Genomic DNA, 57671 nt, shown 5'->3' on the forward strand with positions numbered 1-57671 from the left:
GATGCCGCACGGGTTGGCGTGCTTGATGATCGCGACGGCGGGCTTGATCATGTCGTACGCGGCGCGCAGGGCGGCATCCGCGTCGACGTAGTTGTTGTACGACATCTCCTTGCCCTGCAGCTGCCTGGCCTGAGCGATGCCGTGACCGCCGGCGCGCGTGTAGATCGCGCCGCGCTGGTGCGAGTTCTCGCCGTAGCGGAGAGTGGCGAGGCGCTCGGCCTGGATCGTGAGATGGGTCGGGAGGTCGCCGTCGTCCTGCAGCGTGCCCTCGGCGAACCAGGAGGCGACCGCCGTGTCGTAGGCCGCCGTGTGTGCGAAGGCACGGGCGGCGAGCTCGCGGCGCTGGGAGACCGAGGTGCCGCCCTGGGCGAGCGCTGCGATGATCCCGGGGTACGACTGCGGCGAGACGACGATCGCCACATTGGCGTGGTTCTTGGCTGCGGCACGCACCATCGCGGGTCCGCCGATGTCGATCTGCTCGACCACGTCGTCGCCGACGGCGCCCGAGGCGACGGTCTCGACGAAGGGGTAGAGGTTGACGACGACCAGTTCGAAGGGGGTGATGTCGAGCTCGGCGAGCTGGCGCTCATGGTCCTCGAGGCGCAGGTCGGCGAGAAGGCCGCCGTGGATCTTGGGGTGCAGCGTCTTGACGCGTCCGTCGAGCATCTCGGCGACGCCCGTGACGGCGGCCACGTCTGTGACAGGGAAGCCCGCATCGCGGATGGTCGACGCCGTCGAACCGGTCGAGACGATCTCGACACCCGCATCTGCCAGAGCCGCGGCCAGGACGAGCAGGTCGGTCTTGTCGCTCACCGAGACGAGCGCGCGCCGGATCGGCACGGTGTCGCGGTCGCGGTAGAGCGTGGGGTCGTGGCGGGGGCCGGCCATGATGGCTCCTTCGTGCGGGGGCGTCGGGTGGAGGGGTCAGGAAGAAGGGCTGAGGGCGAGATCACCGTCGGCGATCGCGCGGACGACGTCGATGAGCAGACGGCGCTCGACGGGCTTGATCCGCTCGTGCAGGCTGTGCTCGGTGTCGCCGTCGAGGATCGGGACTCGTTCCTGGGCCAGGATCGGGCCGGTGTCGACACCGTCGTCGACGACGATGACGCTGGCGCCGGTCTCGGCCGCACCGGAGGCGAGCGCATCGCGGACACCGTGCGCACCGGGGAACTCGGGCAGGAATGCGGGATGGGTGTTGATGAGGCGCGGCGAGTACTGCGCGACGAGTGACGGCGGCAGCAGACGCATGAGTCCGCTGAGGACCACGAGGTCCGGGTTCCAGACGGCGAGCTGGCGCGCGAGCTCTTCGCCCCACGCCTCGCGGCTGTCGTGCTCGTGCCACGGCACCGTGAAACTGGGGATGCCGAACTCCTCGGCGTGAGCGAGCCCGTCGGCTTCGCGGTCGGCTCCGACGACGATCAACCTGGCGGGGAAATCGGGATGACGAGCGGCCTCGAGGAGGGCGCGAAGATTCGAGCCGGTGCCCGAGATGAGAACGGCGACCGTGAGCACGCGCCCAGTCTACCGGGGTGGGACGACCTGTTCCGCCCGACGTCCGCACATACGCGGCGGGTGTCAGTCGCGGTCGACTCGAGGCGGTGTGAAGCCGCGGAGATCGTCCAGGGGTGCCGTGTCGTCGAAGGTCTGCGTGTCGGAGAAGGGGATCCCCGGCACCGCGCCGGCCGCGGGTGCACCGGCCGACGTGAGGCTCGGGTCGAGCTCCGTCATCTCGGCGATCCAGCGGTCGGTACGTTCCTCGGCCAACTCATCGCGATGGCGCGGGGAGAGCAGCAGGATCGCCGCTCCCACGAGGACCTCCAGACCCAGCGCGAGCATGAACGCCGGTGCCGAGGGGCCGACCTCCGCCAGTCGACCGGGACCCATCGAACCGCTCGCCAGCACGGCCGCGAGACCGAAGACTCCCGCGCTCACGCCGGCGATCCCCACCGCGATCGCGGCGCGCTGCATCATGCCCAGCGGCGTGCCCTCCCAGACGAGACGGGAACGAACGGCCCAGCCTGCGAAAGCTCCGGCGGCGATCGGGACGAGCACGACGATCAGCATCCACATCGAGCTGTTCTCGGGCAGCAGCCCGAACACGGGGATGCCGGGCACGACTCCCAGCTGCGTGCCCGCGGGCGACACCGCGGTTCCCGCTCCGACGGCGAAGCCGGGACCGGCGAGCCAGGATGCGGCCCACACGATGAGGGTCGGCAGGTAGACGAGCTGCGCCAGGGTCATCACGGTCGCACCGAGCGCATCGACGCGGGCGGACTGGAACAGGGCGACGACCTCGCCGCCCCGGAACAGCGTCATCACGGCGAGCGCCAGGGCTGCCGCGCCGACGACGCCGACCAGCGCGAAGGCCGTGCCGCGCACGATCGCGACGGGCACGGGCGCCCAGTCCTCGCCGGCGTCGATGCGGTCGTGGAGACGGTCGAGGATGCCGCCGTCGCCCTCCTCCCATGCGACGCGGACGGCACCGCAGAGCGTACCGACGAGGTAAACGGCGGCAGGGAGGACGATCGCGAGGAGGAGCGGGGTCTGCACGGCCTCCAGCCGCGCCGTCAGCGCGACGCCCGTGGAGATCGCGGCGAACACCACCGTGCCCGACAACGATCCGAGCAGCCAGGCCCCGGCCGACGCGGCCCTGGACCCCGAGCGCGCGGCGAAGAGCAGCGTGAAGAGCAGGAACGCCAGCGGTGTGATCGACACCGCGAACGATGCCGCCTCCGACGGGATCGCGAGAGCGACGAGGAGCTCGTCCGGGATGGTGACCGCCAGAGGCACCCCATGGCCGAGCTCCCAGAGCGTCCCGGTGAGCGGCCAGAGCGCGCCCCAGTCGGCTGTGATGCCGAAGGCGAGCGTCCACAGCAGCGTCAGCGGCGCGAGCAGCACGACGAGACCGACCGCCGCGGCGATGGCGGCGTCGAAGGCGGCGAGGAGCGCGACGAGGAGGCGTTGCATAGCGTTTCGAGACTACGACGAGTTGCCGACGAAGCCCCGGGGGCGCGCGTGAGGTCGGCGACACGATAACGTTTCTCCGGAGGTTTCCCGATGACAACTGCCCCGCCCGCCCCGGCATCCACCGAGCCCAAGAACTCCCTGGACCGCTTCTTCGAGATCAGCAAGCGCGGATCCACGATCGGCACCGAGATCCGAGGGGGTCTGGTGACGTTCGTCACGATGGCCTACATCGTGATCCTCAACCCGATCATCCTCTCCGGCAAGCCCGACGTCGCCGGAGACATGCTCAGCTTCAACGCCGTGGGCGCCGCCACCGCCCTGACCGCCGGCGTGATGACGATCCTGTTCGGGCTCGTCACGCGCCTGCCGTTCGGCTTCGCCGCAGGACTCGGCATCAACGCCTTCGTCGCGTTCTCGGTCGTCGGCCAGGTGACCTGGCCCGAGGCCATGGCACTCGTCATGATCAACGGTGTCGTCATCGTGCTGCTCGCCGCCACCGGGCTGCGCAAGGCGATCTTCGACGCCGTCCCCTTCCAGCTGAAGATCGCCATCACGGTCGGCATCGGCCTGTTCATCGCCTTCATCGGCTTCGTCAACTCGGGCTTCGTCACCGCGACCGGCGCCTCGTCTCCCCCGGTCGGCCTCGGTGTGAACGGCTCGGTCGCGACCGTGCCGACCTTGCTGTTCGTGATCACGCTGCTGCTCACCGGCATCCTCGTCGCTCTCAAGATCAAGGGCGGCATGCTGATCGGCCTCATCGGCGGCACCGTGCTCGCGGTCATCGTCGAGGCGATCTGGCACATCGGCGCCCGCGGCTTCGACGACGAGGGCAACGTGGTGAACCCCGGCGGCTGGGGCCTCACGGTACCTGCGCTCAGCGGCTCTCCCGTCGGCGTTCCCGACCTCAGCCTGATCGGCGCCGTCGACTTCAGCTTCGACCTCAGCAAGGTCAGCCTCGTCGCGATCGTGATGATCGTCTTCACACTGCTGTTCACGAACTTCTTCGACGCGATGGGCACCATGACGGGCCTCGCGAAGGAGGCGAACCTCGCCGACGACAACGGGGACTTCCCGCGCATCAAGTCGGCGCTGGTGGTCGAGGGCGTCGGTGCGATCGCCGGTGGTGCGACCTCCTCGTCCTCGAGCACGGTCTTCATCGAGTCGGGCGCCGGCATCGGCGAGGGCGCCCGCACGGGTCTCGCGAACGTCGTGACCGGCGTGGTGTTCCTGATCGCGATGTTCCTGACCCCGTTGACCTCGATCGTCCCGACCGAGATCGCCGCAGCGGCGCTGATCATCGTCGGCGCAATGATGATGGCGCAGATCCGCTACATCGACTTCAGCGACTTCCGCGTGCTGCTGCCGGTGTTCCTCACCGTCTCGGTCATGCCTCTGACCTACTCGATCGCGAACGGCATCGGTGCGGGCTTCGTCAGCTGGGTGCTCATCCACGCGTTCTCGGGCAAGGCCAAGACCATCAGCCCGCTGCTGTGGGTCGTGGGTGCCGGCTTCCTGATCTTCTTCGCCCGAGGTCCGATCGAGGCCCTCTTCGGCGTCGGAATCTGACACCGATTCGAGATCACGAGAGGGGCGGGTGCTGCGGCACCCGCCCCTCTCTCGTGCCTCCATCCGCCGCGGCCGTCACATGCATGAGCATCCGCCGGATGCAGGAGCACACGCCCCGAGCAGTCATGCATCCGTCGAGAAGTCATGCATCTGACGAAGACGGCTACCTCTCGAGGCTCAGGCGTAGGCGGCCGCGAACTCCGGCGACGGCTCGATCGGCTCGATCACGTCGATCAACACGCCGCCGGGCGCCTCGATGATGAAGTGTCGCTGCCCGAAGGCCTCGTCTCGAAGGGGCAGTCGCTCGGGAAGACCCTGCTCCCCCACCAGTCGCGCATGTTCGGAAGCCGCATCCGGCACCTCGACGTTCAGCAGCAGACCACGCACGGGCTCGCGGAAGCCCTCCGGAATCGTCTCGTGCGCCCGGTCGAGGATCGCGAGCTCACCACCGTCGATGCGCAGGCTCACGTACCAGTCAGCCTTGAACACCACCTCGAAGCCGAGCTCCTCGCGATAGAAGCGCGCGGCGGTGGCGACATCGTCCACCATCAGCACCGGATAGAAGCTCGTGATCTGCATGACTTCCCCTCTTACGTACACTGTGTTTGTATCTGGCGGGACTAGGATACATACAACCTGCATGTAAAGGAAGACCATGGCCCGAGCATCCGCGGCCGACGCCGCCGAGACTGCACGACGCATTCTCGAGACCGCCGCGTCCCACTTCGCCGCGCAGGGATACGGGGCAGCGTCCGTCGACGAGATCGCCCGCGCATCTGCGGTGACCCGTGGAGCCGTCTATCACCACTACACGTCGAAGCCGCTGCTGTTCGCCGCCGTCGCCGCGGAGCAGCAGCGGATCGTCGCCGATGCGATCGTCACAGCCACCGCGGAAAGCACCCCGGACACCGCGCTCCGCGACGGCAGCCACGCGTTCCTCGACGCCATCACCCGGGGAGCGGCGTCGCGCGTGCTGCTCATCGACGGTCCTGCCGTTCTGGGGTGGGAGGAGTGGCGCCGACTCGACGGAGAGGGACCGGAGCAGGAGCTGCGCACCGGCCTGCGCGAGGCCGGCGTCTCCCCCGCCCTCCTGGGCCCGCTCACCGCGGCGCTGTCCGGGGCGATGAACGAACTGGCCCTCTGGCTCGTCGCCAGCCCGGACGACGACGCGCGAACGGATGCGCACGCGGCGCTCGATCGCCTCCTGAATGCCGTGGCGCCGCGGAGCTGAGCCGGGGCGCTGCCCGCCGTCGAGCAGCCGACCGAACGGGCACGGACGGGCATGAAAGAAGGCCCCGGAGTGGAGTCCGGGGCCTTCAGATCAAGCGTAGCTCAGATCAGAGCGCTTCGATGATCGCGCGCATCAGGTCTGCCGTCTCGGACGGCGTCTTGCCGACCTTGACGCCGGCGGCCTCGAGGGCCTCCTTCTTCGCCTGAGCGGTACCGGCGGAACCGGACACGATCGCACCGGCGTGACCCATGGTCTTGCCCTCGGGAGCGGTGAAGCCCGCGACGTAGCCGACGACCGGCTTGGTGACGTTCGCCTTGATGTAGTCGGCCGCACGCTCCTCGGCGTCGCCGCCGATCTCGCCGATCATCACGATCGCCTTGGTCTCCGGGTCGGCCTCGAACGCGGCGAGCGCGTCGATGTGCGTGGTGCCGATGACCGGGTCGCCGCCGATGCCGATGGCGGTGGAGAAGCCCAGGTCGCGCAGCTCGAACATCATCTGGTAGGTCAGGGTGCCCGACTTCGACACGAGGCCGATCGGTCCCTTGCCCGTGATGTTCGCCGGCGTGATGCCCACGAGCGCCTCGCCCGGCGTGATGATGCCGGGGCAGTTCGGGCCGATGATGCGGGTCTTGTTGCCCTTGCTCTGGGCGTAGGCCCAGGCCTCGGCCGAGTCGCCGACGGGAACGCCCTCGGTGATCACGACGAGCAGCGGGATCTCGGCATCGATGGCCTCGATCATCGCGTCCTTCGTGAAGGCGCCGGGCACGAAGGCGATCGACACGTCGGCGCCGGTCTCCTTCATGGCCTCGGCGACCGAGCCGAAGACGGGCAGCTCGACGGCGTTGCCGTCCTTGTCGGTGTGCGAGACCGTGGTGCCGGCCTTGCGGGCGTTCACGCCACCGACGACCTGGGTGCCGGCCTTGAGCATCAGTGCGGTGTGCTTGGTGCCCTCGCCGCCGGTGATGCCCTGGACGATGACCTTGGAGTCCTTGTTGAGGTAAATCGACATTCTTCTCGTCCTTCAGTCTCAGGCGTTGGCGAGCTCGGCGGCCTTGTCGGCGCCCTCGTCCATGGTGGCGGCCAGGGTCACGAGCGGGTGCGCGTACTCGGCGAGGATCGCACGACCCTCGTCGACGCGGTTGCCGTCGAGGCGCACGACGAGCGGCTTGGAGGCCGTGGCGCCCAGCGTCTCGAGGGCACCCTTGATGCCGTTGGCGACGGCGTCGCACGCCGTGATGCCGCCGAAGACGTTGACGAACACGCTCTTGACCTGCGGGTCGCCGAGGATGACGTCGAGGCCGGCGGCCATGACCTCAGCCGAAGCGCCGCCGCCGATGTCGAGGAAGTTGGCCGGCTTCACACCGTTGTGGTTCTCGCCCGCGTAGGCGACCACGTCGAGCGTGGACATGACCAGTCCTGCGCCGTTACCGATGATGCCGACCTCGCCGTCGAGCTTCACGTAGTTGAGACCCGACTCCTTGGCCTTGGCCTCGAGCGGGTCTGCGGCGTCCTTGTCCTCGAGCGCCTCGTGCTCGGGGTGGCGGATCTCGGAGGCGTTGTCGTCGAGCGTGACCTTGCCGTCGAGCGCGATGATGTCGCCCTCTTCGGTGCGGACCAGCGGGTTGACCTCGACGAGCGTCGCGTCCTCGCCCTTGTAGACGTCGAAGAGCTTCACGAAGACGTCGGAGACCTTCTCGACGAGGTCTTCCGGGAAGTTCGCCGCGCGGGCGATCTCGACGGCCTTCGCCTTGTCGATGCCGGTGAGCGGGTTGACCTCGACGCGCGCGAGCGCCTCAGGGCGCTCGACAGCGAGCTCTTCGATCTCCATGCCACCCTCGACCGAGCAGAGGCTCAGGTAGGAGCGGTTGGCGCGGTCGAGCAGCACGGAGAAGTAGAACTCCTCGGCGATGCGCGCGCCCTGCGCGACCATGACGCGCTTGACGACATGACCCTTGATGTCGAGGCCGAGGATGGCCTTCGCTGCCTCATACGCCTCGTCGGGCGTCTTGGCGACCTTGACGCCGCCCGCCTTTCCACGGCCGCCGGTCTTGACCTGAGCCTTGACGACGACCACTCCGCCGATCTTCTCGGCAGCCGCCCTCACCTCTTCAGGGGTGTCCGCGACGATGCCGGCGAGGACCGGCACTCCGTACTTTTCGAAAACGTCTCGTGCCTGGTACTCGTACAGATCCACTGTGGTTCCTTCACTGGGCTGCTGTCTGGTAATTCTCTCGATGTCGAGACATCGACCAGTCCCCCAGCCTACTACCTCGGCCTGGGCGCTCCTGCGGCCCCGGCTCTCAGCGCCGGGCGGGCACCCCTGCTCGTCGCGCCGGAAGCGCGGCCCGACGCAGCTGCCGGGTGATCAGGAACGGCAGCACCACCAGAGCGGCGCCGGTGGCGACGATCACGGGGCGCACCACGAGCACCGGCAGGGAGCCCCACAGGGCGATGAGTATCGCCCCGACCAGCACCGCCGCGAGCACGAGCTCGCTCACGAGCAGCTGTCTGCGCACCGCCGCACTGTCCTCGGCCAGAGTCGTCCGCCGCCCGTGCACGGTGATGTGGGGGGTCCATCGAGTGCCGTCCCACCAGCGCCGCGTGCCGCGCCGCCGCGTGTCGAACCAGCCGGCCGGGATCCCGTCATCTCTCACGCTCCTCAGTATGACGTCGGCGCCTCGGCGTCTCCGCCCGGCGAGGTCTAGGCTTTCGCCATGCACGAATCCGCAGAACTGCGCACCGGCGTCGTCGCCGCGGCGCTCGAACTCTTCAGCGCTCAGGGGTTCGACCAGACGTCGGTGGAGCAGATCGCCAAGGCCGCCGGAGTCTCCCGCTCGACGTTCTTCCGCCAGTTCGGCGGCAAGGAGGACGTGGTCTTCGCCGATCACGAGGTGCTCCTGGAACAGCTCAGGGAGTTCCTCGACGAGGGACACGACGATCCGTGGGGTGCGGTGTGCGCAGCCTCCGAGTCGGTCTTCGCCCACTTCGCGCACGATCCGGAACTCGCCAGGCGCCGCTACCAGATCGTGCGTCAGGTGCCCGTGCTGCGCGAACGCGAGATCATCACGGTCTTCCGCTATGAGCGCCTGTTCGACGACTATCTGCGCGGCGCGCTCCCCGGTGTCGACCCGTTGGATGCGGTCGGCTTCGCCGCCCTCGTGACGGCGGTGCACAACCACGTGCTGCGCCAGCTGCTGCGCGGCCGCAAGAAGGTGCCGCTGGCGACACTGCAGACGGCGCTGGCCGATGTGCGTCGTCGCTACGGCGTCGCCGGCGACGATGCCGTAGCCGCCCCGGACGACATGGTCGTGGCGGTGTTCCCCCGCTCCATGCCGATCGCCGAAGTCGGTCGCCGGCTGCAGTCCCAGCTCGACTAGTCTCGCGAGGGTCGTGGAACCGAGTATCGAGGAGTACGATACTTGGTGCCACGAAGGAGCCCCATGAGCACTGCAGCCTCCCCCTTCCCCGGCGAGCGCGTCTCGTCGTACGACATCACCGGACGTCAGGACAGCGACTACTACGCGGTCTTCTCCGACATCCCCGCTGCCGACCGTGCGGCGTGGGACCGTGCCAAGGCCTACATCGACGAGGTCGCCCCGCAGATGGCGGATGCCTGGGACCGTGCGGAGTATCCGCTCGAGGCTGCCCGGCGAATGGGCGAGATGGATCTCGTCGTCGACGGCGTCCAGCACCCCGCGCTCACGAGCCTGTCCCCGCTGGCCGCGGGCCTGGTGAACATGGAGATCTCCCGCGGCGACGGATCGCTGGGCACGATCCTCGCGGTGCAGGGCGGACTCGCGCTGCGCACGCTGGCGCTGTTCGGTTCCCCCGCACAGCAGGAGAAATGGCTCACTCGTGTCGCCGACGGCTCGGCGCTCGGGTCGTTCGCCCTCACCGAGCCCGACCACGGCTCGGACTCGGTCTCGCTGGAGACCGTGGCCCGCCGCGACGGCGACGAATGGGTCATCCGCGGGACGAAGAAGTGGATCGGCAACGGCGCCTCCGGCGGCATCACGTTCGTCTGGGCGCGCGTCGACGACGAGGGGGCCGAGGAGCACGGCGCCGTGCGGTGCTTCCTCGTGGAACAGGACACCCCCGGCTACACCGGCCGCGTGATCCGCGGCAAGGCCTCGCTGCGCGCGATCCACCAGGCGCACATCGTGCTCGACGACGTGCGGGTCCCGCTCGACGCCGTGCTGCCGGGGACGAAGAGCTTCAAGGATGCCTCCATCGTGCTGTACGCGACCCGCTCGGGCGTCGCGTGGTCGGCGCTCGGACACGCGACCGCCTGCTACGAGGCGGCGCTGGCGTATGCGACCCAGCGGGTGCAGTTCGGAAAGCCGCTCGCCAAGTTCCAGATGGTCCAGGAGCGCCTCACCCACATGCTCGAGGACCTCACCGCCATGCAGCTGTACTGCCGGCGCATGGCCGACCTCGAGACGGCCGGCGAGCTGCGCCCGACCCAGGCGTCGCTGGCGAAGTTCCACAACACGCGAGCCGCCCGCCGGATCGCCTCGACCGCCCGCGACATGCTCGGCGGCAACGGCATCCTCCTCGAGAACGGCGTGATGCAGCACATGGCCGACATCGAGGCCATCCACACCTACGAGGGGACCGAGAGCGTGCAGGCGCTGCTGCTCGGGCGCGACATCACAGGGATGAGCGCGTTCGTCTGAGCCGCTGTTCGCCGGGGTCGACTTACCGTCCGCCGGCGCGCACGTGGCGCTCTCTGCTCGCCGCTGCCCCGGCAACGGTCTGCACACCGAGCAGGAGGACCAGCGCCGCGACCGGCAGCGCCCATCCGCCGACGGCGGCATGCAGGATGCCGAGTCCGATCGGGCCGAAACCGGCGAGCAGGTAGCCGATCCCCTGGGCCATGGTCGACAGGTGCGCCGTGTGCGCCGCGTCGGGAGCCCGCAGCACGATGTAGGTCAGCGACAGCGTGATGGCGGTGCCCTGGCCGAGCCCGAGCAGCGTCATCCACACCCAGGGCGCGACTCCTCCCGGCACGACGAGGAGGCCGATCAGCCCCGCTGCGCACAGCAGCGTCGAGAGCAGGACGGGCAGCCACGTCGGCCGGATACGTCGCAGCATCATCGGCGCGAGGAGCGCTGCCGCGACCCCGGAGAAACTCGAGTACGACAGCAGCAGACCGGCATCGGCCAGCGGCACTCCGGCGTCCTGCAGCATCGTCGGGATCCATGTCAGCGCGGCGTAGTAGCTCAGACTCTGCAACCCCATGAACACCGTGACCGCCCACGCGACCGGGTCGCGCAGCAGCACCGACATCCGCGGCTCGTCCCGCGGCTCCGCGATCGCGTCGCCGGGCGTTCCGGCCACGCTCGCGGACCCGCGCACCGCCCGGGGCAGCCAGACCAGCAGCGCGAGGACCGCGGGTACGGCCCAGAACGCCAGCGCGCCACGTCATGACCCGTCGAGCGCGGTCATGAGCGGCACCGTGAAGGCGGCGGCCGCGGCAGCACCCACGAACAGCGCCGTGGAGTACAGCCCCATCATCAGACCGAGACGGTGCGCGAAGTCCTGCTTGATCACCGCGGGCATGCAGACGTTCGCGACCGCGATACCCGCGCCGACCAGCACCGTGCCGCCGAAGAGCGCCACCGGAGAGTCGAGGAGGCGGGTGCCGATGCCGACCGCCACGACGACGATCGTCAGCGCGAGCAGCCGATGCAGCCCGATCCGGCGGGTCAGCGTGGGGGTGAGGAAGGCGAAGGCACCGAAGGCGAACACGGGGATCGTCGTCAGCAGACCTGCCGCCGCGGAGGGGATGCCGAGGTCGCGCTCGATCGCCGGGAGCACCGGGCCGACCGAGGCGACGCCCATCCGGAGATTCAGCGCGATCAACAGCAGCCCGACGCCCACGTAGACCCCGAACAGGACGCCGCCGTGACGAGCCGACGGCGTGGTCAGCGGGGTCGGGGTGGCGTCGAGCGGCTCGTGCGTCGTGGTCATGCTTCGAGTCCAGCACCCGGGCACCGCATCAGAAAACACGTAAACTGCAACTCGATGTCGAATACACGCCAATCCGCTCGGCTCGTCGATCTGAGCCTGGTCGACTTCGACGCCCTCGCCACTCTGCCGATGGAGGGCGCCTACCGCTTCGCGCACGCCGAGACCTCACCGCGCCATGCCCATCCGCTCGGACACCTGGTGCATGCGGCTTCGGGAGTGCTCTCACTGCTCACTGACGACGGGGCCTGGATCGCGCCATCGACGCGCATGGCGTGGGTGCCCGCCGGCGCGGAGCACCGTCATCGCGCGCACGGACGCACCGACATGCGCATCGTCCACCTGACCGCGGAGCTCGCCGCGCGGCTGCCGACCACCCCCGCCGTCCTCGTCGCGACGCCGCTCGCACGAGAGGCCGTCCTGGCGATGACATCCGACCGCCCCCGCAGCGCGGGCGCGCTGGAGCACCTACGCCGGGTCATCGTCGACGAGGCGGTCACCGCCCCCGAGCAGCCGCTGCATCTGCCGGAACCGCACGACCCGCGTCTGCGTCGGGCGGCCCGGATCGTCGAGGACGACCTCGCCACGCCCGTGAGCCTCGGCGAGCTCGGCATGCGCACCGGAACCACCGAGCGAACCCTGAGCCGCCTGTTCCCTCGGGAGACCGGCATGGGATACCGGCAGTGGCGTCTCCAGCTACGCGTGCATCGTGCGCTCGTCCTGCTCGCCGACGGCACCTCGGTGCCCGAGACGGCCGCGGCCTGCGGGTGGGCGACGACCAGCCAGTTCATCCAGCAGTTCACACCGCTCGTGGGGATGACCCCCGGCCGCTACCGTCTGTCTCAGCACTCGGCGTGATGCGGTCGGCTCAGACCGCGCGCACCATGCACACGAGCCGCTCGCGATCGTCCCACGAGGGCACCCGCTCGAATCCCCGCGATTCATACAGACGCACGGGACCATCACGCCAGTCCCACACCGACAGCCGCACCTGCACGGCACCGAGAACGGCCGCATCGTCGAGGGCGGCGTCCAGCAGCGCCGAACCCACCCCGCGACCGCGCGCCGCAGGCTCCGCCCACAGGCGCTTGACCTCCGCCACCTCGTCGCGCACCGAGAGGACCACGACGCCGACGACGCGTACGCCCAGCAGCGCCACACGCACCCGGTGCGCGGCGTACGCCGCCGCAGGGTCTTCGACCTCGCGCAGGTAGCGTTCGGGCAGCGGCGGCACGGGATCGGGGGCGGCCCCGTGCTCCTGTAGGCTCTTCTCGAGCTCGGTCTGCTGCAGATAGGCGCGCACGGCCGCGCCGACCTCGATCGCATCGGGTCCCGTGAGGTCGGCGAGGCGGATCAGCGGTCGGTCGAGCGCTGATCCCGCAGCGGTGCTCATGTTCAGTCGCAGCCGCAGCCGCCGGACGGCGTCTTCACCATGAAGCACACGTCGCACACGCCGTAGTCGCGCTCCTCCACGGGCTTCGGGGCCTTCTCGGCGCGGGGCGCGGAGACACGAGGAGTCGTCGTGCGCTTCGCCGCACGCGGCGGCGTCAGCGGGATGAACTCGCTCGGGTGGCTGACGTAGAAGTACGGTGCGCGCCCCTCGCTCGGCTGCAGTCGCAACGGGGCGGATCCGACGACGAGACGCTCGTCTTCGGTGAAGCCGTTCGTGTAGGTGCGCCCGATGTGGAGCGGAGCGCCCTCGCCACGGCGGATCGCCTCGATGTAGCGACCGCGGTCGATGAACGAGCTGATCCCGATCTCTTCGACGATGGCGGTGATGAACGCGTGGTTGGACGGATCGATGCGATGCGCGCGCAACGCTTCCGGGAGCGAACGGTATGGACGGGAGGTGCCTGCGGGGGTCGGCCCCTGTGCTTCTTTCATCAGTTCCAGGATCGCACGCCCGGAGGGGTGCGTTCGACCGTTTTCCGCTCGTATACGTGCCAAACTGACGTCATGGCCCAGGCGACGATCATCGGCTCCGGCCCGAACGGGCTCGCCGCAGCCGTCACGCTCGCCCGCGCCGGCTACCGGGTGCGAGTGCTCGAGGGCGCCGACACGATCGGCGGCGGCGTGCGCACCAGCGAATCCACTCTTCCGGGGTTCAGGCACGACGTCTGCTCCGCCGTGCACCCGGCCGCCCTCGCCTCCCCGTTCTTCCAGGCGTTCGGCCTCGACCGGCGCATCGAGTGGATCCGCCCCGAGGCCTCGTACGCCCACCCGCTCGACGACGGACGCGCGGCGATCGCCTGGCGCGACATCGAGCGCACGGCGGCCGCGCTCGGAGTCGACGGCTCCGCCTGGACCTCGCGCCTGCGTCCGCTCAGCACCCACATCGACGGCGTCGTCGACTTCACCGGCAATCAGCTGCTTCGCCTCCCCCACGACCCGGTGACCGCCGCCCGCTTCGCGATCCGCATGCTGGACCAGGGAACCCCCCTGGCCGCTCGCGCCTTCCGCACCGAAGAGGCTGCGGCTCTGCTCTCGGGGGTCATCGCCCACGCGAACTCCGCCCTGCCCTCGTTGGCGGGCGCCGCCGCCGGCCTGCTGCTCGCCGCACTCGGGCACGCGGGCGGCTGGCCGTATCCGCGGGGCGGAGCGCAGCGCATCGCCGACGCGATGGTCGCCGACCTCGAGCAGCACGGCGGCACGGTCGAGGCGGGCACGCCCGTCTCCGACCTGGGGGCTCTGGACTGGGGCGATCCTCGTCGCGGGGACCTGCTGCTGCTGAACACCTCACCGCGGCTCGCGCTCACGCACCCCGACGTTCCTGCGGGTTACGCCCGCGCGCTCCGTTCGTACCGGTACGGGCCGGGAGCCGCGAAGGTCGACTTCGCCCTCGACGGACCGGTCCCGTGGGCGAACCCCGACGTCGCCCACGCGCCGACCCTGCATCTGGGCGGCACGCGCGCCGAGGTCTGGGCGAGCGAGAACGCCGTCGCCGCCGGACGAGTGAGCGCACGGCCCTATGTGCTCGCCGTGCAGCCCTCGTTCCTCGACGATTCCCGCGCTCCCGCGGGCAAGGCGGTGCTCTGGGCCTACATCCACGTGCCGCCGGGATCGGACCTCGACCCGACCGAGTCGATCACCGCGCAGGTCGAGCGCTTCGCACCGGGCTTCCGCGACCTCATCCTCGCGCACCACGCGGTGCCGGCATCGTCGCGCGAAGCGGTCAACCCCACGGAGATCGGTGGCGACATCTCCGGCGGAGTGTTCGACATGCGCCAGGCACTGCGGCGCCCGACCCTCTCCCCCGCCCCCTGGCGCACACCGATGCACGGTGTGTATCTGGCATCAGCCGCGACACCTCCGGGTCCGTCCGTGAACGGCATGGCCGGTTGGCACGCTGCCCGCACAGCTCTGCGGGATGCCGGTGAACCTGCAACCCTCTCCGACCTCTTCGACTGATCCCCTCCCCTTCCGCCGCGGATCGCCTGCGGCCAGGATGGGACCATGCGCTACGAGATCCCGGCTCCGATGCTCGCCAAGGCGGTGCCGGCGGTACCCGACCCGGCGAAGACCCCCGGCGGCCTGCTGTACGAGCCGAAGTGGGACGGATTCCGCGGGCTCATCGCCTGGGACGGCGAGACGGTGGAGATCGGGTCGCGCGGCGCGAAGCCCCTGACCCGCTACTTCCCCGAACTGGTCGAGGCGATCCCCGATCTGCTTCCTGGCCCATGCCTGCTCGACGGCGAGATCGTGGTCGCCACCGGGGCCCATGGCTCGCAGCGCCTGGATTGGGAGGCGCTGAGCCAGCGCATCCACCCCGCGGCTTCACGCATCGCGAAGCTCTCCGTCGAGACACCTGCGATGTTCGTCGCCTTCGACCTGCTCGCCTCAGGGGAAGACGATCTGCTCGCCGAGTCCTTCGAGACCAGGAGGGCACGTCTCGAGACTCTCATGGAGGGCGTCGAGCATCCGCTGCACCTCACGCGCACGACCCGTGATCGGGATGCGGCGGTGCGCTGGCTCGCCGAGTTCGAGGGCGCGGGTCTCGACGGCGTCGTCGCGAAGCCGCTCGACCAGCCCTACGCCCCGGGCAAGCGCACCCTGTTCAAGATCAAGCACGCCCGCACGGCCGACGTCGTCGCGCTCGGCTACCGCATCCACAAGTCCGGTTCAGGAGTCGGCTCGCTCCTGGTCGGGCTGTACGGCGGCGACGGAGTGCTTCGTCAGGTCGGCGGAGTGGCGGCGTGGAGCGACGCCCGCCGACAGGAGCTCGTCGAGGAGCTCGCCCCGCTGGTCGAACGTGACGAAGCAGGAGACGCCGTGACCGCGGAGGGCGAGAGGTCGCGGTTCAGCGGATCGAAGGATGTGAGCTTCGTGCGTCTGCGCCCCGAGCGGGTGCTCGAGGTGCGCTACGACCAGCTCGAAGGTGCCCGCTTCCGCCACACCGTGCAGTTCGAGCGCTGGCGCCCCGATCGCGATGCCCGCTCGTGCACCTACGAGCAGCTGGACACCGTCGCCGGCTACGACCTCGCGGATGTCCTGAGCTGAGCTGTCCTGGGCCGAGGGACGTCAGTCCTTCTCCGCAGGCGCGCCGTCGTCGTCCCAGTTCGCCGCCACCTTCTTGCTCGGCTGCACGCGTGGGGGCTCCCCCGGCATCTTGGGGAACTCCGGCGGGAAGGGAAGCTCTCCGAGCCCGTTCTCCCTGTCGCGCTCCCACCACTCCAGCAGCGTGTCGATGCGGCCCGGTGCGTCCTGCACCGCGGCCCAGGGATCGCCGACCTCCTGCAGGCGCTTCGGGATGCTGCGCACCGTGAACGCGGTCGGGTCGAGGCCGTCGAGCTCGTCCCACGCCACGGGTGTCGAGACGGTCGCGCCGGGAAGCGCGCGAGGGCTGTAGGCGCCGGCCATCGTACGGTCGCGGTTGGCTTGGTTGAAGTCGACGAAGATGCGCTCGCCGCGCTCTTCCTTCCACCAGTTCGTCGTGACCTGATCCGGCATCCGCCGCTCCAGCTCGCGGCCGGCGGCGATCACGGCATGCCGCACGTCCAGGAACTCGTGCGTCGGCTCGATCGGCGCGAACACGTGCAGGCCTCTGTTGCCGCTGGTCTTGGCGAACGCGTCCAACCCGGCCTCGCGCAGCACCTCGCGCAACGCGTGGGCGGCCCTCACGGCATCCGCGAAGTCGGTGCCGGGCTGCGGGTCGAGGTCGATGCGCAGCTCGACCGGGTTGTCGGCATCGGTGGCGAGCGACGCCCAGGGGTGGAACACGATCGTGTTCATCTGCACGGCCCACACGATCGCGCTCGCCCGGTTCAGGACGATCTGCGGATGCTGACGCCCACTGTTATAGGTCACCGTGACGGCGTCGACGAAGTCCGGGGTCCCCTTGGGCGGGTTCTTCGAGAAGAAGCCCTCGGCCCGTGCTCCGCCTGCGGGCCCGATGCCGTCGCGGAACCGCTCGAGCGACACCGGGCGGTTGCCGTTCGCAGCCAGGAACGGCACCGCCACCAGCTGCACGTACTCCGCCAGCTCCGCCTTGGTGATGCCGAGGTCGGGCCACACCACTCGATTCGGGCTGGAGAGCGCGACCTCACGCTCGCCATCGGAGTCGGCGACGATCAGGGTCACGCGTTCGGAGGCCATGCTCCGACCCTAGAGCGCCGCCCGGACAGACGGAACCCCGCGCGCCTCGACGGCGCGCGGGGTTCGCATCGGTCGCGTCGGATCAGTCGCCGAGGTCGACCGCCAGTACGAGAACCGGCGTGAGTGCATCCCGCTCGACGACGATCGAGGGGCCGGCCGAGTCGACGATCACGCCGGCGATGTCGGTGTGGCTGGTGAGCACCTTCGCCAGCTGCTCGGGCGCGAACGGGAGCGGACGGTCGCCGCGTCCCAGCGCGATGACCTCGAGCGGGTGCGAGAACAGCTGCAGGAATCGGCGGCCGTCGGTGGTCTGCGCCTCGGCGATACCGACGGGGCCACCGCCGGAGCCGTCGTTGACCGCCACCCACATCCGCTTCGTGGCGAGGGCTTCGCCGACCTTGACGACGGAATCCTGCTCGCGCGGGGCGGCGAGGATGCTCTTCACGGTCATGTCGACATCGGCCTGCTCGAGGGTCTTCTGCAGAAGCTCGGTCGGGAACACCACACGGTGCGGCGCCGAAGCGTTGTCGACGATGAGTCCGGCGAAGTCGCCGGACACGACCTGCTGCAGCACCGAGGTGACCGGCTGGGCGACGGCCGACGTCCCCGACGGGTCCGCCTCGAGCTGCACGGAATCGCGCACCGCGCCGGCCGAGCTGAACGCCAGCATGTACTGACGGTCTTCGGCGTCGCGCACGACGGCGACGGAGAGCGGCTTGCCCTCGCTGATCTGTGCGCGCGCATCGCCGTTCACACGGATGTACAGGTGCCCCTGGAGCGCCTGACGCATCACGCCGAGAAGCTGGTCGTTGGTCGCGCCCGCTTCGATCTCGGTGAGGGCTTCGCGCAGCAGCACGTTGTCCTTCATCCCGGCGACGGTCTCTGTCTGCTCGGGCGGCATCGCGGAGGCGAGAGGCAGACGCCGCTCCTCTGGCGCGTGCGGCTGAGCGGTCGGAGGCGGCGTGGTCCGTGGTGCGGCGGGCGCCGCAACCGGCTGCGCGTCGGTGGTCGACGCGCCCTCTGCGCTCGGCAGCGCGACCTCGGGCCCGGCTTCCGCGCCGACGCCCCGGAAAGCCTGCACCGAGATGCCGATCGACGGTGCCGCGACGGGCTGCTCCGCCTCGACGGTGGGCGCGTCGGTCGGGCGCGTATCGTTCTGCGCGGCGTCGGTCTCGACGGCCTCGGTGGTGGGGGCGACGGCATCGTCACCGGACTTCTTGCGGCGGGAGAAGAGGGCCATATGAGCCAGCCTAACCGGCAATCCGACCGGTGTTTCGCCGAAGCGGAAACACCCGCGGCGGGCTAGATCTTCTCGATCGGTGCGACCTTGATGAGGAGCTTCTTCTGTCCCGCCGAGTCGAATCGCACGTGGGCGATGCGCTTCGCACCCTCACCCGTCACCGCGTCCACTCGCCCCTCGCCGAAGTCGACGTGACGGATGCGATCGCCGGCGGCGAGTTCGAGGTCTCCGTTGTCGCGCATCTTGGCCGTGACCCGGTTGGGGAACTTGTCCATCGCTGTCGACAGCGGCTTCAGGGAGTCGCGCCCCGGCAGCGACTTCACCGCGAACCGGTCTCCTGAGCCCGAACCGCCGAAGCCGCCCTGGCGACGTGCGTTCAGTGCGCGCGACTGCATGCCGCCGCGCGAGTTCACATCGCCCGGCGACTGTCGCCAGTCGATCAGGCCCGCCGGGATCTCCTGCAGGAAGCGGCTGGGCATCGCGACCGTGACCTCGCCGAACTGCGCCCTCGTCATCGCGAGGGACAGGTGCAGACGCTTGCGGGCACGCGTGATTCCGACGTAGAAGAGTCGACGCTCCTCCTGCGGTCCACCGGGCTCGCCGGCCGAGATGCGGTGCGGGATGAGGTCTTCCTCGACGCCGGTGACGAACACGGCGTCGTACTCCAGACCCTTGGCCGTATGCATGGTCATGAGCGAGACCGAGCCCGACTCGTCGTCGAGGTCATCGGCATCGGAGACCAGGGCGACCTCGGTGAGGAAGTCGACGATCGTGCCTTCGGGGTTGTTGCGCGCGAAGTCGCGGGCGACGGCGACGAACTCGTCGAGGTTCTCGACGCGCGCCTCGTCCTGCGGATCGCGGCTCGCACGCAGTGCGTCGAGATACCCGCTCTTGCCCAGCAGCAGACTCAGGCCGTCGGCTACCGCGGTGGGCGGCGGCAGCTCGCCGCTGGCGGGTGTCAGGATGGCGGCGGCTTCGGCGAGCACCGCGTCGAGCTGACCGATCGCCGCCTGGATCTTCGGCCCGACGCCGAGCTGGCCCGGCATCGACAGTGCATCGCGGAAGCTGATGCCGTTCTCCTCGGCGAACCGGGCGATGGCGGTCTCGGTCACGTCTCCGATGCCGCGCCGTGGCTTGTTCAGGATGCGCCGCACCGACATCTCGTCGGCCGGGTTCGCGACCGCGACGAGATACGCGAGTGCATCCTTGATCTCGGCACGGTCGTAGAACTTCGTGCCGCCCATGATCTTGTACGGCACCGCGGAGCGGATGAAGATCTCCTCCAGCGCACGGGACTGCGAGTTCGTGCGGTAGAACACCGCCATCTCGGAGTAGGGCATACCGGCCCGGTGCAGCGCCTCGACCTCATCGGCCACGAACTGCGCCTCGTCGTGCTGCGAGTAGCCCGTGAAGCCGATGATGGGATCGCCGTCGCCCTTGTCGCTCCAGAGCTTCTTGTCCTTGCGGTCGAAGTTGTTGCCGATCACCGCGTTCGCCGCCGACAGGATGTTCTGCGTCGACCGGTAGTTCTGCTCGAGAAGCACCACTCGAGCACCCGGGAAGTCGCGTTCGAACTCGCTGATGTTGCGGATGTCCGCCCCGCGGAACGCGTAGATCGACTGGTCGGAGTCGCCGACCACGGTGAGCGAGGCGCCGGGCTCACCGGCATCCGCCGTTGGCGCCGGATCGGGCTCGAAGATCATCATGCCGTTGGAGGCATATGGATCGGGGGCGGAACCCGCAGCCCCCGACACGGGGCGCGTGAGCTCGTGGATCAGCGAGTACTGGGCGTGGTTGGTGTCCTGGTACTCGTCGACCAGGATGTGGCGGAAACGGCGGCGGTAGGTGTCGGCGACCTGCGGGAACGCCCGGAACAGGTACACGGTCTGCCCGATCAGATCGTCGAAGTCGAAGGCGTTGGCCTTCTGCAGCTGCCGCTGGTAGTCGGCGAAGACCTCGACGAAGACCCGTTCGGCCGGATCGCTCATGTTGGCCTGGCGCGCGTACGACTCGGCGTCGGACAGCTCGTTCTTGAGCTTGGAGATGCGCGACTGCACCGACGCGGGCGTGAGCCCGTAGGCGTCGGCCTCGTGCTCCTTGACCAGGCGCTTGAGGAGCGCCCGCGAGTCGCCGGAGTCGTAGATCGTGAACGACTTGGTGTAGCCGAACTGCTCGGCCTCACGGCGCAGGATGCGCACGCACGCGGAGTGGAACGTGGAGATCCACATGCCACGGGCGGCGTCGCCGATCAGTCCCTCGACACGCTCGCGCATCTCTCCGGCGGCCTTGTTGGTGAAGGTGATCGCGAGGATCTGACTCGGCCATGCCTCCCGCCCGCGCAGCAGCGAGGCGATGCGGCGGGTGAGCACGCTGGTCTTGCCCGATCCGGCCCCCGCGACGATGAGCAGCGCGGGACCGCGATAGGTGACGGCCTCGAGCTGCTGCGGGTTGAGGCCGGCGAGGAGATCGTCCTGTCCAGGGGCTCCCGACGAGCGAGGACCGGTGGTGGAGGGGACGATGAGAGGAGCTTCGGTCATGGCCTTATGAGTCTAGGCGTCGGCACCGACACCACGGCACGGGATCCCGGGGCGCAGACGGCGGGAGGAGGGGTGCGCGGCCGGCCTGCGCACCCCTCCTCCGGCTCAGGCGTCGCGTTTCCGACGGCGGACGGCCACCGCACCGGCGGTGAGGAGCATCAGTGCCAGGGCGACGGCGGCCACGGGGAGCTCGGAGCCGGTGGTCGCGAGTCCACCTGCACCTGTGCCGGTCCCGGCACCGGTGCCCGTCCCTGCGGCGATGCGGATGTCCGCCCAGCCGAGGATCCCACCGCTCGCGTCGAACACGGCGATCCGGTGCGCGCCGAGTGGTGCGTCGGCGGGGATCGTCACCGCGATCGTGCCCCCGGAGGTGAGCGTCCCCGAGGCGATCCGCGACGGGTCGGAGTACATCCACACCGACACCTGCGCGCCTGCACTCTTCACACCGACGGTGACGGTGACCTTCTGCCCGGGGGTCGCGATCGAGGGGTCCACCGTCAGACCGTTGCGGTTGTCGTCGACGAGGCCGGTGCCCGGAAGCGGCGGGGTCTCACCGCCCGGGTTCTCACCGCTGGCTCCGGGGAGCGTCCCGGTGCGCAGCGCTTCGGACGCGAAGCCGTCGGCGAACCACCACACCGGACGCCGCCCGTCGACCGACAGCGAGGCCGGCGCGGTCGCGAAGCCCTCGTTGTTGATGTCGGGCATGCCGGCGGGGCGGGCGTAGTGGGCGGTGCCCGGCTGCGCGGTGCCGTTCAGCGTGATCTCCACCGAGCGGCCCTGGCAGCCGTCGTCGCACACGGCCCACAGCGTCTTGCGCACGCTGTCGTAGTCGAGCGCCATCACTCCGGTGAGACCTGGGGCGATCTCCGAAACCAGCGTCGCCGAACCGTCGGACCCGAGGGCGAAGGCGTAGACGTGGCCGTTGTCCTCGACCGCGACGAAGAACAGCCCACCGCCGTGACCGGCGTAGCTCTTCGGGTCGTACGCCGCGCTCTTGCTGTCGTCGAAGAGCTTCCCGGCCAGCGCCGAGTCCGGCACCCACTGCACGGCCTCCATGCCGAGGTTCGCACCCACGGCCGGCAGCAGAGAGGTCAGATCCCATTCCTGCTGAGCGACGAGGTCGCCGTTCGAGGCGTCGGGGTCGACCTTGAGCACCACGTTCTGGTTCACACCCTTGGCGCTGTTGTCCCGTTCGGAGGCCACGTACACGAAGCCGTCGCCGTCGACCGTGATGCCCTCGGTGTCGGGGCCCGCGGCTGCCGGGTTCGCGGCATCCTTCTGGAAGCGCACGCGCTTGCCCGCATCCCATCCGTCGGCCTTCTCGACCGAGCCGTCGGCGTGCGCCTCGAGCTTCCAGATCCGACCCTCGCCGTTGTCGACCGCCCAGAGGAAGGCGCCATCGGCGGTCTCCTGCACGTCGAGCCCTGAGCTGTCTTCGAGGAACGTCGGGATGCTGTCGACCACGCGCACGTCGGCAGAGCCGGGCCACGTCGCCACCGCGATCTCTCCCGCGCAGACGTTGGCCGCGCCCTTCGTGGATTCGGCCGTGCTGGCGAAGGCACCCGTGGTGTCAGGGCAGCGGCCCCAGGTGGTCGCCGCGTGGCCGTCGCCCCAGGAGGCCTCGTCGACGAGCAGGTCGCCGTCGAACACCCGCACCGCATCGCCGGCGCCGAGGCCGAAGCCGAGCTGGGCCCGCTCGATCACGAGGTACTCCCCCGCGCCGATGCTGGTGCCGGCCGGGATCGCGTAGGCGTGGGTGTCGTCGTCGTCCTTCACCACGATGCCCGACACATCGAGCGCGGTGCCGGTCGGGTTGACCAGCTCCACCCAGTCGTCGGGCGAGCCGCCGTCGGATTCGACCTCGTTGATGCGCACGGGGTTGCCGCAGGCGTTGCGCAGTCCCTTGGTCGAGACCGCGATGTCGATGAGATCGCCCGTGCCGTCCGCACAACGGGCGAGGACGCCGGCGGCGTGCGCGGCGTACGTGTGCTCGTCGACCGTGTTGCCGTTCGCGTCACGGACGGTGACGGTGTCGCCGTTGCCGAGTCCGAAGACGAAGTTCGCCGGCTGGTCGAAGACGAAGTAGCCGCCCGGCTGCACGATCGTGCCCGCCGGCAGCGGTGTGGTCTCGGCTGCATGGCCTGCGGGGTCGTTGTCCATCACTGTCCAGCCGGACAGGTCGACTGACGTGGTGCCGGTGTTCACGACCTCGACCCAGTCGGTGGCATCGCCGTTCGACTCGATCTCGTTGATGACGACGTCGGGCATGACACACGAATTCGTCGCCCCCGGAGTCGGTCGGGCGAGCACGAAGGCGCCGACGCCGTCCGGGCATCGCGCGAGTGTGGCTGCAGCGAAGTCTCCGTCGATCGCGGCGTGCCCCTGCCACGGCAGAGTGTCGTCGATCATCGCGCCGGAGGCGTCGTAGAGGCGGATGCGGTCGGCGCTGCCGATGCCGATCGGCTCGCGGAACGCGGCTTCGACACCGCCGGAGAGACCCACCGTCCCCTCCTCGACGACGAGGAACTGTCCCGCTCCGATCTGCGTGCCGTCGAGGAACTGCCAGCGGTGGTCATCGGAGTTGTCGCGGATCTCGTAGCCCGAGATGTCGAGCGCCTCGGTGCCGGGGTTGTGGAACTCCACCCAGTCGGCGGGCTGCGAGTCGACCTCGTTGATGACGATGGAGCCGGCGACCGGTGCGACCGAGCAGTCGTTGGGGGTGCCGGGCGTGGCCGCCGTCGCCGGCGCCCAGGCCCCCGTGCCGTCGGGGCAGCGCGCCCACACCGACAACGGTGCGGTGTTCTCGTAGGCGTAGGAGTCGACCTCGGTGCCGCTCGGGTCGAAGAGCACGACCTCGTCGCCCTTGCCGAGCCCGAAGGCGAAGTCGACATCCCTCACGAGCACCAGGAACTCCCCCGGAGCCAGCGAGGTACCCTGCGGAGCCGTGCCGAAGCTGTCGCGCTTCTCATCGGCGATGGTCCATCCGGTGAGGTCGACCGTCTCCGCTCCGGCGTTGTAGATCTCGACCTGGTCGGCGAGACCGGTCGCCGCGTCGTCGTAGACGATCTCGTTCAGCACGAGACTCGGAGCGGCCGAGACCGTCTCGGAGGGGATGCCGGGATCGGCACCGATCGCGGCGGCGGGAGTGGCGAGCAGGGCGGCGGCGCTCAAGGCGCACACCGCCGCGACCGCAGCTGCACTGTGCAGGCGGGGCATGGAGGACTCCTGGGTGGCTGGGCCGGCGGTCCCCGCTGGTCGCGGGGCCGACCGGGAGGGGACTCAGTCGGGTACCAGCCCAGACCACCGATCCCGCGTGGCCGCAGAGGATCCCTCGGGTGCACGGCAGATGAACGGGAGGTGGCGATTGCCCGCATCCTCCTCGTCAGCGCACTCGGTGCCGCTCCGGTCGGAGCATTCAGGCGATGCGGGTTCCCGGAGGCAGACGTCGAGCCGGCGTCCGGGTGCGCGCCCAGGCGCCGGCGAACAGCGAGCCCGCGATGACGACCTGTACGCCGAGGCCGACGAACCAGCTCGGCACCGACGAAGCGATCACCTCTTCGGCCGTAGGTGTCTGGCCATCCCCGTCGCACGGGTCCCAGCGCTGCTCGAGCGGAGACTGCTGGGCGCTGCGCAGGCCGTACTTGATCTGACCGAACATGTCGACCGGATACCCCTCCGGCGAGAACTCGGTCGGGGTCGCATCGGCGAGGACGATGAACGGGTTCGCGGCGAGCGTCCACCAGACCAGGTCGAACCGCGGCACCTCCTGCGTGCTGTTGACCTCCCAGCGATCACAGTCGGGGTTCCCGTTGGCGTCGTACGGACGCGAATAGACGGTCGCCTCGCTGCGCACCGCCATGCCGCCGAGCCCGAACGCGATGAGCGTACCGAACACGAGCGCGGCGACGACCAGATAGGTCGTCGCGACCGAGAACAGCGGACGGGCGATGAGCCCGCTCAGACCCACGCCGATCGCGGCCACGATGATGATCTCCGCCGCGAGCACGAGCAGCGAGAGGAGCAGCACGACCGGGTTCGCTCCTCCTCCCAGCAGCGACAGGGCGAGGAAAGGCAGCGCGACGACGAGGAACGCTCCGCCGGTGGCGACCGCCGCGACGAGTTTGCCGAGCATGATGTCACCGGTCGATGCGGCGGTCACCTGCACCGCGGCGAGCGTCGCCGCATCCCGATCCCCGTTGATCGCATTGCCGCTGAGCGTCGGCGACACCAGCACGACGAGCAGCAGCACGATGTTGACGACGATCGAGTACACGCCTGCGCCGATGGCATCGCCCCAGGAGTACACGGCGAACGAGAGCCCCGTAACGCCGAGCAGCACCAGGGCGAAGACGCCCAGCAGCACGTACCAGCCCACACTGCGCAGGCGCTGGGTCAGTTCGAGTCGGGCGATGATGCCGATGTTCGCGAGGCTCATGCGCCCGCCTCCGTTCCGGTGGGTGCCTGGTGTGGTGTCGCGTGCTGCAGGTTCAGGAACGTGTGCTCCAGCTGGCTCTGCGCCGGTGCGAACTCCACGACAGGGAGTCCCGCTTCGACGAGATGCCGCAGGGCCTGCGCCGCGGCGTCCTCCCACTCGAACCCGACGAGCACCGCGCCGCGATCCTGGGCGAGCGACTCGGGGGCGATGCCGAGGTTCGAGGCCACCTGCCAGGCATCGGCGTTCATCCGCTCCGGGGTCGCGCCGGCGAGGCGTAGCCGCCAGGCGCGCACCATGCTCCGCGCGGGAGCGGCATCGACGACGGCACCGGCGACGAGGAACACCGCGTCGTCGACGACCTCCTCGAGCTCCGAGAGGATGTGGCTCGAGATCAGCACCGTGCGGCCCTCCGCCGCGAAACGGCGCAGCAGCACGCGCAGCTGCACACGCGCCTCCGGGTCGAGGCCGGAAGCCGGCTCGTCAAGGAGCAGCACCTTCGGGTCGTGCACGAGGGCACGGGCCAGTCCGAGCTTCTGCTTCTGCCCGCGGGACAGCACCTTCGCGGGGGAATCGGCGAGATCGGAGAGCCCGACGAGCGCCAGCAGCTGCTCGGCACGGACCGCGGCCTCGGGCTTGTCGATGCCGTACAGGCGGGCGGTCGTGACGATGGTCTCCCGCGCCGTGAGCGACGGCCAGGCGCCGAGAGCGTCCGGCATCCACCCGAGAAGACGTCTCGCCGCCAGCGGATCGACGGATGGATCGACACCCCCGATGCTGATCGTCCCGGTGTCGGGGGCGAGGAGGGAGGCGAGCATCAGGAGCAGCGTCGTCTTGCCTGCTCCGTTCGGCCCCACGAGGCCAGTCACGCGGCCGGGCTCGGCCCGAAGAGTGGCCCCCCTCACCGCCTGCACCGTCCCGAACGCTCTACTGACGTCTTGCACCACGATTCCGGTCATGCGGTCAGTCTGGCATCGGGGAACCGTCGCACCCCGGACCTCGGGGCGGATGCTCAGGCCCACCCGAACACAGGTGACACAATCAGCTCATGCGCACGATCCTCAACATCATCTGGGTCATCCTGGCCGGATGGGCCCTCTTCCTCGGGTACGTCCTGGCCGGCATCCTGCTGTGCATCCCGATCATCACGATCCCGTGGGCGATCGCCTCCTTCCGCATCGCCGCCTACGCGATCTGGCCGTTCGGCCGCGAGGTCATCAGCAAGCCGACCGCGGGCGTCGGGTCGTTCCTCGGCAACGTGCTGTGGGTGATCCTCGCGGGGTGGTGGCTCGCGATCGGCCACATCGTCTCGGGCATCCTGCTGTGCATCACGATCATCGGCATCCCGATGGGCATCGCCGACTTCAAGATGGTGCCGGTCTCTCTCATGCCGCTCGGCAAGGAGATCGTCTCCACCCGCAGGGGCGCCTTCGACCGCACGCTCTGAGCGGGCTCCACGCACTCTGAGCCCGCGCGCAGGTCAGCTGCGGAAGAAGGCGACGCCCAGATCCGGATGATCGACGAACACGCCGTCGATGCCCTGGCGGGCGATGACTCCCCACTCCGCCTCGTAGTCGCCGTAGTCGCCGCGTCCGCCCTGGCCGCGGAACTCCGCCGCGAGGAAGGCGTTCTCCGGGCGGCACGTCCAGGTGAACACCTGGAGGCCTCGTGCGTGCGCGTCGGCGACGATCGTGTTGCCGCGGTCGAGCAGCATCTTCTTGCTCACGCTGATGCCGTCGACGCGCCCGACGAGGCCGTCGAGCCCCTGGGCCTTCACCGTCGCCTTGTACGTGAGCGCGTGCGAGCCCTCGGCCGTCAGGAGGTCGTACGGACGTCCCGATGCCTCGATCAGATAGATGTACGACGCAGAGATCCCGCGCTCGCGCAGCTGACCGAGCACCGTCGACTCGAAGCACTCGATCACCAGCGGCAGCTCGCCCTCCGCCCATCCGGCCTCGCGCAGCTCGCGGTCGACCAGCGGGGCCAGGTCGAGGCCGATGCTCGCGAAGTACGTGGCGTGCTTGACCTCGAGCACCACACCGATCTCGCGTCCGTGCTCCGCCGACCCGTCACGCACGATGTCGAGCACGTCCCGGAGGCGCAGGATCGGCTGGGCACCGTCGAAGCTCGCACTCGACGTCCGCACCTCCGGCAGTCGTTCGCGGATCCGCAGCGTGGACAGCTCGGCCCAGGTGAAGTCCTCGCTGAACCAGCCGGTCAGCGCCTGCCCGTCGACGCGCTTGGTCGTCTTGCGGTCGGCGAACTCGGGGTGCTCGGCCACATCGGTCGTGCCCGAGATCTCGTTCTCGTGCCGCACGATGAGCACACCGTCCTTCGTCGCCACGACGTCGGGCTCGACCGCATCGACTCCCATGGCGAGTGCGAGCTCGTAGGAGGAGCGACTGTGCTCCGGACGGTAGCCGGGCGCACCGCGGTGCCCGATGACGAGGGGGGATTTCCTGGGCACGCTCTCAGCGTAGAACACCCCGTCGACGTCCCCTCCCGAGTATCGTTGAGGCAAGAGACCTACTACCCCCCTTTGGAGTGAGGCCCACCAATGAGCAACTTCGCTTTCAACAACCCTGCTTTCCAGCAACAGGACCCGCGCAACGTCGCGACGTACCCGGGCGGACCTCAGGCTGCCCAGGGCGCGCAGAACGCCTCGCTCCAGCACGGGGCGATGGACGCCGCCGCCAATGCGCAGCTCGAAGGCATGTACGCCGCCCCGCCGGCCGGTGCCATCGAGACCGACCGCATGTCGGTCGAGGACACGGTCTGGAAGACCGCCGGCCTGTTCGGCATCCTTCTCGTCACCGCCGCGATCGGCTGGGTGCTGACGCTCGGTGGCCTGGATGTGCCGAAGTACAACCCGTACAGCGACTTCCAGCCCAACATGCTGCCGTGGATCGTCGGCGCACTCGGCGGCTTCGTGCTCGCGATGGTCATCACGTTCACGTCGCGCAAGAAGGTCCGGCCCGCGCTGATCTTCGCCTACGCCGCGTTCGAGGGCCTCTTCATCGGTGGCATCTCGTCGTTCTTCGAGGTCATCTACCCCGGCATCGTCTTCCAGGCGACCCTCGCGACCGTCTCGGTCGTCGGTGTGACCCTGGCCCTCTTCGCGAGCGGCAAGATCCGCGCGTCGAAGAAGGCGACCAAGATCTTCATGATCGCCATGGTCGGCTACCTGGTCTTCTCGCTGCTGAACGTCGTCCTCATGTGGACCGGCGTGCTGCCCGAGGGACAGGCGTTCGGAATGCTCAGCGCCAACATCATGGGCATCCCGCTCGGTGTCATCATCGGCGTTCTCGTCGTGATCATGGCGGCGTACTCGCTCGTGCTCGACTTCGACCAGATCCAGCAGGGCGTCCGCAATGGCGCTCCCCGCCAGTACGGCTGGCTCGGCGCCTTCGGCATCATGGTCACGGTGGTCTGGCTCTACATCGAGATCCTGCGCATCATCGCGATCGTCCGCGGCAACAACTGACGTCGCACGTCACGAGATCACGAAGAGGTCCGTCTCCCGAGGGAGGCGGACCTCTTTGCATACCCGGGGGCGTGCGCGCAAGGGGTTGGCACTCAGGCAGCAACATCGGCAATGTGGATGTCAGAAGCCCCGGCACCCCGGGGCTCCCTATCCACAGGAGCTGACCATGAGTTTTCTCGGCTTTCTTCTTCTCGGCCTCATCGCCGGAGCCATCGCCAAGCTGATCCTTCCCGGCAAGCAGGGTGGCGGCTGGTTCATCACGCTGCTCCTCGGCGTCGTCGGTGCGCTGCTCGGCGGCTGGCTCGGCAGTCTGATCCTCAACCGTCCGCTCACCGAGTTCTTGGACCTCGGCACCTGGCTCCTCGCCATCGCGGGTTCCATCATCGTGCTCCTGATCTACGGCCTGATCGCCGGTCGCGGCCAGAAGGCGCGCAACTGACACACCGGGGAAGCGACGTCGTGCACGTCGATCCCACCGCTCGTCCCCCTCGGCAGCTCCGGCTTCCGAGGGGGACGAGTCATTTCTCGGCCCCGCTCGCCTTCCGCTCCAGCAGCGCCCGCTCCCGATCGTTGCCCGCGAGACCGGCGGCGACGACGAAATCGCTCCTCGCCTCCTCCTCGCGCCCGAGCCGACGCAGCAGCTCACCCCGCGTCGCCGGCAGCAGGTGGTAGCCGCGCAGTGCCCCCGAACCCGTCAGCTCATCGACGATGCGCAGCGCGGACGCGGGCCCGGTGGCCATCGCGACGGCTGCGGCACGGTTGAGCTCCACGACCGGCGACGGGGAGATGCGACCGAGTGCCTCGTACAGGAGCACGATCCGGTCCCAGTCGGTCTCATCGACCGACCGGGCAACCGCATGACACTCGGCGATCACGGCCTGCAGGCAGTAGGCGCCGCGTCCGCGTCCGAGCGCGTCCGCTCTCGCCAGGGACGCCCGCCCGCGCGCGATGCGGCTGCGGTCCCAGCGCCTGCGGTCCTGGTCGGCCAGCAACACGGGGGCGCCGTGGCGATCCACCCGCGCGGCGAACCGCGCCGCCGTCAGCTCCATCAGCGCCAGCAGTCCGTGCACCTCGGGCTCCTGCGGCATCAGTGCGGCGAGCACCCGGCCCAGGCGGATGGCCTCGTCACTCAGCTCCGGACGCATCCACTCGGGACCGCTGCTGGCGGCATGGGCTTCGTTGAAGATCAGGTACAGCACGCCGAGGATCGCACCGATGCGCTGGGCGCGTTCCTCACGCGGGGGAACCTCGAACGGGGCGTTCGCGGCGGCCAGCGTCTTCTTCGCACGGACGATGCGCTGTTGCACGGTGGCGGTCGGCGCCAGGAAGGCGCGCGCGATCTCCTCGCTGGACAGCCCTCCCACGACACGCAGGGTCAGAGCGACCTGAGCCTCCCGGGAGAGCACAGGGTGGCAGGAGATGAAGATCAGACGCAGCACATCGTCGTCGACGACATCCGGATCCCACAGCAGGTCTCCGCCCTTCCCCTGTTCCTGCTCGAGGTCGTGCGCGAGCAGGGCGAGACGCTCGTCGAGGCGCTCCTGCCGTCGCCACCGGTCGACGGCCCTGCGCTTGGCCACCGCCGTGAGCCAGGCACCGGCGTTGCGAGGAACCCCCTCCGTCGGCCACTGCTGCAGCGCATCGACGAGCGCTTCCTGGGCCAGCTCTTCCGCGAGACCGAAGTCGCCGACCATCCGGGTGAGAGCACCGACGATGCGGGCGGACTCGATGCGCCAGACGGCGGAGACGGCGCGTTGGGCAGACCCGGGGTCGGGTGCCGAACGCGCCGTCTCACCGTGAGCGGAAGCGTGCATCGCCGCTATCGCCTCACTGCTGGGCGCGCTGAGCCTGCTCCTCGCGCCAGCCGGCTTCCTTCTCGATCCACTCGTTGTCGGCGGGGAAGTCCTCGACTCCGGTCACCCTGCGCACCTCGAGGTACGACCCGCGTCCGAGAGGCGCGCGGCTGGCCCACTCCGCAGCCTCTTCGCGGGAAGAGACCTCGAGGATCCAGAAACCGTTGAACAGCTCCTTGGTCTCGCCGTAGGGGCCGTCGGTGATGAGCGGCTTCTCGGCGCTGAAGTCGACCACGAAACCCTCGGCGGCGTCGGTCAGACCCTCGCCGGCGACGAGCACTCCGGCCTTCATCATCGACTCGTTGTACTTGCCCATGGCCTCGATGACCTGCTCGAACGGCATCTCCTTGTACGCCTCGACGGCCTCGTCGGTCGCGCGCATGATGAGCATGAACTTCATGATGTTCTCCTTGTTCGAAGGGCCGTCTCTCGACCCTCTCATCAATGACGTCGAACGGGAACGGCCCGGATCGACATCACCCTGGAATTCTCTCCGAAGAAAGTTCTCGCGGGCGGCACGGTGAGGGGTGGTCCCTCGACGAGGATCGCTCGACGACGGTCAAGCGCGACGCGACGGGCGCGCGGCGGCATCGGCGATCACGGCGGTGAGCGCGTCGAGCGAACGCTGAGGGCTCCACGCTGCAGCGACCGACGGGGCCTCGGCGCTCAGCACCGCGAGTCGTTCCGGGTCGGTCAGGAGTGCGCGGATCGCCTCGGAGAGCGCGTCGACGTCGCCGCTGGGGACCAGCACGCCGCCGCCCTGTTCGAGCACGTCGCGGATGCCGTAGCGGGCGTCGTACGACACGACGGGCGCACCGTGCAGGAGCGCTTCCACGATCGACAACGGCTGCCCCTCGAAGGCGGTCGCGGTGACGATCATCGATGCCCGGTCGAGCACGGTCCCCGGTGAGTCGGTGTAGCCGGCGAGCAGCACGCGGTCGCCGGCGTCGAGCTCTTCGATGAGTGCCCGCAGTCGGTCCTCTTCGGGGCCTCCGCCCCAGATCTCCATCCGGGTGCCGGGAACGCCTGCGGCGAGGAACGCGCGGATGGCATGATCGATGCGCTTTCCGGGTGCGAGGCGGCCGAGCACGACCACCAGGCCGTCTTCGCGCAGATCATCGCGGCGTTCGACCGGCGCAATGGGGTTCGGCACCAGGACGTGAGAGGCCGAGGAGCCGAACCGTGCCACCACGTCGTCACGCTGCGTGGCGGTCGGCCAGATCACGGCGTCGAACCTGTCCGCCACGCGGAACCACCGCGTCCAGAGCGTGTTCATCGGCGCATCCGGGGTGTACGGCGCCTCCACGTGCATGGTGTGGATCGTGTGCAGGATGCGCACGCGCGGGTCGGACCAGTCGGCGATGAGCTCGCCCAGCTGTCGGGACTCGCAGATCACGATGATCTGCCGGTCGCCGAACGCGTCGGTCACCGTGTCGAGCCAGGCCCGGTAGAGGCCGCGGAACCCGTGCAGAGCCCCGGCCACCGCACCCGCGGCGTCGTACACGAGCACGGGCTCCTCGGTCAGGTGCCAATCCGGGTTCCCCGGGATCACCGGCAGCGCGACGAAGGGTCGCCCCTCGGGATCAGCCAGCACCCGGTACTCGACGTCGGGATCGGCGCTCACGGCGGCGTCGGCGGCGGCACGCAGCCAGTCGGCCGCTCCCCCGCCTTCCGCAACCGCTTCATCGAACAGATTGCGCAGACGCGAAGGGTCGGCGAGTGCGCCCTGCTCCGCGAAAGCCCGCCGGTGCTCGGCATGGTCGGCGGCGGTTCCCGGATCGAAGGTGAGCAGCTGCGGTCCTGTGCCGTCGGCGACACCGGCGGCGGCGAGCTGACGCGCACGTGCGAGTGTCGCGATCGTGTAGCCGCCGTCCATGCCGGGGATCAGCCGGCTGGACAGCACCACGTACGCGGCGTCGGGAAGTGCCGGCGCCGCGTCGGGGAGCGTCGCGCTCCCTACTCCCACTCGATCGTCCCCGGCGGCTTCGACGTGACGTCGAGCACGACGCGGTTGACGTCACGGACACCGTTGGTGATGCGATTGGAGATCTTCGACAGCACGTCGTACGGCAGCCTGGTCCAGTCGGCCGTCATGGCGTCTTCACTCGACACCGGGCGCAGCACGATCGGATGACCGTAGGTGCGGCCGTCGCCCTGCACGCCCACCGAGCGCACATCGGCCAGCAGCACGACGGGGCACTGCCAGATCTCCTGGTCGAGACCGGCCTTCGTCAGCTCCTCGCGGGCGATGGCGTCGGCCTCACGCAGAATCTCGAGACGGTCAGCGGTGACCTCACCGATGATCCGGATACCGAGACCGGGCCCCGGAAACGGCTGACGTCCGACGATCGCCTCGGGGATGCCGAGCTCGCGACCGATCGCACGCACCTCGTCCTTGAACAGGGCGCGCAGCGGTTCGATCAACTCGAAGTCGAGGTCGTCGGGAAGACCGCCCACGTTGTGGTGCGACTTGATGTTCGCGGTACCCGCACCGCCGCCGGACTCCACGACGTCGGGGTAGAGGGTGCCCTGCACGAGAAACTTCACCGGGGCGCCGCCCGAGGCCTTGGCCTCGGCGACGAGGTCGAGCTGCACCTTCTCGAACGCGCGGATGAACTCGCGTCCGATGATCTTGCGCTTCTCCTCGGGGTCGGTCACCCCCTGGAGGTGGCCGAGGAAGGTGTCGGCCGCGTCGACCGTGATCAGTCGCACACCGGTGGACTCCACGTAGTCCTTCTCGACCTGCTCGCGCTCGCCCTTGCGGAGCAGCCCGTGGTCGACGAAGACCGCCGTGAGCTGGTCGCCGATCGCCTTGTGCACGAGGGCCGTGGAGACGGCGGAGTCGACACCTCCGGAGAGGGCCGAGATCACGCGAGCGTCGCCGACCTGCTCGCGGATGCGCTCGATCTGCTCGGCGATCACGTTGCCGCTGTTCCAGTCGGAGGCGAGGCCCGCACCCTTGTGCAGGAAGTTCTCGAGCACGCGCTGGCCGTGGTCGGAGTGCTTGACCTCGGGGTGCCACTGCACGCCGTAGAAGCCGCGCTCCTCGTTCGCGAACGCCGCGACCTTGGTCGCATCCGTCGTCGCGAGCACGTCGAAGCCCTCCGGGGCCTTGGCGACCTGGTCGCCGTGGCTCATCCAGACGTTCTGCTGCGCGGGCTGGCCGCCCAGCAGTGTTCCGCCGTCACCCGTGATCACGGCATCCGTCGCCCCGTACTCACGCAGGCCGGTGTTCGCGACCTCTCCGCCGAGAGTCTGGGCCATGTACTGGAAGCCGTAGCAGATGCCGAGGGTCGGCACACCGAGGTCGAAGACCGCCGGGTCCAGGCGCGGAGCACCCTCTTCGTACACCGACGAAGGACCACCGGAGAGGATGATCGCGACCGGGTTCTTGGCGGCGATCTCCTCGGCCGTGGCGGTGTGCGGCACGATCTCGCTGTAGACACCCGCCTCGCGGACGCGACGGGCGATCAGCTGCGCGTACTGCGCGCCGAAGTCGACGACGAGCGCAGGGCGCTGCTGGGTCTCGGACTGTTCGGTCAACGGACACCTTCCGGGGCGGGGGCGGAAGTCTCTGCGGACTCCCTGGTGGCGAGATAGGTCTTCACTTCACGGGCGACGATCGCCTCCATGAAGAACGACAGCAGCGGGATGACACCGCCGAGCGCGAGCAGGATGAAGCGCGGGAACGGCCAGCGCATCAGGCTCCACATGCGGAAGCACGAGAACAGGTACACGACGTAGAACCAGCCGTGCGCCACGAGGATGAACAGCGACACGTTGAACCCGTCGCCGAGCGAGGTCATCTCGCACGAGTTCGTCCACGGGGCGAAGAGCGACCACCACTGGCAGTCGGGCCCGGCCAGGACGCCGGCGAACCAGAGCGGCCCCCCGGAGCCTCCGAGGAAGAGCTCGAGGTGGATCGGCGTGTACTTCAGCACCATCTCGGCGAGCAGCAGGAGCAGCATGACTCCTGTGATGATCGACGCGATCTGGTAGAACTTCAGCGCACCGCGGATCGCCGGAAAGCTGGCGACTTTCGGTTCGGGCATGCCTCCAGTCTAGCCGTCGGGAAATCGTGTCGAATCCGGTCGCCGGCGCATCGGAGAGGAGACGACGAAGGCCGCCGGGTTCGCACCCGACGGCCTTCGTCCGTGTCATCCGGTTACCGGATCAGTTCCGCTCTTCCCGGATCAGAACCACCGGGTCAGCAGTTCCCAGAGCCAGTCGAGGATCGCACCGATGATGCCTCCGGCGCGGTTGACGGTGACGGTGGCTGTGGCCGCGTCTCCGTCGGCCTGCGACGCCGCGACGGTGTACTTGCCCGACGGGGCGCTCTTGGGAACGGTGACCGAGGTGCTGAACGTGCCGTCTGCGCGCACCTGGACCGTGCCGACCTGCACCGGCTTGCCCTTCTTCGGACGCAGCTCGATGCTCACGGTCTCGCCGGGCGCGTAGCCCTCCCCGGTGACCTTGAGGTTCTTGCCCGCGGTCACCTTGGACGAGCCGAGCGCGATCGTTCCCGCGAACTCCTCTTCGCCGGCGATCGTGAACGGCACCTGCACCGTGGTTCCGGTACCGGCGACGGCGACGGTGAGCACCTGCTCACCGAACACGCCGGACGGCACCGTGAAGGTCAGGCTGGCGCGCCCGCCCTCGTCGGTGGTGTCGACCACCGACGGGTCGATCGCACCGGCCGCGAGCTGCGTGCCGCCGAGCGACAGCGACACCTCACCCGGGGCCGGCTCACCGGCGCTGAACGCCAGCGAGGAGAGCGACACGGTGACCTGGTCGCCGGCGCTGTAGCCGTCGGCGTCCGCGGGGGTGACCGCCACGCCGACCGCGCGCTGGGCGTAGTCGGGGCTCGCTGTCTTGTTCGCGTCGAACCAGTCGACCATGGACTGCAGATCGATCTTGCCGGTGTCGCGCTTGCCCGTGCCCTGCTTGAAGGTGAAGAAGTTGTCTCCACCGGCCGCGAGGAACGAGTTGGCAGCGACGGTGTAGTTCGCCGCCGGGTCGAGCGGTGTGCCGTTGAGCGTGATCGAGGTGATCCGTGACCCCTGTGCCGCGGCGGGGTCGTAGGTGTAGACCAGCCCCTCCGAGACGCCGAGCTTCAGGAACGGGCGAGCCGAACCCGCCGGCTGCCACTGCTCCTCGAGCACGCCCTTCAGCTGCGCACCCGTGAGCGTCAGCGTCACCAGCGTGTTCGCGAACGGCTGGACCGTCGCCGCCTCGCGGTACGTGACGTTGCCATCGGGATCGGATGCTCCGGCCGAAGCGTACGTGAGGTTCGCCCGGATACCACCCGGGTTCATGATCGCCACATCGGCACCCGTGGACCACTTCTGCACGTCGGCGACGAAGTTGCCGATGGTGGACTCGCCACCGCGGTTCTCGGATCCGTTCGTCTGACGCGCGCGGTTGAAGTCGGCGGTGATGTCTCCGACCTTGATCGCGCCCAGCACATCGGCCTCGGCCTTCGCCTTGGCGACGATGTCGGCCACCTCGGGGACGGCCGGATACAGCGGCTTGCCCGCAGCGGTGAGGGGCTTGATCTCGTTGGTGATCGAGATCAAGTCCTTCGTCTTCGGGTCGACCTTGATGTTCATCAGGCCCAGGTTCTCGCCGTACTGCCCCGCGGAGACGACCGGACGGCCGTCGATCACGTGGTTGTAGGCGAGGTGGGTGTGCGCCGACACGATGGCATCCACGTCGTCATCGACGCCGTAGACGATCTCGCCCAGGGGCGAGTCCGGCGTGATGCTGGACAGCTCGACGCTGGAAGCGCCCTCGTGGACGAGCAGGATGACGACATCCGCCTCGCCGTTGGACTCGTCGCCGTCGCGCAGATCGTCGGCCACCGCGTTCACGGAGTCGACGATGCTGCGGACCTCGAGGTCCTTGATGCCCTCGGGCGAGACGAGCGAGTCGAGGTCTTCGGTGACCGCACCGACGAATCCGACCCTGACCCCGTCGAGCTCCTTCACCCAGGCCGGTGCGAGCGCGGGCTCGCCGGTCTCGGTGACGAACACGTTCGAGGAGATGTACTCCCAGTCCGCGCGCTCCTGCACGCGGTCGCGAAGGTCTTCCCAGCCCTGGTCGAACTCGTGGTTGCCCGCCGCACTGACGTCGAGGCCGGCCGCGTTGAGCGCGTCGATCGTGGGGTTGTCGTCGTTGATGAAGGAGGTGAACGTGGATGCACCGATCAGATCGCCGGCTCCGGCGAAGATCGTGTTCGGGTTCGCCTCGCGGAACTGCTTGACCGCACCGGCGAGGACCGCAGCACCCGCGGCAGCGCCGTCGGCCTCGATCCGACCGTGGAAGTCGTTGACCGTGACGACGTCGATGCTCACGGGCGGGATCTCCGAGGAGACGCCCACGATGATCGGGTCGTGGTCGCTGGAGCGGTAGGGCGTTCCCTGCTCGGTGGCACCGAACGCGTAGCCGCGGTCGCTCCACTCCGGCGAGTTGATGCCCCACACGCCCGCGCCCGTGATCGACGAGGCGAGCGACGGCGACGCGATCACGTGGTCGAGCGAGCCGAGCTCGCCGTCGAACGTGTACGTGTACTGACCGGAGGCCTTGTCGGCGACGAGGTCGCTCCACCCGTTGGAGGTGAAGACGTCGATCGGGTCTTCCTTGCCGTAGGCGTTGAAGTCGCCGATCAGCAGCATGTCGCCGCTACCGGTCGTCTGCTCGAGCTCAGCGGTGAAGGTGAGGATCGCGTTCGCCTGCTTCACGCGGTCGGCGTTGAAGAAGCCCTGGCCGTCGGCCGGCTCCGCCCCCGCGCCCTCGGGCGGCGACTTCGACTTCAGGTGGTTCGCGACGACGGTGACGACGCGGCCGTCGATGTCGAACGCCTGGGCGATCGGCTCGCGGGCGTTGCCCCACACCGTCTCGTCGGTGACGGTGGCGCTGTCGCCGACACGCTTGACCGCGTCCTTCTTGTAGATGATCGCGTTGGTGATGAAGTCGGTGGTCGCCGCGTCGTTCAACGCGGAGGGCGTGGGCACGTAACCCCACACGTCGCTGCCGGCGTCGGCGTTGAGCCCGGCGACCAAGTCTTTGAGGGCCGTGTCGATGGGCTTGCCCAGCTTGACCGAATTCTCGATCTCCATGAGCGAGACGATGTCGGCGTCGAGTCCGTTGATCGCCGCGACGATCTTGGACTTCTGGATCGCGAACTGCGCCACGTTCGCCGCGCCCCGAGCGCTCGAGTTCTCGCTCTTCAGCGTCGTGAAGTAGTTGTAGACGTTGAAGGACGCCACCTGGACGTCGCCGCCCACGGACGGTGCGCTGTCGGTGCGGGGGTTCGTCGCCTCGAAGCCGACCTTGAGGTCGGCCGACGAGGAGTCGTCGATCGGCACGACCGGCTGCAGGCGCCAGTCGTTGAAGCCCCACTGCAGCACGTAGCCGTTGTCGCCGAAGTCGACGGTGTCGCCGTTTCGGACCACCGTGTCCTTGGTGAAGTAGGGCTGCTCACCGGGGTGGCCGTTGTTCGTGACCTGGATGGACCAGCCGTCATCGAGCAGGATGCGGTTGGCGCGGTTCGCTGCCGCGATCGCTGCGGCCGCGTCGCCCGGACGCGTGGTCTCGGTGCTCTTAACGGCGAGTGCGTCGCCGGCGTTCAGCCAGAGCGTGCCGAAGTTGAACAGCTGATGGCTGGAGGCGAGACGGTAGGTCCCCTCCGGCGCCACGTACATGTTCTCGTACTGCTCACGGTCGGCGCCCTGCGCCGCGGCGGGCAGCGGGGTGACGGCGGGAACGCCGACGCCAGCGGTCACGACGGAGACATCACCGGCCGCGGCCGGGTTGATCTGCGTCTGCCCGAAGTACTCGCTCACAGCGCCGGTCACCGAGACGAGGTCGCCGATCGCGAGAGTGGGGTTGAAGGCGTTCAGGAAGACGAACACGCCGTCCGAGGCGCCGGGAGTCGCATCCGTCGCGCCGCCGGAGCCCTGCGTCTGGATGACGATGCCCTTGTAGCCGCCGGTGCGGTAGTCGGCGGTGACGACGCCCTCGACCTGCACGGTCTGCCCGCTCAGCGGGGAGACGTCGGTCGCGCCCTGGACCTCGGCGATGGTGGCCTCGGTCGGGTCGGTGCCCGGGCCGGTTCCCGGGTCGGTGTCGCCGGAGTTCTGCGGGGTGATCGTGGCGGAGAGCGTGAAGTCCGCGCTGTTCACGTCGGTGTCGACGCCGCCCGTGCGGTTGAGCGACTTGACGTCGGTGTTGCCTGCCGGCGCGGTGGCGGCGGTGCCCTCGAAGGTGTTGGAGGTGCCGTATCCGATCAGGTCGACGACGCCGTCGACGCCCACGACGGAGCCGGGGGTGAGGCTCACAGCCGCAGTGCCCTCGACGAGCGCGAGCGTGCCGTTGGTGCCGCTCGGGGTCAGGGCGCTGACGGCATCCGGCGCGGGCAGCTCGGCGCCGTTCGCACCGTTGCTGTTGCCCTGCACCAGGTAGTAGCCGCCGGCCGGGATCACACCGGTGAGCGGAGCCACACCGTTGAAGGCGGCCGAGCCGGTGGCCGATCGATACTGCAGCGACATCCCGTCCAGGGTGATCGGGGCAGAGGTGGGGTTGTACAGCTCGACGAACTTGTTCTTGAACGCCGCCCCGGCGCTGCCGCCGGAGAGATACGCCTCGTTGATCACCACCCCCGTGCCCGTGGTGTCGGCTGTGGCGGGAACCGCGGCCAGCGAGCCGAGGCTCAGCGCGGCGACGCAGGTCACGGCGAGAGCGCCGATGCGCCCCCGACTTCTACGGTGCGAGACGGGAACCGCGCGGTTCTCGTCATCTGGAGCGGACATCATCGGTGCTGTCTCCTCGATCGGGTTCGACACTTCTCAGGACTGTCACGGCACACAGGGGAAACTCCCAGCATGCTCACATGGTGCGAGCATACGGAGCGGTCCCGACATCCTCAACGGAGTTTTCCGATTCGTCATCGAGCGATCACCGGATGGCCCGCGCGACCCCTGACGAAGGTCGCTAACGACCTGCCGCGCCGCACAATTGCGCACCTCGGGGCGCGCGAATGCGCGAGTTATCCGGCGGTGGCTCTGGCTTCGGTCTCGTCTTCGAACTCCTCGACCTCGCGTTCCCAAGCGTCTTTCGCGAGGCGGTACCAGAGGTAGAAGGCGAAGCCGGCGAAGATCGCCCACTCGACCGCATAGAACACGTTGAGCCAGTTGACCGGCGACATCTCATCGGGAGCCGGCGACGAGATGTCGACCAGCCCGGCGGTGGCGGTCGTGGAGGCGAGGTACGGACGATAGACGTCGAGACCTTCGGCATCGTGCCAGCGGCTGAGGAGAGCGGCGGGAGACATCCGGTCGAGCTGCTGCGGATCGGAATGCGGCGGCACCCGCGGACCCTCGTCCGAGATGATGCGTCCGGTGATGTCGACCTCGGAGCCGTCGGCGCCGGCCTCGAGATCCTTCACGGCCGCATCCGCGGTCTCACGGTCCGGCGCCCAGCCGATCGCGACGGCGATGGACACGCGCTCGTCGACCCGGAGCTGACCGGTGACCCAGTACCCCTGGACGTCGTCGTTGAACCGACTCGACACGACGATGAAGTCGCCGGGGACCCAGGCCCCCGTGGTCTCGACGCGCTGGCCCACCAGCGGCTCGGGGAGATACTGGCCGGGCTCGAGGACTTCCGAGAGCTGCTGCACCTCTTCGGTGGCACCGGGCGCGGGCGGGTCGGTCTCGATCGCGCGCTCCAGCTGCCACTGACCGAGCCAGGCGAAGACTCCGGCCACGAGCAGGCAGAGCAGGAGCATCGCGATCCAACGTCCCCGGAGCATGACCTCGCGGAGCGTCGGGGGGAACAGGGCAGGAGTGGTCACGGTGAAGCGCAGGACCTCAGGCCTCGTACGGTGCGAGCACGACCTCGACCCGCTGGAACTCCTTGAGGTCGGAGTACCCGGTGGTCGCCATCGACTTGCGCAGCGCACCGATGAGGTTCGCGGTGCCGTCTGCGACGGGCGCAGGACCGTAGAGGATCTCCTCGAGCGTGCCGATGCCTCCGACCTCGACACGGTGGCCGCGCGGCAGCTTGGGGTGATGGGCCTCGGGGCCCCAGTGGAACCCGCGGCCGGGCGCGTCGGTGGCGCGAGCGAGCGCGACGCCGAGCATGACCGCATCGGCGCCCATCGCGAGAGCCTTGACGATGTCGCCGGACGTGCCGACGCCGCCGTCGGCGATCACGTGCACGTAGCGTCCACCGGATTCGTCGAGGTAGTCGCGACGCGCGGCGGCGACGTCGGAGACCGCGGTCGCCATCGGCGCGTGGATGCCGAGGGTCGCGCGGGTGGTCGATGCCGCTCCCCCGCCGAAGCCGACGAGCACGCCGGCGGCTCCCGTGCGCATCAGGTGCAGGGCAGCGGTGTAGGTCGCCGCACCGCCCACGATGACGGGGACGTCGAGGTCGTAGATGAACTTCTTGAGGTTGAGGGGCTCTGCCACGCTCGACACGTGCTCGGCCGACACCGTGGTGCCGCGGATCACGAACAGGTCGACGCCGACGGCTGCGACGGTGTCGTAGAACTCCTGGGTGCGCTGGGGGGTCAGGGACCCGGCGACGGTAACGCCGGCCTCGCGGATCTCGGCGAGGCGACGGGTGATGAGCTCGGGCCTGATCGGCTCGGAGTACAGCTCCTGCATGCGGACGGTGGCCGTCGCCGCGTCGAGGCCGGCGATCTCCGCCAGCAGCGGCTCGGGGTTCTCGTAGCGCGTCCACAGACCCTCGAGGTCGAGCACGCCCAGACCGCCGAGCTGACCGAGCATGATCGCCGTCTGCGGGCTCACCACCGAGTCCATCGGTGCTCCGAGCACCGGGATCCCGAAGCCGAAGGCGTCGATCGTCCAGGCGGTGGACACATCCTCCGGGTTGCGCGTGCGCCGGGAAGGCACCACCGCGATGTCATCGAACGTGTACGCGCGACGTGCACGCTTTCCTCGGCCGAGCTCGATCTCCATGGTCACCCCTCCAGCCTACCCGGCGGCCGCCGTCGCCCGTGCTGGGAGACTGGATCCGAGACCGGGAGGCAGCATGAGGACCGACGACGTGGACATCGTGGTCGTGGGCGCGGGCGTCATGGGCCTGGCCACGGCCTGGGAGCTGGCGCGCCGAGGCCTTCGACCCGTGGTGCTGGAGCGATTCGCCCGCGGACACCACGAAGGCGCATCGCACGGCACGACCCGCAACTTCAACAACGCCTACGGCGAGGAGCACTACCTCGACCTGCTCGTGCGCGCCCGTGCCGGCTGGGATGCGCTCGGAGACGTCGACGGCGAGCCGCTTCTGCGGCTGCACGGACTCGTCACGCACGGCCGTCTCGACATGGCCGCCGTCCAGGAGGGACTCGATGCCCGCGGCATCCCGAACACGGTCCTCTCCCCCGTCGAGGCGGGCACCCGGTGGCCGGGCATGCGCTTCGACGGCGACGTGCTGTGGTCCTCGGATGGCGGGGTCGTACGAGCGGCCGAGACGCTGCGGGAGTTGGAGCGGCGCATCGTCGCCGACGGCGGCGAGGTGCGCTGGAGCACTCCGGTCGCGCACATCGCCGAGACGGCGGACGGTGCGCAGGTCAGCCTCACCGACGCCACCCGGCTGCGCGCGCAGACCCTCGTCGTGACGGCCGGCGCGTGGACGCGCACGCTCCTCCCGCGCCTCGACCTGCCGGCTCTCACCGTCACCGAAGAGACGCCGGCACACTTCCGGCCGCTGACGGAGGCCCCGTGGCCGTCGTTCAACCACTACGTCGACCCGGAGGCGTACCCCGCGGCCGTGTACGGCATGCCGACACCCGGCGAAGGGGTCAAGGTGGGGTTCCACGGTGTCGGCGACGCCGTCGACCCGGATGCCCGGCCGCACCTGCCGACGCACCAGCGCGCGCTCTCCGACTACGTGCGGGAGTGGATGCCCGGCCTCGACCCGGCATCCGCGGTGCCGATCAGCTGCACCTACACCTCGACCGACGACGGGACCTTCGTGCTCGACCGGAAAGGCCGGATCGTCGTCGGAGCCGGATTCTCCGGCCACGGCTTCAAGTTCGCACCGGGCGTCGGTGCAGTGCTCGCCGACCTCGCCACCGACTCCGACGCGCGCGCCGCTGAGCCCTTCCGGCTGCCCTGAGCGCCCGGAGGCGTCACCGCGTGCGCGTCACCCGCTTCTCGTCCCACACCGGCTCATCCGACTCGTAGACCTCGCCGTCTCCTCCGAACACCAGGAACCGGTCGAAGGACCGCGCGAACCAGCGGTCGTGCGTGACCGCGAGCACCGTGCCCGCAAAGCGCGCGAGTGCCTGTTCGAGCGCCTCGGCCGATTCCAGGTCGAGGTTGTCGGTCGGCTCGTCCAACAGCAGCAGCGTCGCACCGGAGAGCTCGAGCAGGAGCACCTGGAAACGCGCCTGCTGTCCTCCCGAGAGCGAGTCGAACGTCTGCTGGGCCTGCCGCACGAGTCCGTAGCGGTCCAGAGCCGAGCTCGCGGCGTCGCGCGGCATCCCGGCACGACGATCGTCTCCGCGATGCAGGATCTCCAGCAGCGTGCGCCCGACGAACTCCGGATGCGCGTGCGTCTGCGCGAACAGTCCAGGAACGACCCGCGCTCCGAGGGTGGCGGTGCCGGTGTGCGCCACCGGGCCGAGCTGCTCGCCCGTCGAGGTGACATGGCCGAGCGTCGAGTCGGGGTCGCTGCCGCCGCGGGCGAGCAGCCGCAGGAAGTGCGACTTGCCCGATCCGTTCGATCCGAGCACGGCCACCCGATCGCCGTACCAGACCTCGGTGTCGAACGGACGCATGAGCCCGGTCAGTTCCAGGCGCTGCGCGACCACGGCCCGCTTGCCCGTGCGGGCGCCGCGCAACCGCATGTCGAATTCCTGGGAGGGCGGGCGCTCCTCGGGCGGGCCGACCTCCTCGAACTTGCGCAGGCGGGTCTGGGCGGCCTGGTAGCGAGAGGCGAAGCCGTCGTTCGCCGAGGCCTTCACCTTGAGGTTCGCGACCAGGGTGCGCAGCTTCTCGTGCTGCTCGTCCCAGCGCCGGCGCAGCTCGTCCAGCCGGTCCATCCGGTCGGTCCTCGCCTGCTGGTACGTGCCGAATCCGCCGCCGTGCACCCAGGCCGTGGCGCCGGCGCCTCCGGGCTCGAGCGTGATAAGCCGATCGGCGGCGCGTGCGAGCAGCTCCCGGTCGTGCGAAACCAGCAACACGGTCTTCGAGGTCTGCCGCAACTGCTCCTCCAGCCACCTCTTGGTGGGCACGTCGAGGTAGTTGTCCGGCTCGTCGAGAAGCAGCACCTCATCCGGGCCGCGCAGCAGGGCCTCGAGCGCGAGCCGCTTCTGCTCTCCGCCGGAGAGGGTGGTGAGCTCGCGATACCTGGCGCGCTCGTACGGCACACCGAGGGCTGCGATCGTGCACTGGTCCCAGACGGTCTCGTGCTCGTAGCCGCCCGCATCCGCGTACTCGGCGATCGCCGACGCGTAGGCCATCTGCGTGTCGTGCTCGTCGCGTTCGATCAGCGCGTTCTCGGCGGACTCGAGCGCCTCGGCCGCCCCGCGGATGCGCGCAGGGGCGACGCGCACCAGAAGCTGGTGCACCGTCTCCCCGGCCTCGCCGTGGCCGACGAACTGGTCCATGACACCGAGCCCGCCGTCGATCGTGACGACGCCGTCATCGGCGGCCTGGTCACCGCGGATGATCCGCAGCATGGTGGTCTTCCCTGCGCCGTTCGGGCCGATCAGCGCGCTCGTCGAGCCGGCGCCGACACGGAAGCTCGCCTCATCGAGAAGCGGTCTGCCGTCAGGGAGCGTCAAGGAGACGCTGGATACATCGATAGAGCCCACGGTGCGTGGCCGTCCTTCCGCCCGCGCATGCCGAGCCGACCAGGCTATCAGGCGGAGCCGCGATGCTCCGAACTCCGCTCAGGCGAGAACGCTCGAGGTCGGAACGGGCGCGGCGAACAGGTCGAGCACCGGGCAGTGCGCATCGACGACGGCGCGCAGGTTCTCGTACTGTTCCGCCGAGGGCGCTGCCAGGACGGCGGGGGCCAGCTCGTCGCGCCGACCCGCGAGGGCGATGAGTTCGACGTCGACGGTCGAGATCACCAGGTCGAGGTCGTCTTCCGCGACCATCCGGGCGATCGCCGGCACGAAGTCGTCATCCCTCCCCGGCGGCACCAGCCGACGCTGCGCCGGAGGCACGAGGTAGATGCCGCTCGCCCAGCCGTCCATGTCGGCGGCGAACACGGTCAGATCCGATCGACGAAGCAGCGACCGGATGACGGCGACACCCGCCGGTCCGCCCGCACCCGTCACCAGCACCCGCTTGGTCATCAGCTCTCCCGTCGCGTGAGTTCGTGGGCGCCGATGAACTCGGCTGTCTCGCGCACCACTTCCAGGGGTTCGACGGCGGTGCCCCCGCCGAACCTCGACCAGTACCGCGCCGTCGCGGTGACGAACTCGGGTTCCAGGTAGTCACGACTCGCGGTCTGGGCGCCGAAGCGTTCGAGCAGCCGGAGCTTGTCGTCGAGGAAGTTATCGATGCGAACGAATCGCGTGGGGCGGAAGTCGATCGTCGATGACGGGCTCTGGTAGCACGCCACCGTTCCCACGCGCCGCGTGGCCACGATGGTCGCCTCGCTCACGGCGCGGTGATCCTGATGGCGGTCGTGGCTCGAGTGGGTGTAGACGATCGTCGGCTGGATCTCCTGCACGACCTCTTCGATGATCCGGACGGTGGAGCCGCCTCCCGAGATCTCGGTGTCGACGAGATCCTTCAGGAAGAGACGGGCGCCCAGCATGTCGGCAGACGCCAGGGACTCGTTCTGCCGACTGTCGGCATCTCCCCCTCGCGCTCCGCGGGAGAGAGTGAGGATCGTGATCTCGTCCTGAGCCCTGGCATGCGCGGCGAGGAGTCCTCCGACGCCGATCTCGACATCATCGGGGTGCGCTCCGATCGCGAGCACCCGCTCGGGCTTGCGGGCCTCTTCTCGACGACGACGGCCCTCCTCGACGGGACGCATGACCGCTTCGACGAGCTTGCCGTTGTCGAGCGGCTTGGTCAGGAACTCATCGGCCTGCGCCCGCAATGCGGAGACCGCGTATTCGACGGAGACATGGGCGGTCATCACCACGACGGGAACCGAGGGCACCGTGCGCCGCAGCTCGGCCAGCAGCTCGAGACCGCTGAGCCCCGGCATCTCGATGTCGGTCACGACGACGTCTGGGCGCATGGCGGCGACGCGCTCCACTGCCGACAGGCCGTCTCCGGCGACATCGACGATGCACCCGGCGCGCCGCTCGAGCACGGTCTTCACGAGCAGGGCGACGTCCGGATCGTCATCGACGACGAGTACGCGAGGAGAATCCTCAGACATTTTCTACAGCTCTCCTTGGGGAGGTTCCCTGACCGATGGGGATCGGTGACGCGATCTCGGCGCCTTCAACACCGGGACCGCAGGGAAAGTCGAGCGGGGTATGTCGATTCTGGCATACGGTGTCGCCGCCGCCGACGGCGCTTCCCCTACCCTCCCGCGCGGGCGGCACGCTTCTCCTGTTGGAAGACCCGGATCGCCTCGTAGCGCTCCGCGGATCTCGCCCGCCGCTTCGCTGCTTCGTCTTCGCGGTTCTTCGGTGGCGCGGTGGTCACGAGTTCGCTCAGAAGACGGCTCACGACCTGGGCGATCTCGCCGACCGCGCTGTCGAAGGCGGTCTGGTTGGCTCGGGACGGCGCCGTGGTCCCGGCGATCTTGCGCACGAACTGCAGGGCGGCGTCGTGGCATTCCTCATCGGTCGCTGCGGGCTCGAGATTGTTCAACGGGACGATGTTCCGACACATACCCGCACGCTACGCCCGCTCGCAGGTCGACGGAAGGGCAGGAACCGGAGCCCGCCCCGGCCCACGGCCCGCGCATCGTGGGGGGATGGTGCGAGCGGAGGGCCCTCGCTACGCTCGGGGCTACCGGAACCGCCGGCGCGTGACCTCTCACCCCGTCGACAGGACAGAACATGACGAATCCCCCGTTCCCCGAACCGCCTGCACCGGATTCCTCGAACCCGGTGACCCCGCCACCGACCGCGCCCCCGGCCCCTCCGGCCGCACCTCCGACTGGGCCTCCGACGTGGGACGCCGGGCCGGGCGCCGCGCCCGCGTATCCGCAGCCCGAGCCGAGCCCGCCGGGGCGCGTGCTGTCGATCGTCGGACTCGTCCTGGCGTTCGTGGCGGCCCCGATCGGCCTCATCCTGAGCATCGTCGCCGCCGTGAAGCTCGGCAAAGCCGGACAGCCGAAGGGTCTCGCGATCGCCGGCATCGTCGTCGGCGCGGTCCTGACGATCGTCGAGATCATCGGGATCATCCTCTTCATCGCCTTCTTCGCCGCCATCTTCGGCATGTGTGCCGAACTCGGCACAGGCGTCTGGGAGGTCAACGGGGTCACCTATACCTGCGGCTGACCCGTGCGCGACGCAGCACGCACGAGGGACCGGATGCGTTTCGCATCCGGTCCCTCGTGCGTCGGCTGACGACTACTTCTTGTAGTTCGGGGCCTCGACCACGATCTGCACGTCGTGCGGGTGCGATTCCTTGAGACCCGCCGAGGTGATGCGCACGAACTTGCCGCGCGTCTTGAGCTCTTCGATCGTCCGCGCGCCGACGTAGAACATCGACTGGCGCAGTCCGCCGACCAGCTGATAGGCGACGGCGGAGAGCGGTCCTCGGTAGGGCACCTGCCCCTCGATGCCCTCCGGGATCAGCTTGTCGTCGCTGGGGACGTCGGCCTGGAAGTAGCGGTCCTTCGAGTACGAGGTCTGCTTGCCGCGGGTCTGCATCGCGCCCAGCGAACCCATGCCCCGGTACTGCTTGAACTGCTTGCCGGACTGGAACACGATCTCGCCGGGAGACTCGTCGGTTCCGGCCAGGAGCGAGCCGAGCATCACGGCGTCGGCACCGGCGACCAGCGCCTTGGCGATGTCGCCCGAATACTGCAGGCCGCCGTCGGCGATCACGGGGACGCCGACGGGGCGAGCGGCGAGCGACGCTTCGTAGACTGCCGTGACCTGGGGCACTCCCACACCCGCGACGACGCGCGTGGTGCAGATCGACCCGGGGCCCACTCCGACCTTGACGGCGTCGACGCCGGCGTCGATCAGGGCCTGGGCGCCTTCGCGGGTCGCGACGTTGCCGCCGATGATGTCGATGTGGGCGAAGGACTCGTCGGCCTTCAACCGGCGAACGAGATCGATGACGCCCTGCGACTGCCCGTTGGCGGTGTCGACCACGAGAACGTCGACACCGGCGTCGCGCAGCGCCTCGGCACGCTCCCAGGCATCACCGAAGAAGCCGATGGCAGCGCCGACGCGCAGACGGCCCTGGTCATCCTTGGTGGCGAGCGGGTACTTCTCGCTCTTGTCGAAGTCCTTGATGGTGATGAGGCCGGCGAGCTTGCCGTCGCCGTCGATGAGCGGCAGCTTCTCGACGCGGTGCTTCGCGAACAGGGCGATGACCTCGCCCGCGGCCACGCCGACCGGAGCCGTGACCAGGTTCTCCCTGGTCATGACGTCCTTGACGAAGGTGGTCTGACGCTCGAAGCCCGAGACGAACCGCATGTCGCGGTTCGTGATGATGCCGACGAGCTTGCCCTCGTCGTCGACGACGGGAAGCCCCGAGATGCGGTACTTCGCGCAGAGGTTGTCGACCTCTTCGACCGTCGCGTCCTGCGTCGTCGTGATGGGGTCGGTGATCATGCCGGACTCGCTGCGCTTGACGCGGTCGACGTGCGCGGCCTGGTCGGCGATGGAGAGGTTGCGGTGCAGGATTCCGATGCCGCCCTCGCGCGCCATCGCGATCGCCATGCGCGACTCGGTGACCGTGTCCATCGCGCTGGAGAGCAGCGGGGTGGCGACCGAGATGCGGCGCGTGATCCGCGACGAGGTGTCGGCCTCGCTCGGGATCACATCGGTGTGCCCGGGGAGCAGCAGCACGTCATCGTACGTCAGCCCGACGAAGCCGAAGGGATCGTGCTGTTCCATGGATTCTCCTTCTGCGCGAGTCGCGCATGTCCGAGTGCGAGGGGGTGGTCGACGTCGGCCGGTGCGGGGCCGCGGCCCGTATGAAGATTCTAAGCGAGACACGTCCGAGAACATTCCCAGAGCCCCGCCGTTATCGGACTGTTGACACGGACCGTAGGTGAATCGCCGATCGCGCATTACGCTCAAGTGCGTCGTCCATCCCTGCGGTCGAACCCGACATCGCAGAGACACAGCACTCAAAGTGGAGGTTGCGTGGGACCCACAACAATCGCCGTGCAGCGAAAGCGCCCCTGGGTGGTCGCGCTGCTCGCTGTCCTCATGGCGCTCAGCGCGTTCGTGTTCATGCCCCCCTCATCGGCCTCGGCCGAGACGACAGACGACGGGCAGGAGGTCACGGACTTCTACCTGGCCGGCGTCCTCACCTTCGATGACGAACCCGTCGAAGGCGTCGTCATGGCGATCGAAGGCAACGGTTTCAAGGGCGAGACCGAGACCGACGCCGAAGGCAAGTGGCGCCTGTACGTGCCCGAGAAAGAGAAGTACACGCTGACGGTCGACGAGTCGACCCTCCCCGACGGTGTGATCGTCGATGCGAGCCTGCTGCCACCGGGCACGCAGCCGATCGCGGGAACGACCGCCTCCTTCGAGGTCGAGTTCGGTCTCACGGGGACCAAGATCATGAATCTGTTCCTCGGCGAGGGGCAGCGGATCACCGTCTCGTTCATCGACCAGCTGCTCTCGCGACTGGTCGGCGGCCTGAACTTCGGTCTGCTGCTGGCGCTGGCCTCGATGGGTGCCGCTCTCATCTACGGCACCACGCGGCTGTCGAACTTCGCGCACGCCGAGATGGTGACCTGGGGCGGCCTCGTCGCCCTCGTCACGACCACGTTCTGGCACCTCCCATTGTGGCTCGGCGTCGCCGCGGCCGTCATCGGCGGCGGCCTGTTCGGCTGGGCGTTGGATGCCGGCATCTGGCGTCCCCTGCGACGACGCGGTCTCGGCGTCGTGCAGCTGATGATCGTCAGCATCGGACTCTCGCTGGCACTGCGCTACGCCTTCCAGTTCATGATCGGCGGCGGCACCTACCAGCTCCCCGGCGCCAGCCCCACGCCGATCCAGTTCGGGCCGATCTCGCTGTCCTACATCGACATGATCGCGATGGGGGTGAGCATCGTGGTGATCCTGGCCGTGGCCTTCTTCCTGACGCGCACCCGCATCGGCAAGGCGACCCGCGCGATCTCCGACAACCCGCAGCTCGCCGCCGCCTCCGGGATCGATGTGGACAAGGTCATCCGCTACGTCTGGATCCTCTCCGGCACCTTGGCGGCCATCTCCGGCATCCTCTGGGCCTACTTCCGCCCCGGCGTGAAGTGGGACATGGGCATGCAGATGCTGCTGCTGATCTTCGCGGCGATCACGCTCGGCGGCCTCGGCACCGCGTTCGGTGCTCTGGTGGGCTCCCTCATCGTCGGGATGGCGGTCGAGGTCTCCACCCTGTGGATCCCGTCCGACCTGAAGTATGCGAGCGCCCTCGTGGTGCTCATCGTCATCCTCCTCGTGAGACCGCAGGGGCTGCTCGGACGCAGGGAAAGGTTGGGCTGATCGCCATGGACTTCGGAAGCATCTTCTCGAACACGGCCGTCTACCTGTTCAGCCCTGTCACCATCGCCTACGCCCTCGCGGCGACCGGCCTGGCCGTGCACTTCGGATACGCGGGACTGCTCAACTTCGGTATGGCCGCCTTCATGGCCATCGGCGGCTACGGCTACGCCATCTCGGTGCTGAGCTTCGGTCTGCCCTGGTGGATCGGCATGCTCATCGGTCTGCTCGGCGGCGCGCTCTTCGCCGTCCTGCTCGGCATCCCGACACTGCGACTTCGCGCCGACTATCTGGCGATCGCGACGATCGCCGCCGGTGAGATCGTGCGACTGCTGTTCACGACGCAGCTGTTCGACGAATGGACCAACAGCGCCGACGGCCTGGCCCAGTACAACGGCGGGTTCCGCGACGCGAACCCCATTCCCCCCGGGACCTACGGGTTCGGACCCTGGATGTACAGCGCCAACGACCTCTGGAACCGGGTCTTCGGCGTGATCGTGCTCGCCGCGGCCATCCTCTTGGTGTGGGCGCTGATGCGCAGCCCCTGGGGTCGCGTCCTCAAGGGCATCCGTGAAGACGAGGACGCCGTGCGCTCGCTCGGCAAGAACGTCTTCGCCTACAAGATGCAGGCGCTCGTCGTGGGTGGCGTGATCGGTGCCGCGGGCGGGATCATCTTCGTCCTCCCCTCCGCGGTCGTCCCCGGCAGCTACTCGACGTCGCTGACGTTCTTCTTGTGGACCATCCTCCTTCTGGGCGGGGCGGCCACGGTGTTCGGACCGACGCTGGGCGCCGTGCTGTTCTGGGTGGTGTTCGCCTTCATGGCCAACCTCCTGCCCTCCCTGGCGAAAGCAGGCCTGCTGCCGATGTCCGACAGCCAGGCATCGACGCTCGTTTTCGTCTTCGTCGGCATCGCTCTGATGCTGCTCGTGATCTTCCGCCCGCAGGGCATCCTCGGAGACAAGAGGGAGATGACCTTTGTCAAATGAACTGACCCCGGAACAGGTCCCCGGCTCTGCCGAGGGCACGGCGAACGCCGCGCCCGCCACAGGGAGCATCCGACGCCCGAAGACGACCGGTCTGACCAAGGGCGAGGTGAAGCCGGGGGTCGCCAAGGTCGATCCGATCCTCGTCGTCGATGCGGTCCAGCGTCGCTTCGGTGGCCTGACCGCCGTCGACGTCGACCACCTCGAAGTGCCGCGAGGAGCGATCACCGCACTGATCGGCCCGAACGGAGCAGGCAAGACCACGCTGTTCAACCTGCTCTGCGGATTCGACAAGCCCAACAGCGGCACCTGGTCCTTCGACGGAACGAGCCTCTCGGGAGTCCCGTCGTTCAAGGTGGCAAGGATGGGACAGGTCCGCACGTTCCAGCTGACCAAATCGCTCTCGCTCCTCACGGTCCTCGAGAACATGAAGCTCGGAGCTCCGCATCAGCGCGGGGAGGGTTTCTGGTCGAGTCTGTTCCCCTTCCTCTGGCGAGCGCAGGACACCGAGATCGAAGGCAAGGCACGCGAGCTGCTCACGCGCTTCAAGCTCGATGCCAAGGAGAAGGACTTCGCGGCGTCGCTCTCTGGTGGCCAGCGCAAGCTCCTCGAGATGGCCAGGGCGCTGATGAGCGACCCGACGCTGGTGATGCTCGACGAGCCCATGGCCGGCGTCAACCCCGCTCTCACGCAGTCGCTCCTCGACCACATCCTCGATCTGAAGGAGCAGGGGATGACGGTGCTCTTCGTCGAGCACGACATGCACATGGTCCGCCACATCGCGGACTGGGTGATCGTCATGGCCGAGGGCCGCGTCGTCGCGGAGGGACCTCCCGACGAGGTCATGGAGAACCCCGCGGTCGTGGATGCGTACCTCGGTGCGCACCAGGATCTCGACCTGGGCGCGGTCACCGGACGCATCCCGGTGCTCGAGGATGCCGCCGCGATCCGACTCCGCGAGAAGATCGAAGCAGAGGCGGAGGCCGAGCTCGAAGCGAGCGATCCCGCCTCCGGCACAGAGGGGAAGGGCACCGCATGAGCGCGGAATCGCCGACGAACGCACCGCAGAGCGCGCCTCAGGACGACGTCGTGGTCGAGTTGACCGACGTCCACGCCGGCTATCTCCCCGGGGTGAACATCCTCAACGGCGCGAACCTCGTCGCCCGCCAGGGCGAGCTGATCGGGATCATCGGCCCGAACGGCGCCGGCAAGTCGACCCTGCTGAAGGCGATCTTCGGGCTGGTGAACGTGCGCAGCGGCGACATCACGGTCAAGGGCGAGAGCATCGTCGGCCTGAAGGCCGACAAGCTGGTCCGACGCGGGGTCGCTTTCGTGCCGCAGACGAACAACGTCTTCCCGTCGCTGTCGATCGAGGAGAACCTGCAGATGGGGCTCTACCAGAACCCCAAGATCTACACGGAACGGCTCGAGTTCGTCACCGGCATCTTCGCCGAGCTGGGCAAGCGCCTCAAGCAGCGCGCCGGATCCCTCTCCGGCGGCGAGCGGCAGATGGTCGCCATGTCGCGCGCGCTCATGATGGATCCGTCGGTGCTGCTGCTCGACGAGCCGTCGGCCGGGCTCTCCCCCGTGCGGCAGGACGACGCGTTCATCCGGGTGTCCGACATCAACAAGGCCGGCGTCACGACGATCATGGTCGAGCAGAACGCCCGACGCTGCCTCCAGATCTGCGACCGCGGGTACGTGCTCGATCAGGGCAAGGACGCCCACGAGGGCACCGGCCGTGATCTGCTCAATGACCCGAAGGTGATCGGTCTCTACCTCGGAACGCTCGGCACCGACGCAGCCTGAGCCACAGACTCGACCCCACGACAAAGGCCCCGGATCGGATCCGGGGCCTTCGTCATGTGATCGTGTGATCAGTTGGTGCGGGTGATCATGTTGTCGGCACCGTACTTGTAGATGCCGATCGAGGCACCCTGGGGGTCGCCGGCCTCATCGAACGTGATGTCGCCGGAGTAGCCGTCGTAGTCGGCCACGCCGCCGTCGTTGATGATCTTGGCGCACTCGGCGAAGCTGGTGCACTTCTTGCCGTCGCCCGAACCGCCCGAGACCTCCTGCATCTTGGCTGCGATATCCGCGCCCTCGGTGGAGCCGGCCGCGAGCGAGGCCAGAGCCACGAGGATGACGGCGTCGTACGCCTCTGCCGCGTAGGTGAAGTCCTTGACCTCGGGGTTGCCTTCGCCGGTCCAGTAGTCCTGGAGACGGGTGGTGAAGTCATCCGCGAGAGCAGGACCGGCCTTGGTTCCCTGCGCGCCCTCGAGCGAGACCGGGATCTCCGAGCCGTAGTCGGACAGGTTGCCGTCGACCATGTAGAACTTGTCGGCCGAGATGCCGGCGTTCACCAGCAGCGGCGCGATGGTCTTGAACTGGTCGAACGACACGATCGCGACCGCGTCGGGGTTCTGGGCCTTGATCGACTCGACCTGAGCGTCGAACTGCGCGTCGCCGACGTTGAACGAGACCGACTCGACGACCTCGCCGCCGGTGCCCTCGAACGTCGTCGTGATGGCGTCGTTCAGGCCGGTGCCGTAGGCGTCGTTCTGGTAGATGATGCCGAGGCTCTTGGCGCCGTCCTCGGCGATCAGGTTGCCCAGCACCTCGCCCTGCAGCAGGTCACTGGGTGCGGTGCGGAAGTACAGGCCGCTGTCGTCCCACGTGGTGAAGTCGGGAGACGTGTTCGACGCCGAGATCTGAAGGATCCCCGCGCTCACGTTCCCGTCGAGGATGAGCTTGGAGACGCCCGACGCGGCGGCTCCGACGATGGCGGAGACGCCGGCGCCCTGCAGCTTGGTGATCGAGGTCTCGTAGGCCTTGGTGTCGGTGTCGCCCTCGTCCTCGGCCGTCAGGTCGATCGTGACACCGGCAGCGGCCTCGTTGACCTCCTGGACCGCGAGTCCGACGCCGGATTCCATGGGCGGGCCCAGGAATGCCAGCGACCCCGTCTGCGGAAGCAGCGATCCGAGCTTGAGCGTCAGATCGGCTGCGGGCTTGTCGCTGCCGCCGCTCTCCGAGCTCGGAGTGCTGCTGCAGCCGGCGATGACGATGGCGGATGCACTGATCAGTGCGATCCCGGCGAAGACCTTCGCTGTGCGCGAGCCCTTCAATGCGTTCATGATGCTCCCTTGCGTAACTGAACGTGGATTGTGACTGAACGTGGATTCTGGCCACAATCGGGTGCTCTAACACTAGGCCGTGAGTCCTGCGCGCAGGGGTCGCAAGTATCTCGGTGCGTTAACGATCCGACACTGGGTTCCCCGACGGATGAGCCTCGGGATCAGGCCGCTTCGACACGCGGAATCCTGCGCCCCCGACGTGCGGCGAGCAGCAGGTCGACGACGAACACCCCGATCGCGATCCACACGATGATGAAGCCCGCCCAGCGCTCCGGAGGCATCGGCTCGTGCAGGACGACGACGCCGATGAGGAACTGCATCACGGGGGTGATGAACTGGATCATTCCGATCACGGTGAGGTGGATGCGTCGGGTTCCTGCGGCGAAGAGCAGCAGGGGCACCGCTGTGGCGACGCCGGCGAACGCCAGCAGCAGCGTGTGCGGCCACCCGTTCGCCCCCATCGTGATCCCCGTCGTCTGGGCGACGACGATCAGCTGCACCACGGCGATCGGGATGAGCCAGAAGGACTCCAGCGTCAGACCGCTGACCGCATCGACGGCGGGACCGATCTTCTTCTTGATGAGCCCGTAGACCCCGAAGGACGCCGTCAACGACAGGGCGATCCAGGGGAAATCGCCGTAGGCAACGACGATCACGACGACCGCGATCGCCGCGATCGCGATGGCGGCCCACTGCAACCTGCGGATGCGCTCCTTCAGCACGAAGACGCCCAGCAGCACGGTCGTGATCGGATTGATGAAGTAGCCCAGGCTCGTCTCGACGACGTTCTCGCTGAGGGTTCCGATCAGGAACACCTGCCAGTTGACGTAGATCAGAAGACCGGCCAGGGCCGTCCAGGCCAGCAGCTTCGGCTGTCGGAGGATGACGCCGAATGCCGCCCAGCCGCGCGTGAACGTGAGCAGCAGGAGGCAGAACACGAACGACAGCAGCACGCGCCAGGCCACGACCTCCCACGGCCCCGTCGGAACGAGGAGCAGGAAGTAGAGCGGAAGCACTCCCCAGAGGAGGTACGCGGCACCGGCATAGGCCACTCCGGCGGTCTGCGTGGCACGAGTCGTCTCTGGGGGCACCGCACAACCCTACGCCCGCGGCGGCGTCGCGCCCTCGGCCGCCCGGCCGCTGCCGCAGAGTTCGGCAGGAAACCGATGCCCGGTGGCGGACGCAGAAGGGGCCCGGATGCGAAGCGCATCCGGGCCCCTTCGAGGACCTTGACCCTGCCCCTCACGAGGGGCGGGAATCAGATTCCGCAGATCAGCGGACGACGACCGCCAGGACGTCGCGAGCCGACAGGACGAGGAACTCGTCTGCGCCGAACTTCACCTCGGTGCCGCCGTACTTGCTGTAGAGCACACGGTCGCCGACGGCGACGTCGAGCGGAACACGGTTGCCGTTGTCGTCGATGCGGCCGGGGCCGACCGCCACGACCTCGCCCTCCTGGGGCTTCTCCTTGGCGGTGTCGGGGATGACCAGGCCACTCGCGGTGGTCTGCTCGGCCTCGACCTGCTTGATGACGATGCGGTCCTCGAGCGGCTTGATGGAAACCGACACGGTCTACCTCTTCTTTCTTGACGCTGACACGAAAGACTTGTTCGCACTCTCAACCCGAGAGTGCTAATCCAGTCTAGGCGCTCGGCTGGCACTCACGCAATGCGAGTGCCAGCGTGCGCGGCGGGCAGTCCCCCCGCACGGGCAATTAGGCTGAGCACGTGGAGATGTCCGAGCTGCGCGCCCTGCTGACCCCCGCCGGTCTCGAGCTGCTCGACGCGGTCGGGCCCATCGAATCGACCGCCGACGTGGCCCGCACCGTCTCGCGGCTGCGCGCGGCCGGCCACTCCCCCGAGCTCGTCTCCGCCGTCGTCGGACAGGCGCACCTGCGATCCAAGGCTGCGGCGAAGTTCGGGCCCTTCGCCGCACGCATGCTGTTCACCCGCGCCGGGCTCGAGCAGGCGACGAGGCTCGGGGTCGCAGCCCGTCACGCGCAGCGGATCCGGCACGCCGGATTCACCCGCGTCGCCGACCTCGGCTGCGGCATCGGCGGCGACGCGCTCGCCTTCGCCGGAGCGGGACTCGACGTGCACGCCGTCGACGCCGATGAGGTCACCTCGGCCATCGCCGCCTACAACCTGGCGCCCTTCGGCGACAGCGCCGCGGTGGGCCACCTCACGGCCGAAGACGCCCTCTCAACGGTGGAAGCGGGAAGCGCGATCTGGATGGACCCGGCTCGACGCACCTCCGGGCACAGCGAGACCCGACGAGTCTCCGCCGACGACTACTCCCCCTCGCTGGACTGGGCCTTCGATGTGGCCGCGAGCCATCCGACCGGCATCAAGCTCGGCCCCGCGCACGACCGCGACGCGCTGCCCGCCGACGCCGAAGCGCAGTGGGTGAGCGCCGACGGCAGCGTCGTCGAGCTCGTCGTGTGGAGCGGCGCCCTCACCCGAGAAGGGGTCCGCCGCGCGGCCCTCGTGATCCGCGACGAGCGCTCGCACGAGCTCACCGCCCCGGCGGACGCCGCCGACGAGCCGGTGCGCGAGCTCGGCGCCTTCCTGCACGAACCCGATGGCGCCGTGATCCGTGCCCGTCTGATCGGCGAGGTCGCCCGAAGCCTCGACGCGGGGATGCTCGACGAGCACATCGCCTACCTGACCTCGGATGCCGCGCTGACGAGCCCTTTCGTGCAGTCCTTCCGCGTGCGGGAGACCCTGCCGGCGAACCCGAAGGCGATCAGCGCCGCCCTCAAGGCGCACGGCATCGGACGCCTGGAGATCAAGAAGCGCGGCGTCGACGTCGATCCCGCGGCCTTCCGCAAGAAGCTGACGCTGCGCGGCGACCAGGAGGCGACGCTAATCCTCGCCCGTATCGGCGATCAGCGCCGCGCGATCCTCGCCGACCGGGTACCCGCGGCGGGCTGAGATCCGCTCAGCCGTCGGGGTCGCGGCCCGGCGGCTCGACCACGATCGGGTCACCCGGAGGCGCTTCGACCCGTACGGTGTCCTGCGGCGCTCCTGAGGAGGCTGGTGCCTCGCGGATGACC

At 69.0% G+C, this 57671-nt stretch carries 50 protein-coding genes and 1 pseudogene (2 of these 51 cut by a window edge); 17 read left to right on the forward strand and 34 right to left on the reverse strand.

Features of this window, described 5'->3' with window-relative positions; all coding sequences use genetic code 11:
• The 3 genes from purH to KY497_RS15775 form a co-directional block, all read right to left on the reverse strand.
• On the reverse strand, positions 1–888 hold the 5' portion of the coding sequence (gene purH, locus KY497_RS15765) for a bifunctional phosphoribosylaminoimidazolecarboxamide formyltransferase/IMP cyclohydrolase (RefSeq protein WP_055870512.1). The gene continues 720 nt to the left of window position 1, outside the view; 888 of the gene's 1608 nt are visible here — the first part of the coding sequence; the start codon lies at positions 886–888; its stop codon lies off the left edge, out of view.
• Positions 889–924: 36 nt separating this feature from the next.
• The gene (gene purN, locus KY497_RS15770) at positions 925–1512 is read right to left on the reverse strand and encodes a phosphoribosylglycinamide formyltransferase (protein WP_219869478.1); all 588 of its coding nucleotides are present in this window, start codon (positions 1510–1512) and stop codon (positions 925–927) included.
• Between the two features lie 63 nt (positions 1513–1575).
• On the reverse strand, positions 1576–2967 hold the full coding sequence (locus KY497_RS15775) for a DUF6350 family protein (protein ID WP_219869479.1): 1392 nt from the start codon (positions 2965–2967) through the stop codon (positions 1576–1578).
• A gap of 90 nt (positions 2968–3057) precedes the next feature.
• On the opposite strand from KY497_RS15775, the gene KY497_RS15780 reads away from it, so the two are divergent.
• A complete protein-coding gene (locus KY497_RS15780) occupies positions 3058–4533 on the forward strand; it encodes an NCS2 family permease (protein WP_055870506.1) in 1476 nt (491 codons plus the stop codon).
• A gap of 177 nt (positions 4534–4710) precedes the next feature.
• Here the strand turns inward: KY497_RS15780 and KY497_RS15785 are convergent, their stop codons facing one another.
• Positions 4711–5112 (reverse strand): VOC family protein, encoded by a 402-nt coding sequence (locus KY497_RS15785; protein WP_219869480.1) that lies wholly within the window; start codon positions 5110–5112, stop codon positions 4711–4713.
• A gap of 76 nt (positions 5113–5188) precedes the next feature.
• Between KY497_RS15785 and KY497_RS15790 the strand changes: the two genes are divergently transcribed.
• A complete protein-coding gene (locus KY497_RS15790) occupies positions 5189–5764 on the forward strand; it encodes a TetR/AcrR family transcriptional regulator (RefSeq protein ID WP_219869481.1) in 576 nt (191 codons plus the stop codon).
• Positions 5765–5870: 106 nt separating this feature from the next.
• Here the strand turns inward: KY497_RS15790 and sucD are convergent, their stop codons facing one another.
• The 3 genes from sucD to KY497_RS15805 all read right to left on the reverse strand — a co-directional run bounded on the left by sucD (position 5871) and on the right by KY497_RS15805 (position 8418).
• The gene (gene sucD / locus KY497_RS15795) at positions 5871–6773 is read right to left on the reverse strand and encodes a succinate--CoA ligase subunit alpha (protein ID WP_055870498.1); all 903 of its coding nucleotides are present in this window, start codon (positions 6771–6773) and stop codon (positions 5871–5873) included.
• A gap of 18 nt (positions 6774–6791) precedes the next feature.
• The gene (sucC, locus tag KY497_RS15800) at positions 6792–7958 is read right to left on the reverse strand and encodes an ADP-forming succinate--CoA ligase subunit beta (protein ID WP_055870494.1); all 1167 of its coding nucleotides are present in this window, start codon (positions 7956–7958) and stop codon (positions 6792–6794) included.
• Positions 7959–8064: 106 nt separating this feature from the next.
• On the reverse strand, positions 8065–8418 hold the full coding sequence (locus KY497_RS15805) for a DUF2510 domain-containing protein (RefSeq protein WP_141387190.1): 354 nt from the start codon (positions 8416–8418) through the stop codon (positions 8065–8067).
• Between the two features lie 60 nt (positions 8419–8478).
• Here KY497_RS15805 and KY497_RS15810 point away from each other — a divergent pair, with 60 nt between their 5' ends.
• Entirely contained in the window at positions 8479–9141 is a 663-nt protein-coding gene (locus KY497_RS15810) for a TetR/AcrR family transcriptional regulator (RefSeq protein WP_017828317.1), read from the forward strand.
• A 63-nt stretch (positions 9142–9204) separates the two neighbouring features.
• The gene (locus KY497_RS15815; protein WP_219869482.1) at positions 9205–10440 is read left to right on the forward strand and encodes an acyl-CoA dehydrogenase family protein; all 1236 of its coding nucleotides are present in this window, start codon (positions 9205–9207) and stop codon (positions 10438–10440) included.
• A 22-nt stretch (positions 10441–10462) separates the two neighbouring features.
• Here the strand turns inward: KY497_RS15815 and KY497_RS15820 are convergent.
• Positions 10463–11737, reverse strand: a pseudogene (locus tag KY497_RS15820) (CynX/NimT family MFS transporter).
• A 54-nt stretch (positions 11738–11791) separates the two neighbouring features.
• Here KY497_RS15820 and KY497_RS15825 point away from each other — a divergent pair.
• The gene (locus tag KY497_RS15825) at positions 11792–12592 is read left to right on the forward strand and encodes a helix-turn-helix domain-containing protein (protein ID WP_219869483.1); all 801 of its coding nucleotides are present in this window, start codon (positions 11792–11794) and stop codon (positions 12590–12592) included.
• Positions 12593–12602: 10 nt separating this feature from the next.
• On the opposite strand, the gene KY497_RS15830 is transcribed toward KY497_RS15825, so the two are convergent.
• Together KY497_RS15830 and KY497_RS15835 are read right to left on the reverse strand one after the other, a co-directional pair.
• Positions 12603–13127 carry a GNAT family N-acetyltransferase gene (locus tag KY497_RS15830; protein WP_219869484.1) on the reverse strand — a complete coding sequence of 175 codons (525 nt, stop codon included), beginning with the start codon at positions 13125–13127 and terminating at the stop codon, positions 12603–12605.
• A gap of 2 nt (positions 13128–13129) precedes the next feature.
• Positions 13130–13618 (reverse strand): hypothetical protein, encoded by a 489-nt coding sequence (locus KY497_RS15835; protein WP_127481982.1) that lies wholly within the window; start codon positions 13616–13618, stop codon positions 13130–13132.
• Between the two features lie 72 nt (positions 13619–13690).
• Between KY497_RS15835 and KY497_RS15840 the strand changes: the two genes are divergently transcribed.
• Together KY497_RS15840 and KY497_RS15845 are read left to right on the forward strand one after the other, a co-directional pair.
• Positions 13691–15142: an NAD(P)/FAD-dependent oxidoreductase gene (locus KY497_RS15840; protein ID WP_219869485.1), complete on the forward strand. Its 1452-nt coding sequence runs from the start codon at positions 13691–13693 to the stop codon at positions 15140–15142.
• Positions 15143–15187: 45 nt separating this feature from the next.
• Positions 15188–16231: an ATP-dependent DNA ligase gene (locus KY497_RS15845; protein ID WP_055870477.1), complete on the forward strand. Its 1044-nt coding sequence runs from the start codon at positions 15188–15190 to the stop codon at positions 16229–16231.
• Between the two features lie 21 nt (positions 16232–16252).
• On the opposite strand, the gene ligD is transcribed toward KY497_RS15845, so the two are convergent.
• The 6 genes from ligD to KY497_RS15875 form a co-directional block, all read right to left on the reverse strand.
• Complete coding sequence (gene ligD, locus KY497_RS15850; protein WP_219869486.1) at positions 16253–17326, reverse strand: non-homologous end-joining DNA ligase; 1074 nt, start codon at positions 17324–17326, stop codon at positions 16253–16255.
• An 82-nt stretch (positions 17327–17408) separates the two neighbouring features.
• The gene (locus tag KY497_RS15855) at positions 17409–18566 is read right to left on the reverse strand and encodes an SseB family protein (protein WP_219869487.1); all 1158 of its coding nucleotides are present in this window, start codon (positions 18564–18566) and stop codon (positions 17409–17411) included.
• A gap of 62 nt (positions 18567–18628) precedes the next feature.
• Positions 18629–21103 carry an ATP-dependent helicase gene (locus KY497_RS15860; protein WP_017828308.1) on the reverse strand — a complete coding sequence of 825 codons (2475 nt, stop codon included), beginning with the start codon at positions 21101–21103 and terminating at the stop codon, positions 18629–18631.
• Between the two features lie 105 nt (positions 21104–21208).
• On the reverse strand, positions 21209–24319 hold the full coding sequence (locus KY497_RS15865; RefSeq protein WP_219869488.1) for a lamin tail domain-containing protein: 3111 nt from the start codon (positions 24317–24319) through the stop codon (positions 21209–21211).
• A 199-nt stretch (positions 24320–24518) separates the two neighbouring features.
• Positions 24519–25538: an ABC transporter permease gene (locus KY497_RS15870; RefSeq protein WP_055877415.1), complete on the reverse strand. Its 1020-nt coding sequence runs from the start codon at positions 25536–25538 to the stop codon at positions 24519–24521.
• On the reverse strand, positions 25535–26494 hold the full coding sequence (locus KY497_RS15875) for an ABC transporter ATP-binding protein (RefSeq protein ID WP_219869489.1): 960 nt from the start codon (positions 26492–26494) through the stop codon (positions 25535–25537). Before KY497_RS15875 ends, KY497_RS15870 begins: the two co-directional genes overlap by 4 nt.
• Positions 26495–26583: 89 nt before the next feature.
• Here KY497_RS15875 and KY497_RS15880 point away from each other — a divergent pair, with 89 nt between their 5' ends.
• Positions 26584–26982 carry a YccF domain-containing protein gene (locus KY497_RS15880; RefSeq protein WP_046748802.1) on the forward strand — a complete coding sequence of 133 codons (399 nt, stop codon included), beginning with the start codon at positions 26584–26586 and terminating at the stop codon, positions 26980–26982.
• Between the two features lie 33 nt (positions 26983–27015).
• Here the strand turns inward: KY497_RS15880 and KY497_RS15885 are convergent, their stop codons facing one another.
• Complete coding sequence (locus KY497_RS15885; protein WP_258185761.1) at positions 27016–28002, reverse strand: glycerophosphodiester phosphodiesterase family protein; 987 nt, start codon at positions 28000–28002, stop codon at positions 27016–27018.
• Between the two features lie 90 nt (positions 28003–28092).
• On the opposite strand from KY497_RS15885, the gene KY497_RS15890 reads away from it, so the two are divergent.
• Positions 28093–29019, forward strand: coding sequence for a Bax inhibitor-1/YccA family protein (locus KY497_RS15890; protein WP_141387171.1), 927 nt, complete (start codon positions 28093–28095; stop codon positions 29017–29019).
• A 166-nt stretch (positions 29020–29185) separates the two neighbouring features.
• Positions 29186–29458: a GlsB/YeaQ/YmgE family stress response membrane protein gene (locus KY497_RS15895; protein WP_219869491.1), complete on the forward strand. Its 273-nt coding sequence runs from the start codon at positions 29186–29188 to the stop codon at positions 29456–29458.
• A gap of 79 nt (positions 29459–29537) precedes the next feature.
• On the opposite strand, the gene KY497_RS15900 is transcribed toward KY497_RS15895, so the two are convergent.
• The 8 genes from KY497_RS15900 to KY497_RS15935 all read right to left on the reverse strand — a co-directional run bounded on the left by KY497_RS15900 (position 29538) and on the right by KY497_RS15935 (position 41857).
• Entirely contained in the window at positions 29538–30833 is a 1296-nt protein-coding gene (locus KY497_RS15900) for an RNA polymerase sigma factor (RefSeq protein ID WP_219869492.1), read from the reverse strand.
• Positions 30834–30846: 13 nt separating this feature from the next.
• Positions 30847–31272, reverse strand: a complete 426-nt coding sequence (locus KY497_RS15905) for a YciI family protein (protein ID WP_017828299.1) — start codon at positions 31270–31272, stop codon at positions 30847–30849.
• Positions 31273–31431: 159 nt separating this feature from the next.
• Positions 31432–32838, reverse strand: coding sequence for a glycosyltransferase (locus KY497_RS15910; RefSeq protein WP_219869493.1), 1407 nt, complete (start codon positions 32836–32838; stop codon positions 31432–31434).
• Positions 32829–34415 (reverse strand): glutamine-hydrolyzing GMP synthase, encoded by a 1587-nt coding sequence (gene guaA, locus KY497_RS15915; protein WP_055870451.1) that lies wholly within the window; start codon positions 34413–34415, stop codon positions 32829–32831. Before guaA ends, KY497_RS15910 begins: the two co-directional genes overlap by 10 nt.
• Positions 34412–34924 (reverse strand): DUF3817 domain-containing protein, encoded by a 513-nt coding sequence (locus tag KY497_RS15920; protein WP_055870449.1) that lies wholly within the window; start codon positions 34922–34924, stop codon positions 34412–34414. The genes guaA and KY497_RS15920 overlap by 4 nt, the downstream gene beginning before the upstream one ends.
• 141 nt (positions 34925–35065) lie before the next feature.
• Positions 35066–39685 (reverse strand): ExeM/NucH family extracellular endonuclease, encoded by a 4620-nt coding sequence (locus tag KY497_RS15925; protein WP_219869494.1) that lies wholly within the window; start codon positions 39683–39685, stop codon positions 35066–35068.
• Positions 39686–39918: 233 nt separating this feature from the next.
• Complete coding sequence (locus KY497_RS15930; RefSeq protein WP_218682402.1) at positions 39919–40683, reverse strand: SURF1 family protein; 765 nt, start codon at positions 40681–40683, stop codon at positions 39919–39921.
• Between the two features lie 58 nt (positions 40684–40741).
• Entirely contained in the window at positions 40742–41857 is a 1116-nt protein-coding gene (locus KY497_RS15935) for a GuaB3 family IMP dehydrogenase-related protein (RefSeq protein WP_219870367.1), read from the reverse strand.
• A gap of 73 nt (positions 41858–41930) precedes the next feature.
• Between KY497_RS15935 and KY497_RS15940 the strand changes: the two genes are divergently transcribed.
• Positions 41931–43016, forward strand: coding sequence for an FAD-dependent oxidoreductase (locus KY497_RS15940; RefSeq protein WP_219869495.1), 1086 nt, complete (start codon positions 41931–41933; stop codon positions 43014–43016).
• A gap of 13 nt (positions 43017–43029) precedes the next feature.
• Here the strand turns inward: KY497_RS15940 and KY497_RS15945 are convergent, their stop codons facing one another.
• The 4 genes from KY497_RS15945 to KY497_RS15965 all read right to left on the reverse strand — a co-directional run bounded on the left by KY497_RS15945 (position 43030) and on the right by KY497_RS15965 (position 46711).
• Positions 43030–44718, reverse strand: coding sequence for an ABC-F family ATP-binding cassette domain-containing protein (locus KY497_RS15945; RefSeq protein ID WP_219869496.1), 1689 nt, complete (start codon positions 44716–44718; stop codon positions 43030–43032).
• Positions 44719–44796: 78 nt separating this feature from the next.
• Positions 44797–45207: a hypothetical protein gene (locus KY497_RS15955; RefSeq protein ID WP_306300809.1), complete on the reverse strand. Its 411-nt coding sequence runs from the start codon at positions 45205–45207 to the stop codon at positions 44797–44799.
• Positions 45207–46250, reverse strand: a complete 1044-nt coding sequence (locus tag KY497_RS15960) for a response regulator (RefSeq protein ID WP_219869497.1) — start codon at positions 46248–46250, stop codon at positions 45207–45209. The genes KY497_RS15955 and KY497_RS15960 overlap by 1 nt, the downstream gene beginning before the upstream one ends.
• Positions 46251–46396: 146 nt before the next feature.
• Positions 46397–46711, reverse strand: coding sequence for a DUF2277 domain-containing protein (locus KY497_RS15965; protein WP_055870406.1), 315 nt, complete (start codon positions 46709–46711; stop codon positions 46397–46399).
• Positions 46712–46881: 170 nt separating this feature from the next.
• Here KY497_RS15965 and KY497_RS15970 point away from each other — a divergent pair, with 170 nt between their 5' ends.
• A complete protein-coding gene (locus tag KY497_RS15970; RefSeq protein WP_219869498.1) occupies positions 46882–47325 on the forward strand; it encodes a DUF4190 domain-containing protein in 444 nt (147 codons plus the stop codon).
• 72 nt (positions 47326–47397) lie between these two features.
• Here the strand turns inward: KY497_RS15970 and guaB are convergent, their stop codons facing one another.
• On the reverse strand, positions 47398–48900 hold the full coding sequence (gene guaB / locus KY497_RS15975; protein ID WP_219869499.1) for an IMP dehydrogenase: 1503 nt from the start codon (positions 48898–48900) through the stop codon (positions 47398–47400).
• A 318-nt stretch (positions 48901–49218) separates the two neighbouring features.
• On the opposite strand from guaB, the gene KY497_RS15980 reads away from it, so the two are divergent.
• The 4 genes from KY497_RS15980 (at position 49219) to KY497_RS15995 (ending at position 53291) form a co-directional block, all read left to right on the forward strand.
• On the forward strand, positions 49219–50502 hold the full coding sequence (locus KY497_RS15980; protein ID WP_375140935.1) for a branched-chain amino acid ABC transporter permease: 1284 nt from the start codon (positions 49219–49221) through the stop codon (positions 50500–50502).
• A gap of 5 nt (positions 50503–50507) precedes the next feature.
• Positions 50508–51485, forward strand: a complete 978-nt coding sequence (locus KY497_RS15985) for a branched-chain amino acid ABC transporter permease (protein ID WP_055870398.1) — start codon at positions 50508–50510, stop codon at positions 51483–51485.
• 67 nt (positions 51486–51552) lie between these two features.
• Positions 51553–52521, forward strand: coding sequence for an ABC transporter ATP-binding protein (locus KY497_RS15990; RefSeq protein ID WP_055871190.1), 969 nt, complete (start codon positions 51553–51555; stop codon positions 52519–52521).
• On the forward strand, positions 52518–53291 hold the full coding sequence (locus KY497_RS15995; protein WP_055870395.1) for an ABC transporter ATP-binding protein: 774 nt from the start codon (positions 52518–52520) through the stop codon (positions 53289–53291). Before KY497_RS15990 ends, KY497_RS15995 begins: the two co-directional genes overlap by 4 nt.
• Positions 53292–53359: 68 nt before the next feature.
• Here the strand turns inward: KY497_RS15995 and KY497_RS16000 are convergent, their stop codons facing one another.
• The 3 genes from KY497_RS16000 to groES all read right to left on the reverse strand — a co-directional run bounded on the left by KY497_RS16000 (position 53360) and on the right by groES (position 56185).
• A complete protein-coding gene (locus tag KY497_RS16000) occupies positions 53360–54616 on the reverse strand; it encodes an ABC transporter substrate-binding protein (protein WP_055870392.1) in 1257 nt (418 codons plus the stop codon).
• 161 nt (positions 54617–54777) lie between these two features.
• The gene (gene rarD, locus KY497_RS16005; protein WP_219869500.1) at positions 54778–55707 is read right to left on the reverse strand and encodes an EamA family transporter RarD; all 930 of its coding nucleotides are present in this window, start codon (positions 55705–55707) and stop codon (positions 54778–54780) included.
• A gap of 181 nt (positions 55708–55888) precedes the next feature.
• On the reverse strand, positions 55889–56185 hold the full coding sequence (gene groES, locus KY497_RS16010; protein WP_017203655.1) for a co-chaperone GroES: 297 nt from the start codon (positions 56183–56185) through the stop codon (positions 55889–55891).
• Between the two features lie 164 nt (positions 56186–56349).
• On the opposite strand from groES, the gene KY497_RS16015 reads away from it, so the two are divergent.
• On the forward strand, positions 56350–57549 hold the full coding sequence (locus KY497_RS16015; RefSeq protein ID WP_375140936.1) for an SAM-dependent methyltransferase: 1200 nt from the start codon (positions 56350–56352) through the stop codon (positions 57547–57549).
• A gap of 7 nt (positions 57550–57556) precedes the next feature.
• Here the strand turns inward: KY497_RS16015 and KY497_RS16020 are convergent, their stop codons facing one another.
• Positions 57557–57671, reverse strand: partial view of a hypothetical protein gene (locus KY497_RS16020; protein ID WP_219869502.1) — the final stretch only. 1049 nt of this gene lie beyond the right edge of the window; only the last 115 of its 1164 coding nucleotides appear in the window; the start codon falls outside the window, past its right edge; the stop codon is at positions 57557–57559.

The organism is Microbacterium sp. PAMC22086, assembly GCF_019443525.1.
In the GTDB taxonomy this organism is placed as follows: Bacteria; Actinomycetota; Actinomycetes; order Actinomycetales; family Microbacteriaceae; genus Microbacterium; species Microbacterium maritypicum.

Coding starts and splice junctions, on each gene's coding strand:
- KY497_RS15775 (WP_219869479.1), bottom strand. CDS start 2,967: ATGCAACGCCTCCTCGTCGCGCTCCTCGCCGCCTTCGACGCCGCCATC.
- KY497_RS15780 (WP_055870506.1), top strand. CDS start 3,058: ATGACAACTGCCCCGCCCGCCCCGGCATCCACCGAGCCCAAGAACTCC.
- KY497_RS15785 (WP_219869480.1), bottom strand. CDS start 5,112: ATGCAGATCACGAGCTTCTATCCGGTGCTGATGGTGGACGATGTCGCC.
- KY497_RS15790 (WP_219869481.1), top strand. CDS start 5,189: ATGGCCCGAGCATCCGCGGCCGACGCCGCCGAGACTGCACGACGCATT.
- sucD (WP_055870498.1), bottom strand. CDS start 6,773: ATGTCGATTTACCTCAACAAGGACTCCAAGGTCATCGTCCAGGGCATC.
- KY497_RS15810 (WP_017828317.1), top strand. CDS start 8,479: ATGCACGAATCCGCAGAACTGCGCACCGGCGTCGTCGCCGCGGCGCTC.
- KY497_RS15815 (WP_219869482.1), top strand. CDS start 9,205: ATGAGCACTGCAGCCTCCCCCTTCCCCGGCGAGCGCGTCTCGTCGTAC.
- KY497_RS15825 (WP_219869483.1), top strand. CDS start 11,792: ATGTCGAATACACGCCAATCCGCTCGGCTCGTCGATCTGAGCCTGGTC.
- KY497_RS15830 (WP_219869484.1), bottom strand. CDS start 13,127: ATGAGCACCGCTGCGGGATCAGCGCTCGACCGACCGCTGATCCGCCTC.
- KY497_RS15835 (WP_127481982.1), bottom strand. CDS start 13,618: ATGAAAGAAGCACAGGGGCCGACCCCCGCAGGCACCTCCCGTCCATAC.
- KY497_RS15840 (WP_219869485.1), top strand. CDS start 13,691: ATGGCCCAGGCGACGATCATCGGCTCCGGCCCGAACGGGCTCGCCGCA.
- KY497_RS15845 (WP_055870477.1), top strand. CDS start 15,188: ATGCGCTACGAGATCCCGGCTCCGATGCTCGCCAAGGCGGTGCCGGCG.
- ligD (WP_219869486.1), bottom strand. CDS start 17,326: ATGGCCTCCGAACGCGTGACCCTGATCGTCGCCGACTCCGATGGCGAG.
- KY497_RS15855 (WP_219869487.1), bottom strand. CDS start 18,566: ATGGCCCTCTTCTCCCGCCGCAAGAAGTCCGGTGACGATGCCGTCGCC.
- KY497_RS15860 (WP_017828308.1), bottom strand. CDS start 21,103: ATGACCGAAGCTCCTCTCATCGTCCCCTCCACCACCGGTCCTCGCTCG.
- KY497_RS15865 (WP_219869488.1), bottom strand. CDS start 24,319: ATGCCCCGCCTGCACAGTGCAGCTGCGGTCGCGGCGGTGTGCGCCTTG.
- KY497_RS15870 (WP_055877415.1), bottom strand. CDS start 25,538: ATGAGCCTCGCGAACATCGGCATCATCGCCCGACTCGAACTGACCCAG.
- KY497_RS15875 (WP_219869489.1), bottom strand. CDS start 26,494: ATGACCGGAATCGTGGTGCAAGACGTCAGTAGAGCGTTCGGGACGGTG.
- KY497_RS15880 (WP_046748802.1), top strand. CDS start 26,584: ATGCGCACGATCCTCAACATCATCTGGGTCATCCTGGCCGGATGGGCC.
- KY497_RS15890 (WP_141387171.1), top strand. CDS start 28,093: ATGAGCAACTTCGCTTTCAACAACCCTGCTTTCCAGCAACAGGACCCG.
- KY497_RS15895 (WP_219869491.1), top strand. CDS start 29,186: ATGAGTTTTCTCGGCTTTCTTCTTCTCGGCCTCATCGCCGGAGCCATC.
- KY497_RS15900 (WP_219869492.1), bottom strand. CDS start 30,833: ATGCACGCTTCCGCTCACGGTGAGACGGCGCGTTCGGCACCCGACCCC.
- KY497_RS15905 (WP_017828299.1), bottom strand. CDS start 31,272: ATGAAGTTCATGCTCATCATGCGCGCGACCGACGAGGCCGTCGAGGCG.
- KY497_RS15920 (WP_055870449.1), bottom strand. CDS start 34,924: ATGCCCGAACCGAAAGTCGCCAGCTTTCCGGCGATCCGCGGTGCGCTG.
- KY497_RS15925 (WP_219869494.1), bottom strand. CDS start 39,685: ATGATGTCCGCTCCAGATGACGAGAACCGCGCGGTTCCCGTCTCGCAC.
- KY497_RS15930 (WP_218682402.1), bottom strand. CDS start 40,683: ATGCTCCGGGGACGTTGGATCGCGATGCTCCTGCTCTGCCTGCTCGTG.
- KY497_RS15935 (WP_219870367.1), bottom strand. CDS start 41,857: ATGGAGATCGAGCTCGGCCGAGGAAAGCGTGCACGTCGCGCGTACACG.
- KY497_RS15940 (WP_219869495.1), top strand. CDS start 41,931: ATGAGGACCGACGACGTGGACATCGTGGTCGTGGGCGCGGGCGTCATG.
- KY497_RS15955 (WP_306300809.1), bottom strand. CDS start 45,207: ATGACCAAGCGGGTGCTGGTGACGGGTGCGGGCGGACCGGCGGGTGTC.
- KY497_RS15960 (WP_219869497.1), bottom strand. CDS start 46,250: ATGTCTGAGGATTCTCCTCGCGTACTCGTCGTCGATGACGATCCGGAC.
- KY497_RS15965 (WP_055870406.1), bottom strand. CDS start 46,711: ATGTGTCGGAACATCGTCCCGTTGAACAATCTCGAGCCCGCAGCGACC.
- KY497_RS15970 (WP_219869498.1), top strand. CDS start 46,882: ATGACGAATCCCCCGTTCCCCGAACCGCCTGCACCGGATTCCTCGAAC.
- guaB (WP_219869499.1), bottom strand. CDS start 48,900: ATGGAACAGCACGATCCCTTCGGCTTCGTCGGGCTGACGTACGATGAC.
- KY497_RS15980 (WP_375140935.1), top strand. CDS start 49,219: ATGGCGCTCAGCGCGTTCGTGTTCATGCCCCCCTCATCGGCCTCGGCC.
- KY497_RS15985 (WP_055870398.1), top strand. CDS start 50,508: ATGGACTTCGGAAGCATCTTCTCGAACACGGCCGTCTACCTGTTCAGC.
- KY497_RS15995 (WP_055870395.1), top strand. CDS start 52,518: ATGAGCGCGGAATCGCCGACGAACGCACCGCAGAGCGCGCCTCAGGAC.
- KY497_RS16000 (WP_055870392.1), bottom strand. CDS start 54,616: ATGAACGCATTGAAGGGCTCGCGCACAGCGAAGGTCTTCGCCGGGATC.
- KY497_RS16015 (WP_375140936.1), top strand. CDS start 56,350: ATGTCCGAGCTGCGCGCCCTGCTGACCCCCGCCGGTCTCGAGCTGCTC.